This is a genomic window from Nitrospiria bacterium (assembly GCA_036397255.1).
Taxonomy (GTDB): Bacteria; Nitrospirota; Nitrospiria; order DASWJH01; family DASWJH01; genus DASWJH01.
The window spans coordinates 1-57,671 of sequence record DASWJH010000107.1; the positions used below are offsets into that span (position 1 = coordinate 1).

Here is a 57,671-nt window from a genome sequence, read left to right on the forward strand (position 1 = left end):
TCCCCGATAGAGGCATTCGAGGACAGGTTTCGCGGGAATGACGGGAAGGGCCTGGATTTCCGCTTTCCCCTGCCTGCAAGTGCCCGCCGGACAGGCGGGTAATGACAAAATTTACCCACTCACTTCCACGATGAGCCAAAAGATTTTTGACCCTTCCTTTAATTCTTATCCTTGAAAACCCCTCCCCCGATTTACCCTCCCCCATATCTAGTGGTGTTTCCCTTAAATAGCCCCTCAAGTTGTATTTTTCCCTTTACATCTATTTTTTTCTATGTTATAGAAAACACGGTTTTCCTTGACCTTTTTTGAAGCGATTTGATTTATTTAGGATTTTTCTCAATAAACCCTCAGCTTTTCCATAAAGGACCTTAAAATAAACTAAACCAGGGAGGATCAATGCGCCTAAAAAAATTGGAGCTTCACGGGTTTAAATCTTTCTGCGACCGCACCCCGATCACCTTCCAGCCCGGGGTAACTGCCGTGGTGGGTCCAAACGGGTGCGGAAAGAGCAACATCTCGGATGCCATCCTTTGGGTATTGGGGGAGCAAAGTCCCAAAACCCTCAGAGGAGACAAAATGGAAGATGTGATTTTTAACGGCTCCAGCAACCGGAAACCCCTGGGCATTGCAGAAGTCACACTGACCATTGGAGATATCAATAAAGAGCTTGATTCAGGTTTTGGGGAGTATCGGGAGGTCACCGTTTCCCGCCGGCTATTCCGAAGCGGTGAGAGTGAGTATTTAATCAATAAAATTCCCTGCCGGTTGAAAGATGTCCGAGATCTATTGATTGACAGCGGGGCAGGTCATAAGGGTCATACCATTATCGAGCAGGGAAAGGTGGATCAAATTCTTCAGGCCAATCCCCTTCAGCGCCGGGAAATCATTGAAGAAACCGCGGGAATCACTAAGTATAAAATCCGAAAGGCGGAAGCCCTCCGAAAACTGGACGCGACTGAACAAAACCTCCTCAGGGTGAGAGATATTATTTCAGAGGTCAAAAGGCAAATTAATTCCTTAGATCGCCAGGCCAAAAAAGCGGCTCAATATCAAACCTTACAGGAGGAGTTAAAAGGTCTGGAGGTTTCCTTGGCCCAGAGAGAGTACCACTACCAAGGATTAACTTTAAAGGAAACCACTCAGGACCACGAAACGGTTCACCTGGAGGAGGAAAATTTAACCGTTAAACTTCAAAGTTTAGAGGCCTCCGTAGAATCTCAAAAGGTTTCCCAAACAGACCAGGCGGAAAAATTGAAAGGCCTCCAGCAAACGTTAAATGAAAGCAATGGAAAAATTCAAAAAGCCGAAGGAAGGGTTGATTTGGCACAAGCCCAAATGAACCGTTGGAATGAACAAGAAGCCGAAACTCAAATCGAAATAGACACCATGCGGGGCCAAACCTCTACCCTATTGGAGGAGGAACAGGCCTTATCCCGAGAAACAGAACAGCTCCAGCGGGAATTAGAAAGGGAAATGGAAAATCTTCGCTCGGCTGAAGATACGGTCCATCAGCGGGAGGGTGAACTTCAAAGGGTCCAGCAGGAATTGGAAAATGAACGGGCCGCTCATTTAGAAGGAATCACAGAAGCAACTCAAACCAAAAATCAGATTGCTCAGGACGAATCTAGAAAACGGGAATTAAACCGGCTCCAGGAGAAACTCTCCCGTGAGAAAGGGGAATTAAAACAGCAAATAATAGGCCTTCATTCTAAGATTGAGGAAAACCAATCCACCCGCCTTACCCTGGATGAAAAAAAAGAAAATATTCACCAGGAGGGGGCAGTTGTAAAAAAAGACCTCCAGGGGCTCCAAACTGACTTGAAAGAATTAAACCAAAGACTTCATGAAAAAAAGGAAGCCCTCACTTTAAAAAGAAGCCGGCTTCATTCTCTTCAGGAGCTGCATCGCTCCCTCACCGGTTACCAGGATGGTACACGAGCACTGATAAAGCAATCGGAAGAAAATTCAAAACCCATTTCCGTTCTTGCGGAAACCATTGAAGTCACCCCCTCTTTTGAACGCGCCATTGAAGCGGTTTTTGGGGAAAAGCTCCAGGGAATCCAAACCGAAGGTCCAAAGGACATTCAAACCGCGGTCACCTATCTCAAGGCGGCCTCTGCCGGCCGGGCCACTTTTATCATTCCCCGGCCTGACCCCTCTTCCCGAATTCCCCTGAACCTTCTACAAGATCCAGGAATTTTGGGAATGGCCATTGATCATGTCAAAACCAATGAAATCCTAAAACCTTTTGTGGATGCCATTTTACAGAACGTCATCATTGTGGATTGCCTCCAAACAGGACTAAAACTTCATTTTGAAGACGGAATTCAGGCAACTTTTGTTTCCCGGGATGGGGATCTTGTGGATTCCCTCGGGACCGTTACGGGTGGAAGCCCTTCCCAAACCAGTGCGGGTCTTCTCCAGCAAAAAAGGGAAATGAAGGATCTAGACAACGCCATTTTTCTCCTGAAAAAAGAGATCGAGTCCCTTGATGTATCCCAAGAGGAGGTCACCCAAAAAGCAGAGTCTTTATTGGGGCAACAGGGGTCTTTGGAACAAACTCAAAGAAATGTTGAATTAGAACTCCTCACACACGACAAAGACCTTGGATCATTGCGGCAAGAATTGGAGCGTATCACAAGGCAATGCGATATTTTAACGGCAGAGGAGGGGGCGAACCTCCAAGATCAGCAAACCATTACTTCATCCCTTGCAGAGTTGGAACAACAACTCACCCACAATTTACAACAGCAAACCAATCGTGAAGAGGGCATCAAAGCCGTTCAGAATAACCTGGCTCAATTTCAGATTGCTCTCGGACAAGCTTCGGAAGAGCTCACTGTTAACAAAGTAAAAACCGGCACGTTGAAGGAACGATATGAGCATGCGGGGAAAAATTACAAACGGATCCAGAACACTCGGGAACAACACCGACTTCAACTGGAACAAAAAGAAATTACACTCACGGACCTTTCAGAAAAAAAACGACTAACCAACGAGGAACAAAACCACCTTGAAGAGCAGATTGGAGTTTTTGCCAAAGAACGGGAACAAATACAAACCCGACTACAAACTGAAGAGCAGGTTTTAACTTCTATTCGAGAAAATCTGGAGTCATCCGAGGCTCAATTACGGGAGCTGCGCCATCGTTTAAATGAAATTTCAGACCGGAAACAGGAAATTGAATTAAAATTAACGGAACTACGTTTAAAAAGGGAACACCTGAGGGGCTCCATACTTCATGAATATTCCATCGACCTGGAAACCCTGCCCTTACCAGAGGAAATCGAAAACCCAGTGGATGAAACCCAAACCGCAAGAGTTCAGGAACTAAAAAATAAATTAACCCAAATGGGCCCGGTAAACCTGATGGCCATTCAGGAATATAAAGACCTCGAGGAACGCTTTCAATTCCTGACACAGCAGGAGGCAGACTTAACCCAGGCCATGGACACCCTTCGCCAGGTGATTCAAAAAATCAACCGAACCACATCCCAGCTTTTTAATGAAACCTTTACAAAGGTTAATGAAAAATTTGGTTTTGTATTTTCTTCCTTTTTTGAGGGAGGGAAAGCAGAACTGGTCCTGGTGGAATTGGAAAACTCATCTGAATCCGGGGTAGAAATTCACGCACAACCCCCCGGAAAACGCCTTCGAAACCTCACCCTCTTATCCGGGGGTGAAAAAGCCTTAACCGCCATTGCATTACTTTTTGCTACCTTCCTGATCCATCCCAGCCCCTTCTGCCTTCTGGATGAAATCGACGCCCCGTTGGACGAGGAAAATATTCGCCGGTTCACTAAGGTCCTTCTTCAAATGATTAACCATTCCCAGTTCATTGTCATCACCCACAATAAACGGACCATGGAAATTGCTCATGCCTTATACGGGATTACTATGGAAGAACCAGGGGTCTCAAGACTGATTTCAGTAAAACTTCAGGAAGGCAGTGCTCCTCAGGGAGAGGTGTTGGAAGAAACACCGGTAAACGCTTAATTTGATTCCCTTTAAATTTTCACCCTTTGAAAGTGTTCAAAGCCCCTTTCTTTCAAAAGTGTTAAACCTTTCCGGGTTTGAATCCACATCCCCTTCTTCGAAATGATTTCCCCAATTTCGGTTATCTTGACCCCTTTTTTTTGACAGAGACTTTTCATCCGGGAAACCTTAGATTTTGGAACCGAAAAAAGGAGTTCATAATCCTCCCCACCCGTTAAGGCAAAGGAGATCGGGGAACGTTTGATTTTGGAACAATAGGTTTGCAGGGCTTTAGAAATGGGAAGCGACTCAACTTCAATGAATGCACCCACTCCGCTCTCTTCACAAATATGTCCCAAATCGGTCGCCAACCCATCGGAAAGATCAATCATGGCACTGGGTAAACAGTTTAAAGCCAACTCTCTTCCTTCTTCTATCCTTGGGAACGGAATTAAATGTCTCTGAATCAGTTTCAATTCAGGTTGGAGATGTTTGGCATTCTTTGTGTAACGTTTACGGGTTAAAATTTCAAGACCTGCAGCAGAATCCCCCAGGTTTCCGGTCACGAAAATACGGTCATTGGGTTTGGCACCGGAACGGGAAACAAGAACCCTGGGTTCCACCTCCCCCACCATCGAAATATTTAAAAAAAGGCCTTTTTTTGAGGCAGAGGTATCTCCCCCAATTAAGACCACCCCCGTTTTTTTTGCTAAGGATTTCATCCCTTGATAAAGAGCCCGAAATTCACTGATTTTAATTTCAGATGGAAAGGCTACGGAAACCAGAAAAAACCTTGGAATTCCCCCCATGGAGGCAATATCGCTCAGGTTGGATGCAAGGGTTTTGTATCCAATTTGATCCAAGGAGGCGTATCGACGGTCAAAATGAATCCCCTCAATACAGAGATCAGTTGTCATTAAAGAGAGGAATCCCTTTTTTGGGAAATAAGCAGCGGTATCTTCACCGATCCCGCGGACAATGCTGTGGGATCTATTTGGAAGGTTTTTCCTGATCCAGTCAATTAACCCAAGCTCTCCAACCTGGCTTAATTTTTTTGGAGACATTTTATTTTTGGGTCCACTAGAGTCAGTTTTATCGCCTTGTTCTACCCAAAGGGGTTCACGGTGAGAATTAGGGGCTCTTTGCCGTAACCGTAGGGGTATAGGATTTTTCCCGCTGCCTGATGGGTTTTTCGGGAACCGTTTCCCCTTTGGATTTAGGGGTTACCGGGCGGTCCAAGGCTTCGGCAAGAACAGTTTCCATGGAATCTGCAAAAACAAACCGTAGTTCCCTTCGGACATTTTTCGGAACATCTTCTAAATCTTTTTTGTTCTGGCTGGGTAAAATAACGGTTTTTAGCCCTGCGCGCTTTGCGGCTAAAATCTTTTCTTTTAACCCACCCACTGGTAAAACCCTCCCCCTCAAAGTGACTTCCCCTGTCATCGCAACTTCCCTTTTCACGGGAATCCCGGTAAAAATTGAAGCCAGGGTGGTGGCCATGGTAATACCAGCGGACGGACCGTCCTTCGGAATAGCACCAGCGGGAACATGAACATGGACATCGTTTTTCGAAAATAAATCTTGATGGATACCCAAATCTTTACTGATCGAGCGGATATAACTCAAAGCGGCCTGGGCAGATTCCTTCATGACATCACCCAAATGACCCGTTAGTGTCAAGGAACCCTTTCCCTTCATGATCGTAGCTTCGATATAGATAATATCCCCACCCGATTCAGTCCAGGCCAGTCCTGTACCAACGCCGACTTCATTATGATCTTGTTCCATCTCAGGCAGGTATTTTGGAACACCCAGGTATTTGTGGAGGTTCTTCGGTGTAATGACAAAGGTTTTATCTTTACCCTCGGCTACTTTACGAGCCACTTTCCTCAATACATTTGCAATTTCCCGCTCAAGGTTTCTAACCCCTGCTTCTCGAGTATATTGAAAAATTATTTTTCGAAGGGTCAAATCTGAGAGGTGGGCGTGTTTTTCTGAAATTCCATGGGCTTCCAATTGACGGGGGATCAGATAATTGCGGGCAATGCCCAGTTTTTCCTCTTCGGTATACCCAGATAGTTCTATGACCTCCATCCGGTCCCGAAGGGCGGAGGGAATTGGATCCATCAAATTGGCCGTCGTGATAAACATCACATTGGAAAGATCAAACGGAACCCCCAAATAGTGATCACTAAAAGCATTATTTTGCTCTGGGTCCAAAACTTCTAAAAGGGCCGCAGCGGGATCCCCTCGAAAGTCCGCCCCGATTTTATCCACTTCATCCATCATAAAAATGGGATTGTTTGAGCCCGCTTGTTTTATTCCCTGAATAATTCGCCCAGGTAACGCGCCGACATAGGTTCTCCGGTGTCCACGGATTTCTGCTTCATCACGAATACCACCCAGAGATACCCGCACAAATTCTCTTCCCAGGGCCCTGGCGATGGAGCGTCCCAATGAGGTTTTTCCAACCCCAGGGGGCCCCACAAAACACAAAATGGGCCCTTTCATTTTTTCTTTGAGTTTTCGGACCCCCAGGTACTCCAGAATTCTCTCTTTGACCTTCTCCAAATCATAATGGTCCTGATTGAGGACTTTGGATGCAGCCTTGATGTCTAGATTATCTTTGGTTTTTTTACTCCATGGAAGCTCCCCCAACCATTCCAAATAGGTTCGCACGGTAGAGGCTTCTGCGGAATCAGGATGCATTTTCTCTAAGCGCTTCAACTGTTTTTCTGCTTCTTTGAGGACTTTTTCGGGCATTTTGGCATCTTTGATCCGCTTTTTAAACTCCATCACCTCTTCCGCCCGTTCATCGCCGTCCCCCAATTCCTTTTGGATGGCTTTCATCTGCTCCCGAAGGAAATATTCCCTTTGAAGACGATCCATCTCTCCTTTGGCTTCCGCCTGAATTTTCTGCTGCATGACCAAAACTTCCATTTCTTTGATCAGGATCTCATTGACCTTTTTTAATCTCGCAATGGGGTCAAATATTTCAAGAACCTCTTGAGCCACCTCGGCTTTTAATCCCAAATTGGAAATCACCATATCCGAAAGTCGGCCTGGGTCCTCCACGTTCTCAATAACCACCATGACATCGGGAAGGAGTAACTTTCCCAGGCTAATCATTTTTTCAAGTTGTTCTTTCACATTTCGCATTAAAGCTTCAATTTCTACCAATTCACCGGTAAATTTTGGCTCCACCAACCGCTCGACCCGAACCTCAAAAAAAGGCTTTTTTTGGACAAATTCAATTATTTTTGCTTTGGTCATACCCTGGACCAGGATTTTAATTCGGCCATCAGGGAGCTTTAACATCCTCATAATCATGCCAATTGTTCCCACCGAATAAATATCCTTCGGCTCAGGACTCTCCACTTCCAGGGATTTTTGGGCCACCAACAAGATCATACGATTTCCCGCCAAGGCTGTCTCAATGGCCTGCACGGACATTTCACGGCCTACAAATAAAGGAAGAACCATATGGGGGAAAACAACAATATCGCGGACGGGTAATAAAGGCACCCGTTCCGGGATATCGATTGATTGAACCTCTGGCTCACCTGATATTGCCATCACGCCTCCTTTAAGTCTAAGTAGAAAACCATTAAACCATTGAATAGTCCAGTAAGTCTGGAAAAAGATTAGGGGTCATTATATTCTATCGGCAAGGCACTCTTAAAACTAGATTACTTCGGCTCTAAATCACAACCTTTTAAAAGGAAAAAATATCATTGGGAGGGGAATTATGACCATCCCCCCCGAGCCAGAATCAAAATTTCAACCTCTTTAAATAATTACGGAACTCCTTCCCCAACTCCTTGTTTTTCAAGCCAAATTCAACTGTCGCCTTTAAAAATCCAAGTTTATCTCCAGCGTCATACCGTTTTCCCTGAACCATATAGGCATATACCGGTCCCTGCTCAACCAGGTTTCTAATCCCATCGGTTAATTGAATTTCCCGGTTTCGCCCCGGCTTTGTCTTTTCAAGGCTTTCAAATATTTCTGGAATCAGAATATACCGGCCGATCACAGCTAAATCCGAAGGGGCTTGATCAATCGAAGGTTTTTCAACCAGATCTTCTACCAAATATACCCCCTCTTCTATTTCTTTCCCCTTAATAACCCCATAATGTGAGACCTCTTCTCGTTCGACGCGCTGGATAGCAATGACAGGGGATTTCACTTCATTGAACAAGTCAACCATCTGTTTTAAAGCAGGTTTGGGAGAATCAATGATATCGTCTCCTAACAAAACAGCAAAGGGTTCATCCCCTACCAGATTTTTTGCACATAATATGGCATGACCCAAACCAAGCGGGTGCCGTTGCCTCACATAACAAAAATCAGCAAGCTCGGATATTTTTCTTAACTCCTTTAAAAGGGAATGTTTTCCACCTTCTTTTAAATTTTCCTCCAACTCGAAAGAAATATCAAAATGGTCCTCGATGGCACGTTTTCCTCTCCCCGTAATTATGATAATTTCCTGAACACCTGAATTTACGGCCTCCTCCACGACATATTGCACCAAAGGTTTATCTACCAATGGTAGCATTTCCTTGGGAGAAGCCTTGGTTGCGGGGAGGAACCGTGTTCCCAACCCCGCGACGGGGAAAACAGCTTTACGAACTCTGGCTTGCTCACTCATCCTAATAACACCCTTTTGAAGGTCCCCATCGGCTAAAAAAGAGATACTTAAAAAATATATTCTCTTTCAGTGATTCTCGAAATCCGTTTCTCCCCATGCCCAAGACTTCACCCCTCATTATTAAAGCCATCAGCTATTTACGAAAACCCACACCTTGTAAAAACCAAACCTCCTTGTGACAGTTGTTTTGGCCACGTTTGATCCCAGATTAATAAAAACAGGTCAAATCTGGGAGTCGCAAGGTGTCTTGAAGATTGGACAGTTCCGGGGGTTGGACAATTAAAGGTAAGTACATTTTACAAGCGAACCCAATAAAAAGTCAAGGCAATGAGCGTTTCTCCTCCCCCCTAATCCCACCTCCTATTCCCAATGTCAGGCTTTTCTTATATTAAAAAAATAAAAGATCGAGAAAAAGACAAAAAATGAATTACGCCAACCCAGACAATTCCAAAAAAATTTCTTCGACCCTTTCTCTGATCTGATCAATGGGTTCCCCACCATCAATTATATAATCTGCATATTGTCTTTTTTCCTTTAGGGGAATTTGGGAATCCACCCGCTTTTTAGCCTCATCCCGGGTCAGATTGTCCCGTTCCACCAATCGCTTGAGTTGTAGTGCCCGATTGACATAAACCAAAATAACCTTATCCATTAGTTCAAAACTTCGGGTTTCAATAAGCAAAGGAACATCAAAGATAATAACCGCTTGGGGATCACGATCAACGATCGCTTTTCTTTGCCTTTCTTCTTCTGCAAAAACCCGAGGGTGAACAATGGCATTGAGCTCCTCTCGTTTTTCCGGATCATCAAAGACAATTCTTCCCAGTTTTTTTCGGTCAATAGACTTATCAGGCAGGAGAATCTCTTTTCCAAAGGCCTCTACAATTTTCCCCCATGGAGGGCTAGAGGGAGAAATCACTTCATGGGCAATTCGATCCGCATCGATAATATAAGCCCCTCTATCCCGGAAAAGGCCCGAAACCACACTCTTTCCACTAGCAATCCCACCTGTCAGGCCAGCCAAAATCATTTACTAAACCGCTTCCCTTTCCCTTTGGGAAGATTTTTATGGGAATTACTTTAAAATCTCTCCAAAGGAAAAAGCCCTCTTAAATGAAAGATCGGAGAAAAGACACCCAAAAATTCCATAGGTCCCTCTTTATTTTTTTCTCCTTTCCGAGAGATATCTAATCCTCAAATTCCGTTTCCACGTAATGCTCGGCCAAATCTTCCTGGGTATTAAGGGATTTTAAATATTTTACGGCTTTTTCATGATAGGGGCTTTTGGGGTATTCCGTAATGAGTTCTTGGAAAGTCAAAGTGGCTTTTTCGGGAATCCCGCTTAATTGATAGGACCGACCTAAATAATAAAGAGCACCAGTGATGGTTGGGGTATCTTTAAAATCCTTGAGAATTCCTTGAAAGCGGGAAACGGCAGCCGGGTATGAATTTTTTTTATAATAAAAACGGCCAACATAAAATTGATAGGCGGCTAACCGTTCACGGCAAAAATTGATTTTTTCCTTGGCAAGGGTGGTGTATGGAGAATCCGGATATTTTGCCAGAAGGTTTTGAAAAGCATGGAGAGCCTTTTGCAACGGCTCCTGGTCTTGATCAATGGACCGAATTTGGTGAAAATAACTCATTCCTAATTTAAAATGAGCATATCCCGCAAAACGATGGAGGGGGTGGAGATCTAGAAACCGCTGATATTCCCCTGAGGCTTCAATATAACTTTTGTCCCTGTAGTAGGCTTCGGACCGCTTAAGCAGTGTTAGGGGATCATAACTTTTTTCTAAAGATCCTTCGGTGGCCTCAAGGATCTTTTCATCAATTTCAAGATTAGGGAGATAGGGCTCTTCTGCTTTAGATGAAAACCAACTGCACCCCCCCAAAAACAGAATACAAAAAACGGAAATTGCTTTATTTTTCAATGGGCCTCCAAGGTCATGCCCTTTTCCAAAAAAATTTTCGCTAAGCTATCAAAGATGAGGGTTAATAGCAAGATTTAAAAAATTATACCTACTCGAGTTCCAAAAAGGATTCTGCAGGGTTTTCCTTTCCATCCCTATTCTTACCAATTTTGTCCAAATCCCTTTTTCTAACAGCTGTAGTATACCATGAAATCGGGCACCCCCCTCAACTCCAAGAAACATTCTGAATTTTATTCAAATGGAGCAATTCAAATTTCCTTGACTCAAATATAACGATCAGATAGAATCCCGGCGGTGGGGAGGAAATGAAAATACGAATCGTAGGCGGAACCGATCAGGGAAAACATCGAAAGTCCAATGAAGATGCGTATGGAATCTTTGAAGACCTAAACCTTGCCGTGGTCGCTGATGGCATGGGGGGGCACGCCGCAGGAGAGGTGGCCAGCCGCCTCGCGGTTGAATCGGTCTATCAGACCATCCTTCAAAATCCTCCGGGGGAACCCACCCAACTTTTAAATCAAGCCATTCTAAACGCCAATGCCCGTATTTTAGAGACCGCAAAGAAAGATCCTGCATTAACAGGAATGGGCACCACCATTGTGGTCCTTTTAATTTCTGGAGAGACTGCCCATATCGGCTATGCAGGGGACAGTCGGGTTTATTTATTCAGAAAATCAACCCTCAAACAACTCACTGAAGATCACTCCCTGGTTGGAGACTATATTCGAAAAGGCCTTCTGACCCCTGAAGAAGCACAAAAAAACCCTTTAAAGCATGTCATTACCCGGGCTTTGGGAACCAGTGAACCTTTAAAGGTCGATCAGGTATCTCTTCCCCTGGAAGAAGATGATATTTTCCTTCTTTGCTCTGATGGTTTAAGTAATATGGTGAACGATGAAGATCTCCAGGGGGAGATTTCTTCCGGGGACCAAAACCTTGAAACCTCCTGCTCTGGGTTGATCCAATTGGCAAATAAAAATGGGGGAGCAGATAATATTACGCTGGTGCTCCTCCAATGTCAGAAGAACTCATCCTAAAAAAACCAATGATTCCCTTTCCCCGCAAACTCATTGTATTCCTTATTCTCTTCCTCCTAATTCTAATTTCTGGAGGAGACCTCCTTCGCCTGTACGTTGATTGGCTCTGGTTTCAGGAAATTCAATATGAAGAAGTTTTTAAAACCACGCTTTTTACAAAAATTCAAGTGGGATTATTTTTTGGCATCGGTTTCTTTCTGATTCTATTCCCAAACCTTTACTGGGCAATTAATCGTCGCCAAAACCAACTTTGGGTTTTCTTAGAGACCCAATTTTCGGTTCCTCTGGCCCCCATTTTACGCCCTCATTTGAACAAAATCGTTTTTTCTGTTTCGGTTTTAATTTCACTTCTCATTGGAATCAGAGAGTCCACCCAATGGAAAAGTTTTTTACTCGCAACCCATTCTGTTCCCTTTGGCCTTACTGATTCTTTATTTCAAAACGACTTTGGGTATTACGTATTTCAATTTCCCTTTTTGGTCCATATTCAAAGCTGGATTCTATCCAATCTCTTCCTGGTTACCATTTTGACGGCGATTATTCTCACATTAAACCAAGGAATCCAAATTCTTCCACAAGGGGTTTCCCTTCTTCGAGATGCCCGTGTTCACCTTTTTACACTTGGGACTTTGATTCTTTTTTTAAAAGGTTGGGGTTACCATTTAGAGACCTATCAGCTTCTCTTTTCCCAACGGGGAGTGGTATTTGGAGCGGTCTATGCCGATGTCAATGCGCTCCTTCCGGTTCTAAAGGTTTTGGTTTGGGTTTCTCTTTTGGCCGGCGCTATTCTCCTTACCAGTGCCTTTCGAGAAGGGTGGCTCCTTCCCTTAGGGGCCATTGGATCGGTCCTGATTATTTCCATCGCGGGTGCCTCTATTTTTCCAGACCTTCTCCACCGGTTAAGAGTTGCCCCCAATGAAATTGTCAAGGAAACTCCTTATATTAACCAAAATATCAGCCAAACGCGTTTTGCTTACGGCCTGAATAAAATTGAGGAAAAAGAATTCCCTGCCGAAGAAAATCTAACAAAAAACTCTTTGATCCGAAATGATCTCACCATAAAAAATATTCGACTTTGGGACCATGGTCCTCTCTTGGATACCTACCGACAACTCCAACAAATCCGCCCCTACTATGACTTTGTGGATGTGGATAATGACCGTTACATGATCAACGGGGAATACCGCCAGGTAATGCTCTCTCCCAGGGAATTATCCTATCGCAATCTCCCGGGTGGAGAAAACTGGATTAACGAACACCTGACCTACACCCATGGCTTTGGGGCCACCATGGGTCCCGTGAACCGCATATCTCCTGAAGGGCTTCCGGAATTCATCATTAAAGATATTCCCCCTTCCTCTGACTCGAATATCATGATTAAACGACCGCAGATCTACTATGGGGAAATTACAAATGATTATGTTTTTGTAAAAACCAAGGCATTGGAGTTTGATTACCCCATTGGAGACAAAAACCAATATTCTAACTACGTGGGAGAGGGAGGTGTTCCGATTTCATCCCTCCTCAGAAAACTTCTTTTTTCTATTAAATTTAAAACCATTAAAATTCTTCTCTCCAATGATATTACCTCTGAAAGCAAAATCATGTTTTACCGAACCATTCGGGAAAGAGTAAACATGATTGCCCCTTTTTTCATTTATGATCAAGACCCCTATTTGGTGATCTCTGATGAAGGAAACCTTTATTGGATCATGGACGGTTATACAACAACCGCTCAAATTCCTTATTCTCAACCCGCCCTCCGGAACGGGGAAAATTACATTCGAAATTCAGTCAAAGTGGTGATCGATGCTTATCAGGGGACGACCTCTTTTTATATCAGTGATCCTGAAGACCCGATTGTCAATAGTTTCTCAAAAATCTTTCCAGTATTATTCAAACCCATGGAAGAAATGCCACCGGATTTAAAATCACACATCCGCTATCCTCAAGACATGTTTAAACTTCAGGCCAATATGTTTGCCACTTACCATATGCAGGACCCACAAATATTCTATAACAAGGAAGATCTTTGGTTTATTCCCAAAAAAGGGGAAAAGGATATTGATTCCTACTACACCATCATGAAACTTCCCAAAGAAGACAAAGAAGAGTTTATTTTAATGATTCCGTATACCCCAGCCCGGCGAGACAATATGTCCGCTTGGCTGGCAGCACGCTCGGATGGGCCCCATTATGGAAAGTTGATTGTGTATCTATTTCCAAAACAAAAACTTATTTTCGGTCCCCGCCAAATTGAAGCCCGAATTGACCAGGACTCTTATATTTCCCAACAATTAACCCTCTGGAGCCAAAGAGGCTCCCAGGTTATTCGGGGAAGCTTACTGGTCATTCCCATTGAGGAATCCCTTCTTTATATTCAACCCCTCTATCTAGCAGCAGAAGCGGGACAGCTCCCGGAATTAAGGCGTGTTATTGTTGGTTATGGCAACCAGCTTACCATGGAGAAAAACCTTGAAGCCTCCTTAAGCAATATTTTCGGGGGTGAAACTACCGAAAGAATCGGTTCAGGCCCTTCGGATCAACCTCAGACCTCACCTGAAACGGATTCAACGATCAAGGAGTTAATCCAACTGGCGGTAGACCATTTTCAAAAGGCCCAAACTTTCCAAAAAGAAGGAAATTGGGCGGAATATGGAGAAGAACTCAATCGCTTAGAAAATGTTCTAAGAGAACTAACCCACCACAAATAATTTAGCTTTTTCCGCATTTCCTCCACACCCCTAATATTGACAAATCTTTGTTTTTATTATAAACTTTCCTCTTGAAAACACTCCCAGGGGAAAAAACCTGAAGGAAAATTAAAACCCTTTTTATTTTCCAAAAGGAGATGAGTGACCTTTTACCCAACCTTTTCTTTTAAAAGGACCAAATTAGAAAAAGTTTTAAATATTGTCCTGATGACCCATGGAAATCCCACGGCTTTTTTAATTTAGTAGATCACATTTCAGTTTAGTTTAATTAAAAAATTTTTTTTTAAAAAAAAAGTTAAATTTTAGAAAAATTAGGTTTTTATTCTAATAAGGGGGGAAATGGAAAACCAAAAAGAACCCATTTCGATAATAAAAGAAAGGAGAGAAACCCCACGTTTATTAGTGGGGCCTAACCAAAAAACATTCATTGAAATCGACGTTCCCTTCCCAAAGAATACAAAGCTCGTAAAAGAGGTCCTGGATTTAAGTTTTTCAGGTTTATCATTTCGAATGGCCCACCAGGAAGGCTTTTTTCTGCCCGGGACTCCACTTCAAAAAATTACAATAAATTATGGAAAAGAAAAAATAAAAACAAACGCAGAAGTTGCTCATATTACCAACAGTCATCTCCCCACTTCTACCGAATACAAGGTAGGAATTAATTTTTTAGACCGAAATAAAAAAGGGAGAACAATTTTAGGGAAAAATGTAATTGATACCACATTCCGGCCCTTAAGGTTTTCAAAAGAAGATTTCCCTGGAATTATCTTTGAAGTCGAATTCAAATTAAAAAACCGCCAATACAAAAAAGGGATTGTTAGCAATTTTTCAAGGTACGGTTTAAGTTTTCAATTTAAAAAAGAAGATTTTAAATTTAAAAAAGGGTTCATATTTGAAAACATTATTCTTCTTGTCCAAAAAGAAGAAGTTTTTTCAGGGAAAGCAAAAATCATTCACCTTGAGGAAAATAAAATCGCGAGCATTTTAAGTGTAATGCTTTTGGATAAACCCTTGGATGTTGGCCTTATTTTTTCAATAAAAAAAATGAATGAATTAAAAGTAAAAAATATAGAAGAAATTAATTTTTTAAGAAATTTTGAAAAAATTGATCACAATTTTAAAGCAAATGTCGCAGATCTGAGGTACTTTTTGGAGGGTATCAAAAAAACATTAGACCAAAATGAAATTTTTTTTAAGGAAGAAAACGAAAGCACCCAGAAAATGGCAGAAAAATCCTTTTTAAATATTGTTGGGAGTCAAGCATTTGAAAAAATGGATGAAATTTTGGTTAACCTTAATAAAAACACTAAAGAGTTTGATGAACAGGAACATGAATGCCATAAAGAATATTTTCAAAAACAGTTACACCATCTCTTTCTTCTCTCCCCTTTTGTTAAACGAGCATATATCAAACCTTTGGGTTACCCTGGCGATTATCAAATGATGGATATGGTTTACCGGGATGGAGATGAAGGCAACAGCCTATTTGCAAAATTAATCAACCGATATTCTTCCAAGCATATAGCGGCTGCTCAAGCAAGCCAAAACAGAATTCCATATTTGGTTTCAAAAATTGAAAGAACTGCGAAAAGAATCTTAAAATCTAAAAAAGCAGGGGTTGCCCGTATAGCAAGTATAGCCTGTGGTCCTGTTAATGAAATTTCCGAATTTCTGGCAAAAAGTTCAATAAGCCAAAAATGTGAATTCTCTTTAATCGATGTGGAGCCTGAGGCGCTTTATTTTTCTCATGAAAAGATTTTTGATTTCAAAACTTTTTTTGGAAATTGTGCAAAATTTAACCTGATAAATAAATCCGTAAAAAAACTGATACAAGAATCGAGAAAAACTTCCCCTCTACCTAACCAAGACCTCATTTACAGCGCCGGACTTTTCGAATATTTATCTGACCATACGGCTACCAAACTTATTGAGGTTCTTTTTAATTTTATTGCACCTAAAGGCTCATTAATTATAGGAAATTTTGGGGTTTCAAATGAATTTAAATGTTACATGGAATATGTTTCAGAATGGTATCTCTTTCACCGCACACAGGAACAACTCCTCTCCTTCTCCAAAGGGATTTCTTCCGCTAGGAAAGTTTATTGTGAATCTGAAAAAACCGGAATAAACCATTTTTTAATCTTGGAAAAATGAATATTCCTGAAGGAATCCAAAAGGAATACCAATCATTTATTCGTGACCTTAGCTTGGAACGTTTAAGGCTTGGGTGTATTTTATCCTTTACTCTGGTCCCTCTTTCCTCGGTTTTAGATTATTTAACCAACCCAGAATTCTTTACTAAATTCCTTTATATTCGGATAATTTGTAGTTTTATAGCTCTCTTGATATTTCTAACAACGTTTTGGAATACCTCAAAGAAATATTCAACTATTCTGGGAATAATACTAACCAGTGTTGTGGGAATATCCATTGCTCTAATGATCCGTTATCTTGGACACGAAACCCCTTACTACGCTGGCTTAAATTTAATTATTCTAGCAATTGGTTTAATTTTTCCTTGGGGGCTCTTGGAAACTGCAATTGCCTGTACTTTAATCTATAGTTATTACATTGTTCCAATTCTTTTATTCGATGTCATTAACAATTTCGCTATTTTTGCAAACAATAATGTTTTTATTCTTGAAACCATTGTAATTGCACTTGCCAGCAGTTACTTTAGTTCTACCCTACGGTTAAGGGAATTTAAATCCCGGTTTGAATTAAAAATGATTAATTTGAGATTAGAAGAAACAAAATCAAATTTAGAACAGGCCTATTCCAAACTGAAAGAACTAGATGAAGTGAAATCCAAGTTCTTCTCCAATGTTTCCCATGAATTAAGGACTCCTCTTACCTTAATATTGGCTCCTCTCGAATCCATTCTAAAGGGAGAACTCGGGGAAATCAATTTCCAACAGAACAAACAAATCCAAATCATGTACAATAACGCTTTGAGGCTCCTTAAACTCATTAATAACCTGTTGGATCTTGCAAAAATTGACGCAGGGAAAATGGAGCTTTATTACAACCAAGGAAACATTGTGGAATTTATAAAAGGTATTGTGGCATCGGTTTCCCCAATGGCGGAAAAAAAGAAAATTCATCTAACTTTCTTAGAGGGAAATTCAGTTCCAGCTTTTTATTTTGATCGGGATAAGATCGAAAAAGTCATCTTGAATCTATTGTTTAACGCATTAAAGTTTACTGAATCAGGGGGAAACGTAACCGTTCGATGTGAACCCAACCGTAATAATAAGGAAGAAGTGGTAATCGATATTCAAGACACGGGCATCGGAATTGCCGAAGAAGACATGCACAAACTTTTTTCCCGTTTCTCCCAAATCGATTCCTCTTCCACACGCCGTTTCGAGGGAACCGGCGTAGGGCTGGCCCTGGCCAAGGAAATTGTGGAACTCCATCAAGGTCGAATATGGCCCACCAGTGAATTGGGAAACGGAACCACAATGACCTTTACCCTCCCCTTAAAGCTTGATCTTACGGGAGAGGGGGGAGTCGTTCACGAGGATCGGCGAAAAATCCAAAAACCGGTACTCCCAGAAAACCGGGATCAGGATTGGACCAAACATATTCATACAGCCGCAGAATATAGTGGGGCAGGCCTTCTTATTGAAGAAAATACCCCGGATCCCCTGTCCCATAAAAAGCCGAATTCTGATCAGTTAACGATTCTCCTTGTGGAAGATAATCCAGATATGATCAACTTTATCGGTTTTCACCTCCACGAGGAATTCAACCTCCTAAAGGCGACCAATGGAGAAGAAGGCCTATCTTTGGGGTTCCAGCATGTCCCGGATCTCATCATTTCCGATGTGATGATGCCCAAAAAAAATGGTTATGAATTGTGCAAAGAAATCAAAGGGAATATCAGGACAAAACATATCCCAATTATTTTACTAACAGCCAAGGCGGATCTTTCAATGAAAATTGAAGGACTGGAACATGGAGCAGATGATTACTTAACCAAACCCTTTAATGCACAAGAACTCAAGGCCAAGGTGAAATCTCTTTTAAATCAACGGAGGTTGGAAAAAGAGATTCAGTTAAGAAGCGAGGAATTGGAAGCGACCTTACATGCATTGACCGAAACACAGAGTCAGTTGGTCCATTCGGAAAAAATGGCGGCTTTAGGATTACTGGTTGCTGGAATTGCCCATGAAGTCAATAATCCCGTGAGTTTCGCAAAAGGAAGCCTTAATAACCTGAAAAGATCGCTGGATGACATAAACGAACATCTCAATACAGGTAAAGAAGAACCGGTTTCTGAGGAAACCCTTGGGGATATTAAAAACTCCATGGGAATTATCAAAAGTGGTCTGGAGAGAACAGAAGCCATAATCAAGGACCTAAAAAACTTTTTGCAAAAAGACCAAATTCACTTTAAAATAAACGATCTCCATGCTGGCCTGGACTCCACTTTGAACCTTTTAAAACATGAACTTGGACAAGGGATCCAAGTGGAAAAACAGTATGGAGATATTGGAATGGTTGAAACCATCCCCAGTCAGCTCAATCAAGTTTTCATGAACTTGCTCCAAAATGCCATACACGCCATTCAGAAAAAAGGAGAGAAAAAAGGAGAGATTTCAATTAAAACGGAAAAAACCGACCAGGAAATTTTAATTTGCATCCGGGATTCGGGTACAGGAATGAAAAAGGAGGTTCTCTCCCACATCTTTGAACCCTTTTTCACAACTAAGGAGGTCGGCGTGGGCACAGGTTTAGGACTTTCTGTCAGTCACCGGATCATATTAAATCACAATGGAACCCTAGAGGTCCAAAGCGAAGAGGGAAAGGGAAGTGAGTTTAAAATCTTGCTGCCGATAAAACAAAATGTAAAGGAAGACTCCCCCTCTCTTACGTCCGCCTCTATTCAGTTGAATCCTTCCCCAGGAAATGAGATCCATGGCCGCGGAAATTAATTATAAAGAATACCAAATTCTTTTTGTGGATGATGAAGAATTTGCACAAATTACCTTTAAAGGGCAATTTAAAAAGGAATTTAACATTAGCACAACCGGGAATGGGGAAAAAGCCTTAGATTTAATTGAAAAAGAGGAAGTTGCATTGGTTGTAACCGATCAACGGATGCCGGGAATGAGCGGTGTTGAACTCCTAAAGCACATAAAAGAAAGAAAACCTGATATCGTTCGAATCCTTCTCACTGCTTACTCAGATATGGACACCGTAATTGAAGCAATCAACTCAGGAAACATTTATCGCTATTTAACCAAACCTTATGAAGAGGAAGAGGTAAGGGCGGCTCTGAAACAGGGGTTAGAAAAATTTCACCTTGTAAAAGAGCGAAATAGATTATATGCTGAAAAACTGGAGACTATGAAGAAAATGGCCCGGACCAATCGTCTCACTGCCATTGGAACCTTTGCAGCAGGAATGGCCCATGAAATACGAAACCCCTTGACCTCTATTAATACATTTATTACCATTGCTCCGGAAAGAAAAGATGATCGAGAATTCCTTGAAAATTTTAGTAAAATTGCCCTTGAGGATGTCAACAGGATTTCACGTTTGGTTCAGGAAATTTTGGATTATGCCCGTTCATCTGAACCTAAATTTTCTGAAGAAGACTTAAACGAAATCATTCATTCTTCTTTATTTTTCATTGGGATGGAAACAGAAAAAATGGATATCCGAATCCAGGAAGATCTTTCTTTAGAGGTACCTAGGATAATTTTGGACCGCCAACAAATGAAACAGGTTCTTTTAAACCTATTCATTAATGCAATGGATGCGATGGGCAAAGAGGGGGGAACGATCCAAGTAAAAACCCACACCACTCAAAAAAACGGGTCCGATTGGGTCCAAATCGAAGTAAAGGATACCGGGCCTGGGATCCCTGAAGACTCATTAGAACATATTTTTGATCCTTTTTATACAACCAAGCATGACAGTAAAGACAGAGAGGGGACTGGATTAGGGTTGGCCATTGTCCATCAAATCATTCAAGAACACGGTGGTTCTATTGAAGTTAAAAGCGAAATGGGAAAAGGAACTTCCTTTATCATAAACCTTCCGGTCAATCCTCTCCTTCATCGAAAAGCAAAACCACCAATGCAGTTATAGTATTTTTTTTTTAGAACTAGAAGGAGTCTTGATTCCTGTGTCTGCACTTCAGGAGAGCTTACAGGTTTTTAAAACTGCCCCCCTTTCCCAACCCCTTAACCTTTTGTTCGTTTACCCTGACCCAGAATTCTCTTTCCTAACCCGTAAAATTCTATCTGCCGATGGGGCAGTTTTTGAGGCAGGGACTGCCCGCGAGGCCCAAACTTTAATTCAAGCACACACCTTTCAAATTGCGGTCATATGTAAACTTGGGGACCAGCCCCCTTCTCACGATTCCTTAGATTTAATCATCCATTTAATCGATCAACACCCCGATATTTTCATATACTTTTTTTCCGACCTACCGTTGGAGGGACCCTTCAAGGAATATCAACAGGGGGGCATTATAAATCAAATTTCAACCTCTATGGATCAAATAAAACTAATTCAAGATCTTGCCAAAAGGATCGGAATAAAAGATTGGAAACAGAAACTGTTTTCATTTACGGAACCTCTTCCCCCTTATGGAAAACACATTTTTCCATCTGAAATTTCAGAAAACTTTTTTCAAAACTCTCTCCCCAATGAGGTTGAAGAAATTTCTTTTCAAAACATTGCGGATGAACCCCTTTTCCCAACTTTTTTAAAACAGGAAAAGAGGGAAATGATACCCCCTATCGAAATCCCAAAATTTTCTAACCATAAATTGCAATTCCAGGATAATTTCACTACCTCTGAAAAACAACTCTTTTTCAAATTTTCGGACCCGACCCGTTTAATCAATTTCTTCACCCTGGAAATAGCCCACAAAATCAAAAACCCTCTGGTTGCCATCAAAACCTTTACCGAGCTTTTGAAAGATAACTTTAATGATCAAGGTTTTAGAGAAGAATTTTATCCAATCGTCAAAAATGAAATCGGAAAAATTGATCAAACCGTGGAATCTCTAATCGAATTTTCTGAACACCTAGACACGTTAACACCCCATTCCAATTTACTTCAAATTTTGGAGAACCAGGTTAAGGCCGTTAACCAAGAGGGGCAGGGAAAAATGAAGATATCCCCTCCATTACAGACGCTTTCCCCGTTTTTGATTGATGAATCAAAAGCCTCTTATACCTTTAAACTTCTATTCAATGCCATTAAGGAAAACCTGGGGGGGCTCCACGATATTGAAATCCAGACGGAACCATTACTTTCTGAATCCCCTCCTGGAGGATTAGTGATTACAATACTTTTCCCCCCAAAAAATTCCGTATCTGGGCCATTAAAGGGGTTAGACCTGATTTTGGCCCAATGGTTTATCGAAAGCCTAAACGGTCAAATCAAAGAAGATACCATCGGCACCCGTTCTGTTTTTAAGGTTATTTTCTATCCCTCTCTGAAGGAAACCACGGAAAGGTTTTTTTCACACTCCCAGGAACCCATGTGTGATCGCCGTCAACACTCATTCCCATTAGCGTTTAAAGATCGCAGAAATTCCGAAAGGCGCATTAAATGGCTTCCCATTTCTTTCGGAGATCGGCGAGGGTCTCCCTAAACCCCTTTGGAGAATAAACCATGCATAGGCTCCTAGTTGTTGATGACGAATATAGTGTACGAGAATCAATAAAACTTATTTTAAAAAATGAATATCAAATTCTTTTTGCCTCTGAGGGGGAAGAAGCAGTTCAGTGTTTTGAAAAGGAACATCCCCACCTTATTATTCTGGATATCCTTATGCCAAAGATGGATGGGATTCAGGTTCTTAAGAAGATTCGTGAGATTGACCCTATTCTTCCCGTTATTATGCTTACAGCAACCAAAACAGTAAAAACAGCCGTTGAGGCCATGAAGCTGGGGGCAACCGACTACATTACAAAACCCTTCGATGTGGAAGAAATTTCGATTCTAATCAAAAGGGCTTTAGAAAAGCAGGACCTTGAGCGGGAAGTAAAAACCCTTCGGTGGGAAGTCAAAAAGAAATTTGGATTCGGAAATATTTTGGTGGGAAAAAGCCCCCCCATGAAAGAAGTGTGTTCAAAAATTGAACAAATTGCTGATACCAGGACAACCGTTCTCATTACCGGGGAAAGTGGAACGGGAAAAGAACTGATTGCCAAAGCACTCCATTATAATAGCTCCCGAAGGCACAAACCTTTCATCGCAATAAACTGTGCGGCCATCCCTGAAACCCTGATCGAAAGTGAGCTATTTGGCCATGAGCGAGGGGCCTTTACCGACGCAAGGGTTCGAAGGTTGGGTCATTTTGAAATGGCCAATTCGGGAACTCTTTTCCTAGATGAAATTGCGGATTTAAGCCCGGCCACACAGGCCAAGCTATTAAGGGTAATTCAAGAAAAAGAATTTCTCCGTTTGGGAGGAACCCAAACAGTTAAAGTCGATGTTCGTTTAATTGCCGCAACCAACAAAAACCTGGAAAATGCGGTCAAAGAAAAATTATTTAGGGAAGACCTTTATTACCGGGTAAACGTTGTTTCGCTATTTCTTCCCCCTTTACGGAAAAGGAAAGAAGATCTCCCCCCTCTTATTCAACACTTTCTAAATAAGAAAGCGGAAGAAGAAAATAAAAAACCCAAACGTTTTTCGGACTCGGCAATGGACCTCCTTTTGAAGCATCCATGGCCTGGAAATGTTCGTGAATTGGAAAATATTATTGAACAAGTGGTCACCTTGACCCCAGAAGAGCTCATTACCCCTGAAAATCTCCCGGATAAACTGAATCGACAAATCCGGACGAATTCCCTCCGCGAAGAAACACTTTCTGGCAACATTTCTTTTGAGAATGCGCTTCTAGAATTTGAGAAAGATATTCTCCTCAGTGCACTAAGGAAAACAAACTTTGTTCAAACCCACGCAGCAAACCTGTTGGGAATTAGCAGGAGAATATTAAAATACAAAATGGATACTCTGGGTATAACTCCCCCCGACAGCCAGAACCCTGAGTCAAACCTCAGCGATCTCAATTAATGGGTTAAAGCCCCTTCCTTTGCTTTCTTTTATACTTTTCCTCGTTCCCTTCCTTCCTTTTTCTTTTTAGAAATTAAATTTCCCCAATAAATATTTAGCCTTTTTAAACTTTTTCATGGAAGATATTGGTTATTTTGAGTTTTTATAATGTTCAAAAGGGAACGTATTAAAAACCACTCTTTTTTCAATAGATTCTGAATATATTTCTAACTCCCTCAAATGTATGGATCAAAATTGTACTTTGGTAAATTTTTTCCTAGTTCACCATTTTGAACGAAACCGATTTTTCCTAAGCGGTTAGGCACTTTAGAGGACCCTTTTTAAATTTTCCCTTTTATTTTTAATGGAATAAGATTTGCACTCTTTCCCCCCTAACCATTAGGAAAAACTTCTTGTTGGCGGTTTGGAATAAACCATTCAACCATTAAGTCATTCAATTTAAATCAAGGATAGGGCGTTTCAAAATACTTTATGGAAACCTCTGACCCAGACCAAATTGTTTTTCAACCCTCATATTCAAGTAAGAAAGGTTAAACATGCAAACAAAACCTAATATTCTAATTGTGGATGATGAAGCGGGTCCAAGAGAATCCTTAAAAATGATTTTAAAACCTTTTTATGGTATATATACCGCGGAAACGGGAGGAAAAGCTCTTCAAATCGTAGAAAAGGAAGAGATCGATTTAGTCACTTTGGATTTAAAGATGCCTGACCTTCATGGAACCGAGGTCCTCCGAGAAATTAAAAAATTGAGCGGAGATGTAGAGGTAGTCATTATTACAGGATTTGGAAGCTTAAAAAGTGCGGTGGAAGGGATCCGTTTTGGAGCCTCTGATTATCTTTTAAAACCTTTTAACGTTTCTGAAATCGTCTCCATCATTAATAGAACATTAGAGAAAAAGAGACTTTATGATCAACTTAAAGGTTTCCTACAAGACCTTGGAAATTTGGTAGGTTTGGAAACAAATCTTAACGAAGTAAGAAATAACTTATCCGAGAAATACTCATTTCTGGAAGAGGTGAAAAGAATTCTTGATAAAAATAAACCCGATTTGAAGGAAGAGGCAACCATTGGAAATCTGGAGTTTGCAAAAACATTGGCTGAATTGTTTGAAAGCAAAGACCTTTATTCCAAAGGCCATTCCACCCGGGTTTCCCATTATGCCTTGCTCGTCGCACAAGAATTGAACCTTTCCCAAAAACAAAAGGAAATTCTACAAATGGGAGCCTATATCCACGATATTGGAAAAATTGGAATCGATAACAAAATCATATTGAAAGAAGAGAAATTTACAGAAGAAGAAAGGGAAGTGACCCGGAAACACCCTATCATCGGGGTAGATTTAGTTTCCCCGATCGGAATCCCCCCTGAGGTCCTAGAGGTCATTCGTCATCACCACGAACGATTTGATGGTCTGGGATACCCCGATGGTCTTAAACAACAAAAAATACCTCTTTTAGCGCGGATTCTTACCGTTGCCGATGCTTTTGACTCCATGGTCAATGATCAACCGTACAGAACGGGAATGCCTATAGGAGCTATTCAATTAGAATTGGAAACCTGTAGCGGAACGCAATTTGATCCCGATATCGTTCAGACTTTTCTGAGCATAATCCGGGAGGAAAAAGACAAGCTTCTCCCCTTGAACCTAAACGAATCAACCTCTTAAACTTTAAATAAACCCATCTTTCCCGTGGGGGCTATGCTAGCCCAAGGACCCGGGGTGCGTACTTCCCAACATCTCTTTTGCATGTTGCAACGTGGTGGGTGTTATTTTCTTCCCCCCTAACATCCTCGCAATTTCTTTTACACGCTGGTCTTTACTCAAACGTCTCGTATGAGTAAGGGTCCTGTTTTGGTGCTGACCTTTAAAAATAACATAATGGGCATCCGCTTGACTGGCAATTTGAGGAAGATGAGTTATACAAAGCACCTGAAAATTTTGGGACAATTTTCTTAACTTCTCCCCAACAACCTCCGCGACTGCACCTCCCAACCCTGCATCCACTTCATCAAAAATCAAAGTTCGGGTAAATTCCTTTTTACCCCGGGGAAGCCTCAAAGCCAACATCAACCGGGAAAGCTCTCCTCCTGAGGCAACTTGGGACAACGGTTTTAAATCCTCTCCGGCGTTACTGGAAATAAGAAACTCAACCTGATCCATACCCGAAGGGTCTAAAAAAGAGTGTTTTTCCTGGGGCAGTGGCCGAATCGAAACCTTAAAGCGACATTTTTCCATTCGAAGAGAATCCAGTTCTTTTTCCATATGCTTCTCAAGCAATTGCGCTTTTTTAGCCCTTGCACGAGACAACGATTTAGCGGCCTTTACTGAATTTTCCAGATGATGATCAAAGGACTCCTGAAGAGAAGAAATTTCCTTATCAATATTTTCAAAGGACGAGAGCTCTTCCTGCGTTTTTTCCTTCTTCTTCAAAATATCTTCGATACTTCCTTCAAATTTTCGCTTCAATCCTTGCAACTGAAATAGTCTCTCTTCAATATGATCTAGCCGGTGAGGTTCAAACTCTATCTCCTCCTTATAATTCCGGAGTTGCTGGGATACTTCTTCTAAATGAGCGAGGGCGGTCTCAGCGCATTCCTTGACCTCCTTAAATTTGCAGTCAATTTGTTGAATATGGTCGATATGGCTCAGGGCTTTTCGGGTTTGATGGATAGCGGATTCATCAGACGCCAAAAAACCATAGGCTTCATTGGCCCATTGGGAAAGCTGCTGGGAGTGTTTTAAGATCTCTCGCTCTCTAAGGAGAGACTCCTCTTCATCAACCCCAGGATTGGTTTCTTCTATTTTTCGAATCATCTCAACCATTTCCTCTTTTTGCTTGGAAAGATGTTCCGCTTTGTTCTTTAAATCATGCAAACTGCCGTCTGCTTTCTTGAATCGGGTATAAGCTTCTTCAAAATCTTTTTTTTCGGATATCAGTCCATCAAATGTATCCAAATAACTCAGATGGTTTTTAACTTGTAATAAAGACTGATGATCATGTTGGCCGTGAAGGTCTACCAAAAATTCTCCAATTTTTTGAAGGGTACTCAGCGTCACCATTTGATCATTGATAAAAACACGCCCTTTCCCCGACCGGGGCAAAACCCGTCTCACCAAAAGTTGGTTATCTTCGCAAGGAATCTCAAATTGCTCCAAAAAGGTATGTAATGGATGTTCCTCATCAATTTCAAATACCGCCTCAATTCGGCATTCCTCACACCCCGTTCGAATAAGCTGTTGATAAGCTTTTGACCCGAGAAGAACCTCAAGGGCATCCACCAAGATAGATTTCCCCGCTCCGGTTTCGCCGGTCAAAACGGTTAACCCATCGGATAAAGACAACTGCGCTCTATCAATAATGGCAAAATCCTGAACCATTAACTCCCGAAGCATTAAATCACCTTTGGGGATTTCTACCGAAAGGAATAAAGTTTAGAGGAAATAGAATGGGGCCTTTCAGCAACACCCCCTTATTGGGCCAATAGACCTTCAATTTTATCTTTTATTTGTTTTTTGGAAGCGGCCCCTACAATTTTGTCAACGGGCTGCCCCCCGGAAAAAAACATCAGGGTTGGAATCCCCATTATTTGATAACGGCCTGCAATTTCCGGATTTTCATCCGTATTGAGCTTACAAACCCGGACCTTGCCCTCATATTCTGAGGCAAGCTCTTCAACCACTGGAGCAATCATCTGGCATGGGCCGCACCACACTGCCCAAAAATCCACCATCACCAATTCTTGGGGTTGTAACACTTCCGGCTCCCATATTTTTCCATTCACACTGATCGGTTTTCCCATTCTTTCCTCCTCACCATTTACGAAAGATTAGCATTTAGTATGAAAAATTTTATAACAGTTGAAAAGGGGTGTCAACGGTCCATTTTCCCGAAAAAACAAAGGATTTTGCCGATTCTCTTCTTAAAACAACCTTTCTAAGGGGAAAAATAGCCACTCTATTCGATGATCCAGAAAAAGAAATCCTCCTTTTACACCCCTTCGTCCTACCTAACCTCGAACCCCTACCCAATCGAATCCCAAGACCTTGCTTTCAGAAAATCATTAAGTTATGATCCAACAGAAAATTAAAATTTAAACCCCATGCTTACCCGTCCCCAAAAAAACCTGGAAACCTTTCCGAACCCCCAACCGGAAAGGGATTATGAAATCCACATGGATTGTCCTGAATTTACCTGTCTTTGTCCCAAAACCGGGCAACCCGATTTTGCCACCATCAAAATCCGGTACATTCCCAATAAACGCTGCGTTGAATTGAAATCTTTAAAAATCTATCTTTGGTCCTATCGAAATGAAGGAACCTTCCACGAAGCGGTCACCAACCGGATTCTCAATGACCTGGTGAAAGCCACACAGCCCAGGTGGATGGAAGTCTCCGGTGATTTCTATATCCGGGGAGGAATTCACACAACGGTCATCGCCACTCATCAAGCCAAAGGGTTTAAGCCAAAAAGTTAAGGAACCTCTTTTCCTATAATCCCTCTTTGATCGACAATCATCCCTAAAAGGTTAATTTCGGTAAACCTCCTCCAATGGGGAATCCCAACTTTTTTTTCTTTATTTGTTTCCTTGATCAATTCCCTGGTTGAACCCGCCTCACGAATTTTTCCATTATCGATCACAATGAAATCATCCCCCGTCCGCTCCACCTGTTCCAATTTATGGGTGACCAAAACAACGGTCATTTTATCCTTTAGGCCTTTTACCAGTTTTTCGATTGCTTCGGCTGAATGAATGTCGAGGGATGCCGTCGGCTCATCCAGAAGCAAAACCGAAGGGTCCATGGTCAACGCCCGCCCGATGGCCAGCCGCTGCTGCTGACCTTGGGAGAGGGTTCCGGCGGGTTTGTGGAGGCGATCCTTCACATGGTCCCATAAGGAAACCTCCCGTAAGGTTTCTTCTGCGGTTTCCAATAATTCTCTTTTTCCTTTTCGCTCCAGGCGCTTGATTCCGAATAAAAGGTTTTCAAGAATGGAAGTTGGAAACATACATGGTTTTTGAAAAACCATCCCCACCCTCCTTCGAACCTGACTGACCTCCATTCCGTTTTTATAAATTTCATGATCTTCAAACAAAACCGATCCCGAAAGACGAAAGGATGGAATCAGATCATTCATTCGGTTTAAAGTTCGAAGAAAACTGCTTTTTCCTGCACCGGAGGGGCCAATCACACACAAAACCCTTTTTTCATAAATGGACAGATTTACCCCTTCCAATACAGGGGTTTTCCCATAAAACAGTGAAAGATTTTTTAATTGAAAAACCGCCTTCATCTCTCCCCTTCCCAAGTAAGTTTAAACCGGACCGCCAAAGAACTCAGATTAAAAAGAAGAACCAACGCGGTACCCCAGGCATGGGTAAGAGACACAGACCCGACCCCTTCTTGGGAAAGCACAAAAAGATGGGTTTGCAGTGTAGAAACCGGTTCAATAAAGGATTGAGGAAGGGTCACCCCTGAAAAAGCCGTGGCGGTAAACAAAATGGCAGCGGTCTCCCCCGCAGCCCGGCCCAACCCCAGTAACAACCCCGTCACCCAACCATGGAAACTTTGGGGAATGACCACTTTTCGAATGACCTGGGCTTTCGTCATCCCCAAAGCCAAAGCCGCCTCACGGTAGATCAATGGAATGGTCTGAATTCCCTCTTTAATACTGATCACCAGAGTCGGTAAGATCATCACCCCCAAAATGACACATCCGGAAGCCCATGAAATTCCCCATCTCAAATATAAACCGAAAATTAAAAAACCCACCAAACCGAATAAGATGGTTGGAACCCCATTTAAGGAGAAGATCAATATATTGGCCGCTTTTTGAAAAGGGGGCTTTAAATATTCCGTCTCGTAAATCACTGCACCCAAGGCCACGGGAAGGCTGATCAAACCCGCCCCGAAAATCAGTAAAAGGGTTCCAAGGATTTGATAGGTAATTCCCCCTTCCTGACCAATGGATCTTGAGGGCTGCGTCAAAAATTCCCAGTGAATGGCCGAACCCCCTTTTATTACAATTACGCTGAGAATTAGAAATAAAAAGGAAATAGAAAAAAAAGCTGAAACACAACATACCAAAGAAAAGAAAAATGTTTTGAAACGCCTCATCCTTTATTCCCCTGAATGATCCGGTGAGCCGTGGTTGCAAAGGCCAAATTCCCAAAAAAGGTAAAAACCGCAACTAAAATAAATAATATCAACCCCAACCCGATCAGCGCATTCCAATGCATCCCCATTCCCACCGCTTCCGCGGCTTCCCTTCCCAATTTAGAGGTAATGGTTTGGGCAGGAGAAAAAATATTATAAAAGAGTTTTGGAATCCGGTCGATGCTCCCGATGACCAGCATCACCGCAATGGTCTCTCCCATGGCGCGGCTGATTCCCAGTAACACCCCCCCCGATTCCCTTCCATGCATTGGGGATCACCACCTGTACTATGGTCTCTGTGCGGTTAAGCCCCAAAGCGAACGCCTGCTCCCGAAAGGGCCGGGGAACGCTTCTTAAAGCATCATCGGAAAGTGTCATGATGGTTGGCAATATCATAATCCCCAAAATAAACCCCGCGGCAAAAAGGGTATTTCCATTTTGAAGATGAAACAGATTTTTCACTCCGGAGGTCACAAAGACGATCCCAAGCAAGCCGTAAACAACGCCGGGAATCCCCGCCAACAGCTCCATAATCGACTTAATACCCAGCCGGTATTTCATGGGCAGAAATTCAGACGTAAAGACCGCCGTTCCCAATCCCAGGGGAAGGGCCAAACACAAAGCAATCCCCGTCACGACCAACGTTCCATAAATGAGAGGAAGGGCACCATAGACTTCCCCCGCATGCCATTGATTGCCCAAAAGAAAGCCAAACCCCTCATTGGTAAAAATTGGAAGGCTCTCCCACAACAGAAAAAAAAACAGAAACGCCACCAACCCCATGGAAATAAAAAAAGATCCCCATAAACCCAGCTTCGGAAGGAAACCTCTAATGAAGAGAAACATACCCGCTTTCCTCAATAATTTTCTGCCCTGCCTCGCCCAAAAGGAAATCAATGAAACCTTTAACCTTCCCTCTGGGTTCCCCGTTTGTTAAAAAAATCAGATCCCGTGATATGGGGTATACCCCGTTTCTAATATTCTCCTTTGTGGGATAAACCGTTTTCCCGTTGTTTTTTAAACCGATATCCTTCACATCCTGATTCGCCCAAGCCGCGGAAAGCATCCCGATGGCAGAATCGCTCAATGTGATTTTGGTCAGCTCCTCGTTATTGGACCCCGAAACAATATCAGCCCCCTTGGCCACCCCTGTGGGGTCATTAAAGAAATATTCCATGAAGACATGACGTGTCCCCCGGTGCACCTCTTTATCGATACAGAGGATTTCCCGATCCGGACCTCCAAGTTCTTTCCAATTATTAATTTCACCGGACAATTCCGTCACACCGGCATCATAAATTTCAGAAGAGACCACCACGGCTACCGCATCTTTTGCAATAACATTTGAAATAAACTTCACGGTCGGGAAACGAACCCGTTCTTCCTCCGACAGGGTACGGGAAACCATCCCTATATCAATTAAACCGTTTCCCAGGGACCGAACGCCTACCCCTGAACCCCCGGGGCTAACCGTAATTTTTACCCCCGATTGACTTTCCCTGAATTTCTCCGCGGCCTTTGTTGCAATAGGAAGCACCGTAGATGATCCCGCCATACGAATAAGATGTTCAGTGTTGGCTTGATTGGAACAACCGGAGACGAGGAATAAAAAGAGGCCCCAACCCAAACCAATAGGGAAAGAAATTTTGACCCCCAAAATCTTAAATAATCCCCGGTTCCCCATTCTTTTTAAAAACTATGCTCATATGTTGATACATCCATAGATTTACCCAAAAAAAACCCAAACAAACTAACCAGGAAAAGAGATTTTACAGCACCCCAGATTGATGGCCTGCTCTTTTCGTTTCAAAATGGATTCCCGGACAACGGGGTGCAGTTTATAATAGACCCTTTGCCCCTCACGTCTGGACATAAGAAGAGATGCATTTTTGAGGATTCCCAGATGATGGGCCACTTGGGGCTGTGGTAATTTCAATTCATTGGCTATTTCGGTTCCGCACTTCTCTCCTTCAAAAAGACTCTTAATCATCATTAAACGGGTACCATCAGACATGGCCTTTAACATTTGAGCGCATTCATGTGTAGACAAAAAGGGATACATGGTTTAAAAAGGAGGAATAAGGTTTTGGGTTTGAAAACGTTCAATTATTAATAGGACTCCTATCTAAATGTCAAGACCTTTAGAATTAAACAGACCAATTATATTTGAATGGAATAAAAAAGGCTGTAATCTAAATTACAATTCCCCCTTCTCTAAATCCTTACCCTTGGAAAGGAAACGGGGGATAAAAGACACAGTAAATGAAACGTCCTCTCTGGATGGGGGAGGACACACAAATATTTATTCCCCCTAAACGGGGAAGGGAATATAAATGTTTATTCCTCCCCCCTTGATGGGGGGAGGATAGGTGGGGGGTGAACATTTTGGGGGCTCGGTTCTTAAATCAAGAAACTGCTCTTAGGTTTCAATTTGCATAAATTTTTAAAATAAAAGGAATGAAAAGTTGATTTTTATAACAGGTGCCTCCGGATTTATCGGCCAGGCACTGACCCAAAAATTAATTCGGGAGGGACAAACCGTCCGCATCCTGCTTCGGGACCCCCGAAAAACCCTTCCCCCTGAATTCCAAAAAGCGGAGATTGTCATCGGAGATCTCTCGAATGCGGAAACTTTGGCCGATGCTATGAAGGGTTGCACCCAAGTCTACCATTTGGCGGCCTTGGCCAGGGCTTGGGCTCCTAAACCCCAGGATTTTGACCGGGCCAACATCAAGGGAACCGAAAATATATTGAAGTCAGCCCAAAAAGCGGAGGTAAAACGGTTGGTTTACACATCAACGGTTATGACACTGGGACCAACGGATGATTTCATCGCGGACGAATCTTCCCATTTCTCCAACCGGGTCATTTCCCATTATCAAAGAACCAAAATAGAAGCAGAAAAAAGAATCACCCATTTCCTGGACAAAGGGCCAAACATCATCATCGCTTCCCCAGGCCTGGTCTATGGCCCTGGAAGGGAAATCCGCTCAAACTCGTTTAACCGGGTGTTACTGGATTATCTAACAGGAAAACCGGTTTTTATTCCCGGTAAGGGCTCCCAATCATTGAATGTCGTTTACATTGACGATGTGGTAGACGGTTTGATCCGGGTAGCGGAACAAGGTCAAAATGGAAACCGCTATATTCTCGGTGGGGAAAATATAAAGTTGAACGATCTTGAAGGGCTCATTCAGGAAGTCACCGGATTAAAACACAAAGTTCGCTATGTCCCTTTTTGGACAGCCAGGACAGCGGGATTGATCGAACATTTCCGGGCGCGCTTGACGGGAAACACCCCCAGACTCACCTGGAAAGCCATCGAGGCCTACAAGCACTCCTGGGTCTACTCCTCCGAAAAGGCCATCAATGAAGTTGGCTACCGCCCACGTTCTCTCAAAGAAGGAATTGCACAAACCTGCGAATGGATCAAGACATTGGAAATGTAAGATAATATATATTTTACGGAGGGCCGTCTTTCCCTCATCGGGGTAAAATCAAGACCCGTGGATTCCCGATAAAACCTTTCGGGAATGACATCAAGGAGATTTTAGAGGGGTTGTTAACCTCCACCCTCTATCCTCAAACCTCTACCAGCCTAGGTCGTCATTCCCGCGGAAGCGGGAATCTAGGGTCTAATGAATTCCCAATAAATTATTTTGGGGAGTCCCATAAACAACAAGCGATTTGCCCTTTTTCACACCTCTTATTTTTCAAAAAAAAAAACCGATAAAAGAATTAAAAACACACCGGTTACAAAGGCTAATCCCCAAATATAAAATATATATATGCTCAGTTTTATCATTCCTTTCGAAAACGGGAAAGCTTCTAAAACCGACCTGTAATCCTGAAGGCCCATTTTTTGTAATGGCTTATAATCCTGTCTGCCATTTTTAAAAAACATTGCTTTAATTATTAAGAAAGAAATACTGATCAAAAGAGAGATAACCCCCACTACAAACAAACCGGCTAACACATATAAAATGATTACACCATTCTGTTGTACTGATTCATAAGAAGAAATAGTATCCATCTCTCAATCCTTAAAACGGCACCCTGCTCTGTCCCAAGCAAAATTGTTAAAAAGAAATTAATCTCATTCGAAATTCTATGAACCCGACTTATTTATTCAAAAACCCCTTTCCCCTTTGCCAAATTCCGGAGCCTTTTTTCATAAATCCCCACCTCTTTCCAATTGGGTTCCGGCAAAAACTCCAGCCAAAACCGGAACAGGCGAAGGGAATGTAGAACCCTGTGAATTTTTAGTTCTCCTTTTGGGAATTCAGACCGCTGATAACTCGATAAAAAGGGAGCCAAATCTTGAGGGTATAAAAAGAAGGCTTCCTCCAAATGGAGAAAATCCCCAACCGGATCTCCCCACCAGGCCCATTCCAGATCAAATATTCCTGAAAGTTTTGGAGTGTCTTTTTTATCTAAATTAATTTTAAGGTTATCATAGTGAAAATCTCCATGAAGAAAAACCGGGTCAATCGCTTCAGGTTGGATGGCTAACCATTCCTGAACCCAATGGGTTAATTGGTCCTTCCAACGGGGAGCATACCCCACCTTTTTCTCCACCCCTTCCAGCTCCTTGTAAAATTCCTGTTCTAAAAATTTCCGCCATGATTCTGCTTTTGGATACACCTTTCGATCAAAATGACGAAATCCAAAACCAGGAACTTTGATTTGATGAAACCGTTTTAAAGTCTCCCCAATTTGTTTCAAAAGGGAATCCCTGGCTTTTTGCGGTAGGGATTCTATGTTTTCACCGACTCCCACCCCTGGCAGATATTCCATCAAAGCGTAATCCATTGGAATGATCTCCTTTGAACAATCTGAAAGGAAAACTTTAGATATTGTTAAATTAGGGGCAGATTCCTGTAGAAAGCGATAGATTTCGGATTCACGTTGAATCTTATCAAAAGACTGAACCTCGCCATCAATGCGCAAAACCCATTTCTTTTGATTATCCAAAACGATCAGAAAACTTTTATTCACCTGACCTCCCAATGGACCGGAGATCTCTACAGGTGAACCAGAAACCCCCAATCGGTCACATACCTTTTTGGCCAGGTTTAAATTGAATTTAAAAGGTTGTGAATTCATCAAAAAAGTAAGATAAATATTCTGGATTCCCGATCCCCGTTTAAAGAATACGGGGACAGTTTTTTCGGGAATGACTGCTTGAGGTGGCCTTAAGATAAATTAAATCATTTCGGGGTTTTTTTGGCAAATTTTAAGGAAGAAAGGAGGGAGGGAGGGATCAAAATACCTGGATTCCCGCTTGCGCGGGAATGACGACACACTCCGGTAAAGGTTTGAGGATAGAGGTTTGTGGAAAACAAAAGCAAGAAACCCTTTTTGTTGTCATTCCCGAAATTTTTTATCTGGATTCTAGCAAGTATAAATAAACACTGGATTCCCGTTTTCTCGGGAATGACATGCCAGAAAGGATTCTTTTTTGATCAAAACAATTTCATAATAGCGTGCCATTCTGGGGATGTCACCGGTTGAATGGACAGCCGGGACCCTTTTTGGACCACCATCATCTTTTTTAAAGCAGGTATTTCCCTGAGCCTCTTGAGGGTGATCACTTCCCCACACTTGCGCACAAATTTGACATCCACCCTAAACCAGGTCGGTTTTCTGGGATCACTCTTAGGATCAAAATAAGTAGATTTAGGATCAAAGGCAGTTAGATCGGGATAGCCTTCTTTGACCACCACCGCCTCTCCTGCTATACCCACAGGATCTTCGTTGCTGTGGTAAAAGAGGACCCCATCCCCTACTTTCAAATGATCCCGCAGAAAATTCCGGGCCTGATAATTCCGGACACCTTCCCAATAGGTGGTTCTGTTTTTGGATGATTTCAAATCATCAATGGAAAAAACGCTGGGTTCCGATTTCATCAGCCAAAAGGATTTTGATTTTGCCATGGTTTAATTTTGCTCTCCCTTGAAATGAATAGGAATAGACCGTCATTCCCGAAATGTTTTATCGGGAATCTAGTAATTTTCTGGATTCCCACTTCCGCGGGAATGACAAAAACAAAGAAAGCGGGGGAGCATCTCCTCTTTTACCCGGTCAACTGGTCTAATGCATCAAAATATTTCTGGCTGGTTTTTTCGATAATCTCTTTGGGCAAATCGGGGGGAGGAGGATTACGGTCCCATGAAATGGAATCCAGATAATCCCGCACAAACTGTTTATCGAAACTGGGCTGAGCCCCGCCGGGGGAGTACAGGTTTTTAGGCCAAAAACGGGATGAATCCGGTGTAAGCACCTCATCAATGATTAATAGTCGTTGGGTTGCGGAATCTATTCCAAATTCAAATTTGGTATCGGCAATAATAATTCCTCGGCTCTCGGAATAAGCAGAAGCCTTTTTATAAACCTGAAGGCTCTTCTCCTTCACTTCCTCCGCCACGGCAGGGTCAACCAAACCCTTCATTTTTTCATAGGAAATATTAATGTCATGGCCTTCCGTTGTTTTGGTGGAAGGGGTAAAGATGGTTTCCGGAAGCCGGTCCGACTCTTTTAATCCATGAGGCAGGGACTCCCCGCAGACGGTTCCCTGTTTTTTGTATTCTTTCCAGCCGGACCCGGATAAATACCCTCGGACGATGCATTCCACCGGCAATGGCTTTGCCTTTTTGACCAGCATACTCCGGCCGGAAAGAATATCTTTATAAGGCTGGCAGGCTTTTGGAAATTGGGATACGTCGGTAGAAATTAAATGATGATGAACGATTTTCTCTTTATTCCAAATTAAATCAAACCAAAACACGGACATTTGTGTTAAGACAAAACCTTTTCCCGGAATGCCCTGCGGAAGCACCACATCAAAAGCTGAAATTCGGTCCGTCGCCACCAAGAGCAAATGCTCTCCCAAATCATATATATCACGGACTTTACCGGCCTTTTTCGCTCCCAGGGAATGACACTCCGTTTTTAATACCACCGGTCCATCGAATCTTTGACTCATTTTGAACCCTCCGCTGCACGTTCAAGTCGATCCATGATGGCCACACCCAAACCTTTTTTAGCCACTTGTTCCACCAAAAGAACCTCAACCCCTTTTGCTTCGGCATCGCGAAAAGCGGAAAACAGATTCTGTGCATAAAGCGCATCATCCCCTTCACACTGCCGATAAAAAAGAAAACCCTCTTTTGGAACATCAAATTTTTTCCTGGATAAAACACCCAGTTTTTTTCCGGATCTCTTCCACCGTTCACATTCTTTCGTATATTCTTTTTCAGGAATTAAAATAATCCTCACATTCGGAACATAATGGCTGTGCTTGCTCCCGGGGGATTTTACCAAACTATCCTCCGATGACGTTTCATAGGGTAAAACCTTTCCAATCACCGCCTCAAGGTTTTCAAGGGTAATTTGCCCTGGGCGTAAAATTCTCGGCACCCCTTTGGTGATATCCAAAACAGTGGATTCCAAACCCACGGGGCAAGGGCCTCCATCCAATACCATTTTCACCTCATTCCCCAATTCGTTTCGGACATGATTCGCTTGGGTGGGGCTTGGCCTCCCGGACCGGTTGGCACTGGGGGCGGCAACGGGTTCTCCCAACTCTTGTAAAAGGTGCAAGGCAAGGGGATGATTAGGCATCCGAACCGCCAACGTGAATAACCCCGCAGACACCTGCGGGGGAACCTTTGATGCCCTGGGAAGGATCAATGTCAGCGGCCCCGGCCAAAACGCTTTAATAAGCTTCTCAGCAACGGGTGGGACCTTTTTTACAACCAGGGTGAATTGCTTTAAATCGGCTACATGGACAATCAGGGGATTATCCGAAGGGCGCCCCTTTACATTGAAGATTTTCGAAATGGCCTTTGAATCAAACACCCTTGCCCCCAACCCATAGACCGTTTCAGTAGGGAAGGCAACCAGGCCTCCCTTTCGCAAAATATCCACCGCCATTTGGATAGAAGAATCTTTTAAAGATAGAAATGGACTGATTTTTTGGTTGAAAGGAGCTGTTTTCACGCCGAGGGTCCCTTCTCCTGGTTTGTAGGAAAAGGGGTCTCTGCCTCTGGCTTTGCCCCTGTTTTCTTCCCTCTTGCTTTATTGGCCATTTGAGTGGCTTTTTCTTTAAATTGTTTGAGCAGCCGTCGGGCCCATAAAAATTCTGTTGCCAAAATACCTAAGCCCACAGGGATCACAAGAATAGCGGGTCCGGGAGTAAAAAACATGACCACTCCAATTAATAATACCGTGAAGCCTACCACTGCAACCACCAAGCGCCTGGCCTGCCTAAGGGTCCCAACCAGAAACCGACGAACCATTTTACCTCCCGCCCTTTAGGAAATTAAAAGGAACCTGGGAATAAGTCGGATCATCTTAACCTCTGTCATTTATATGGTCAAGAGGATTAAAGTCTTGGCTCAATTTCACCAATAGTAAAAATATCCTCACAAACAAAAAAGGCCAACGTTTTGGCCCTTTATAGGATACCGTGTTGGCCTTCTTTAATAGACTTGTGAAAATTCCTCAAAAAGCTACATTCCAACCGCCGGTGTACCTTTTAAGCAATGGCATCCACGATGGCATTGAAAGTTGGGCTCGGACGCATTGCTTTAGTCACCTTTTCCAAATCCGGACGATAATACCCCCCCACTTCCACCGGTTTTCCTTGGGCCCCGTTTAACTCTCCAACTATTTTCGCCTCACTTTCTTCAAGCTGTTTTGCCACTTTGGAGAAACGGGCTTGAAGGTCCTTATCCTTTGTCTGCTCAGCCAAAGCCTGCGCCCAATATAGAGTGAGATAGAAATGGCTCCCCCGGTTATCCAGCTCGCCCACATTACGGGAAGGGGATTTATCACTATCCAGGAATTTTCCGGTGGCCCGGTCCAAGGTATCGGCCAGAACCTGGGCTTTTGCATTATGGGTGGTTTTGCTTAAGTGTTCCAATGAGGCGGCAAGGGCCAAAAATTCGCCCAAGGAGTCCCATCTTAAATGGCCTTCCTCCTGAAGCTGCTGGACATGTTTCGGTGCAGAGCCTCCTGCACCGGTCTCAAACAATCCACCGCCATTCACCAACGGAACGATGGAAAGCATTTTTGCGCTTGTCCCTACTTCAAGGATCGGAAACAGGTCCGTGTTATAGTCTCGAAGAACGTTTCCCGTCACGGAAATGGTATCTTTACTCTCTTTCATCCGTTTCAGAGAGAAACGGGTCGCTTCAGCGGGAGACATGATGTGGATCTCAAGCCCCTTGGTATCGTGATCTTTCAAATAGCGTTCCACCTTTCTGATCAACTCCGCATCATGGGCCCGGTTTTTGTCCAACCAAAACACCGCAGGTACACCGGTGGCCCTGGCCCGGTTGACGGCCAGCTTGACCCAATCCTGTACCGGCACATCCTTCACCTGGCACATCCGCCAGATATCGCCTTCTTCTACCTGGTGTTCCAGCAAGGTCTTTCCGGAACTATCCACCACACGAATGGTTCCATTTCCAGGGGCCTTAAACGTTTTGTCGTGAGATCCGTATTCCTCTGCCTTCTGGGCCATGAGTCCCACATTGGGAATCGATCCCATGGTTGCAGGATTAAAGGCCCCATTCTTTTTGCAAAAATCCACCACTTCCTGGTATACCCCGGCATAACTCCCATCGGGGATTACGGCCTTGGTATCGTGAAGCTTTCCATCGGGACCCCACATCTTCCCTGAATCACGAATCATAGGGGGCATGGAGGCGTCAATAATGACATCACTGGGAACATGTAAATTAGTGATGCCTTTATCTGAGTTGACCATGGCCAGTTCCGGCCGTTTCTTATAACAGGCCTGAATATCCGCTTCGATTTCCGCCCTATGGGTATCCGGCAGGGTTTTAATTTTCCCATAAAGGTCACCCAGCCCGTTATCTGGATCCACACCCAGTTTATCGAATGTGGCTTTGTGTTTATCAAAAACATCTTTAAAGAAAACCGAAACCGCATGGCCAAAAATTTTAGGATCAGACACCTTCATCATGGTGGCCTTAAGATGCAGTGAAAACAGAACACCCCTTTTCTTTGCATCCTCCATCTGGGCCTCAAGGAACTCCCTCAAAGCCCCGCGGCTCATGAAGGTGGAATCGATAACCTCGCAGGCCTGAAGGGGTAATTTATCTTTCAGGACGATGGTCTTTCCATCTTTACCCACAAATTCAATTTTTGCATTGGTTGCTTCCGCGACCGTCACCGATTTTTCGTTGGATCGGAAATCTCCCTTGCTCATATGGGCCACATGTGTTTTTGAGTCCGCGGTCCAGGGACCCATTTTGTGTGGATGTTTTTTTGCGTAGTTTTTCACTGAGGCCGGGGCACGGCGATCTGAGTTTCCTTCTCTTAAAACCGGGTTGACAGCAGATCCTTTAATTTTGTCGTATCTCGCCTTAATTTCATTCTCTTTGTCGCTTTTCGGATCTTCGGGATAGGCAGGAAGCTTGTAGCCTTTTTCCTGCAATTCTTTAATGGCCGCTTTCATTTGGGGAATGGAGGCACTGATATTGGGCAATTTGATGATATTGGCATCGGGCGTTTTAGCCAACTCCCCTAATTCAGCCAGATCATCGGATTGTTTTTGGGCCTCCGTTAAAAATTCAGGAAAATTAGCAATAATTCGGCCGGCAAGAGAGATATCTCTCTGTTCAACAGCAACCCCGGCCGCCCCTGTAAAGGCTTTGATGACCGGGAAAAAAGAATAGGTCGCCAATAAAGGCGCTTCATCTACTTTTGTATAAATGATTTTTGAAGTTTTTGTCGTCATACTTTTCCCTCACTGAATGGCAGTCAAAAAACGACTAGATTAATGATTTTTTTCTCAAAACAAAAAAGCCAACACGCCCTAACGAAAAAGAGTTCATGTTGGCCAGAAATGGAGATTGCCCTCGGCTACAACCCCCCCAAAAAAATGTGTGGTCTATTTCCGCCTCGAAGGGTTCAGGGACAAAATAATGCAGATCTAACTATTCGTTTTTATTGGTATTATAAAAAAATAGGGCTAACCCTAACCGCTATATTTTTGGATCCCTTATGGATGGAAATATTAAACGATACCGAAGGGTTGCAAGTCAAGAAAATTTATAAAGGCCTCTTTAGTCTAAATTTACTTCTGAAAATCACAATTTAATAGAAATATTTTAATGCCTTAACTTGGTCCCACATAAGCTAATTCCAGGGAAAATTTTTCCCATTAAAGTCAATTTTTTTATTAAATAAAGAAACAATTTTTGGAAGAATTTTTCATTATTTAAAACCCAAAATTTTTTCTCGTATTTTTTTACCTTTAAATAACAAAATTTCAAATAAAAACAAATGGATACATAAGCTGAGTTTTAGAGATGGAATTGAAATATATATAGGTATCAAAGTTGCACTATTTTGGTGCAAATTCTAAAGGAGGTTTCACTTTGTTCATTCGTTTCTTGCTTTCAACCCTGTCCGTGGGAATAATTTTAGCTTTTGCACCAAATGCTAAAGCGATCCCCGTTTATTTCGGTACACCTGTGGAATCTCTTGGGTCTTCCACCCAAGCCGTCCCCACCTGTCCGAGTTTGGAGGGAGCCTCCTGTTACAACTCCCAAACGGGAGAAATAAAGTTTTTCATACCCTTAAGCAGCACCTACAGCGGGGTTTATGGTGTCACTTCGGTTCCAGGGGGGACTGCGGGAACGGTTTCCGATATAGGATCAGGCCTTCAAAATTCTTTGACCATGTATTTAAGATTTGAACCGATTAATCTTTCCTCAACCAATGCATCCCTTGAATTCGTCTTCACCGATTTGGATTTATCTGGTGTAAATGATCCGTTCGGGTTTACGGAAACCATCCAGTTTTTTGATAGCCAAGGAAATTCTTTTACTTCACCCATCAACCTTTTCAACCAGCAACCAGGTTCCGGTGAACTGCCTTATTCTATATCGGGGGATTCTTACTCACAAACCATTTTATTTTCAAATATTTCACCTATTGTGAGTGGGAATTTAGTTCCAGATCCCTTCTTTGTAAAATTAAGCTTGGGAAGCCAGTTTTATACCAACGGCCGAAACACACCCGAATTCCTAACCGCTCGCTTGGCGAGTGTCCCTGAACCTGCAACACTTCTTTTAATGGGTTCCGGCCTTCTGGCCTTTGGTCTTCTCCGAAAAAAATAAAAAGAAAAAAATGATTTCCCATCCCTCGGTCCGAACAAACAAAATGTCACGCACGTAACGTTAATATTGGGGCATTCTTTATGGACCTTTTTTGGCAAACGCCCCTTTCTCAATCCCACACTAAGTTCATTTATCTCCCTTTGAAATACCTTATCTTCTCCCCAACTCCTCCATTTCTTTTCCCAATCCTCGACTTTTTTTTCGAAAATGCAGGATTTATAAAACAGGGTTGATTTAACAATCATTGATCAGGGTCGGACCAAGCTAACACATTGATTTAAAAGTTTAAACTTTCCAAATATACCCCTTCTCAAACCTTAACCCCCCTTTTTCACCCTCAAAAAGATTATTATAAGGGCCAATGGTTTCCCGAAGCTCAAATCCCCCATCCCCTTTTATCACTTTTCTTCCCGCCCCTGTTTTATTCCTTAACTTGGTCCGACCCCGGGGGCGGGACGAGCGAGACGCGCGTTATAGGGCGTTCCGCTCCTGGATTCCCGTTTTCGCGGGAATGACGAAATTTACCCACCCACTTCCACGATGAGCCTTAAAAACTAAATTATCCGGATTTTCCCTCATTTGGAACCACAATTTTGACAATTTTATTTTTCCCCACATTTAATAGGAATGGGACCTGGGTAATATCAATCTCAAGCCCCTCATCATTTACCGTGGTTCCATTCATTCTTACTGCCCCTTGTTTAATTAACCGACGGGCGGCGCCATTGCTTTTGGCAAAGGATGCTATGACAATTAACCTGCAAATCCAAAGTTTTCCACCTTTCCACTCATTTAAGGGAACCTCAACCTGATCCCCCTTCCAATCCCCAATGGAAATATCACCAATAACTCCCGCGGTGCCAACGGCCTTACCGCTTAACATTTTTGCGCTTTCCTCATAGGCCTGTTTTGCTTTTTTTGCCTGATCCATCCCATGAAAACGGGTAACAATTTCTTCTCCTAAATTCATCTTTAAATCACGGGGAGACACTTCCCCTGAATTCAAACTTTTTCCATACTTTTTTATTTCTTCAATGGACCGATCACTCAACAATTCGAAATATTTCAGCATAATCGTATCGGGAATTTGCATGATCTTTACAAACATTTCATGAGGCGAATCTTCCAGGGCGATATAATTCCCCGATGTCTTACTCATCTTCTTCACCCCATCGGTTCCTTCTAATAAGGGGAGTGTAATCACCACTTGGGGATCCTGTCCCACCGAACGCTGGAGGTCTCGGCCTACGAGTAAGTTGAATTTTTGATCCGTGCCGCCCAGTTCCACATCCGCCCGCAAGGCAACCGAATCATACCCTTGAACCAAGGGATAGAGAAACTCATGGATGCTGATGGGTTTCTGCTCATGGTACCTTTTTCTAAAATCATCCCGTTCTAACATCCGGGCCACATTATATTGTGCACAGAGCCGTATGAGATCCTCCGCCTTCATTTTCTCCATCCACTCACTGTTAAAAACCACTTTTGTTTTTTTCCGGTCCAGGATTTTAAACACCTGCTGTTCGTAAGTTTTAGCATTCTCCAAAACCTCATCCCGGCTTAATGATTTTCTTGTCTCCGAAACCCCTGTGGGATCTCCAATCATCCCCGTAAAATCCCCGATTAAAAAATAAACTTCATGTCCCAAATACTGAAATTGCTTTAATTTTTGAATCAACACAGTATGCCCTAAATGCAGATCCGGTGCGGTGGGATCAAAACCGGCTTTAATACGGAGGGGGGTATGGTTTTGGTGGGATTTTGCCAATTTTTCCCGAAGCTCATTTTCTTGAATAACCTCCAATGTTCCCCGCGCGATGAGGTCCATCTCCTTATCCAGTTTCTGCATTTAATCCTCGACTTTATCTGCCCTTAATTACCAAAAATTTAAATTACCATTTGTTCAAAAGAAAAAACCCAGTCCAAAGGACTGGGTTTTTTTCTCCTTAGGGAAAAACACCCATTGATTATCTTTCCTCACCCAAATCTTCCTCTTCTTCATCGGATTCCGTTTCTAAAAACTTCCCATACTCCTTTTGATTCATTAAATTTTCCAACTCCGAGGGATCAGACATTTCAATGACGGCAATCCACCCTTTTCCATAGGGATCTTCATTAATCATTTCAGGGTTTTCGTTTAACTCATCATTTACTTCTACCACCCGCCCACTGACCGGTGACAACACCGGGGCAGTGGTTTTGGTAGATTCAACCTCTGAAATTTCATCTTCGGTACTGACTTCCGCATTTAACTCTGGCATTTCCACATAAACGATGTCTCCCAATTGATCCTGGGCATAATCCGAAATGCCAATTACCGCTCTTTTTCCTTCACTCCGGACCCATTCATGGTCTTCGGTAAATCTTAAATCATCAAGGTTCATAAAATCCTCCAACTTCTTGAAATCTGGGAAATATTAAAACAGTTGTTTTCTGCTGTCAAGAAAATTACGCTGGAATGAAGAAATAAGGGGTTCAATGAAAGAATCGGGACCTAACTTCGCTGAAAGGGGGGTAAAAAACCTGTTTATTTTCCCCCTTCCATTTCCTTTTTGATCCGCTCAACCTGTCCACGAAGGTCCTCAATTTCATGTGCCATATATTCTAATTGTTCCATTACAGGGTCAGGCAAATCGGTATGATTCAACTGTACCGATGGACGGCTGGAAGCAGGTCCACGGATAATCCGGCCAGGAATGCCCACCACCGTTGAATCCGAGGGAACGGACCGCAGAACCACGGAATTTGCTCCAATTTTGACATTGTCCCCAACGGTAATTCCACCCAGGACCTTTGCCCCGGCTCCCACGACAACGCGATTTCCAAGAGAAGGATGGCGTTTCCCTTTTTCCTTACCCGTTCCTCCCAGGGTTACCCCCTGGAAAAGGGTCACATCCTCTCCAATTTCACTGGTTTCCCCAATCACCACCCCCATTCCATGATCGATAAAAAACCCTGGTCCTATTTTTGCCCCAGGGTGAATTTCAATTCCCGTAAAAAGACGAACCACCTGAGACAAAAGCCTGGGGAGAAAGGGGATTTTGTAAAGCCAAAGTTTGTGAGTAAGTCGGTGCCAAAGGATGGCGTGAAATCCGGAATAATTGATTAAGACTTCAAGGAGATTGTTGGCGGCTGGGTCACGGTCAAAAACAGCTTGTAGGTCTCGTCGAATGGTTGGAAACATGATTCCCTGCTCTATACCATTTTAAAAGAGACGCTTGGCATGGCCCCGGAGGGGAATTTTTTCAAAATAAATATTACTTGGGTGTCACGATTTCTTTTCCCCGGATATGTCATATTTTTCGAACCTTACTCAGGGAACAGATGGCCTGGGCAGCAATGCCTTCTTTTCTTCCAATAAAGCCAAGACCTTCCTGCGTGGTGGCTTTGATGTTCACGGATGTCTCAGAAACGTCCAAGGCCTTTGCTATTCGGGAACGTATTTCAGTTTTATAAGGCCCCATTTTAGGCTCTTCCGCCAGAATGATGACATCCAAGTTTTGTACCTCGTAACCCTTCTCCCGAACCATTTTAAAAACCCGGTCCAGCAAGACCATGCTGGATATGCCTTTAAAAGCCGGGTCAGAGTCTGGAAAATGGGTTCCCAAATCTCCCGAACCCAGGGCACCCAGCAAGGCATCACAAAGGGCATGAACCAGAACATCCGCATCGGAATGGCCAGCCAAACCTTGGGGGTAGGGAATTACCGTTCCTCCGATGATTAACGGCCGATTGGGGGAAAAAGGGTGAACATCATATCCGATACCCACCCGATTCATAATTCCACCGAAATTTGTCCCTCTCTCTGTTTTAAATAAAACTCAGCCAGGGCCAAATCCTCCGGAGTGGTAATTTTAATATTTTCCACCTCCCCTTCCACAATTTGGATGGAAATTCCAAGGCGTTCAACCAGAGAAGCCTCATCGGTCCCTTCGTAACCCTCGGCCAAAGCTTCCCGGTGAGCCTTCTCCAAAATTGGTCTTTGAAAAACCTGGGGAGTCTGAGCCCGCCAAAGTATTTCCCGGTTTACTGTTGCCTCCACACAACCATCTTCTCCAACCTGTTTGACCGTTTCATGGATCGGAAGGGCAGCCAAAGCCCCCCCATGAACCTGGGCCTTTTCGATACAGCTTCGGATCACCCCTTGTGAAACAAAAGGACGAACCCCATCATGGACCAGAATTATATCCGAACACGGGTCCGAATGGATCAATCCCTGATAAACCGATTCCTGGCGGGTTTCCCCGCCTGGAACAAGGCACCGGACTTTTTGAAAGCCCGAACCTTTGATAATCTCCTCTTCGCATTGCTCCAAAGACTCTTTTGAAACCACCAGCACTACTTCGCTTACGGACTCAGCTCCCTCGAATTGAAGGAGGGTATGCGCTAATATGGAACGGCCCCTCAATTCAATGAAAGGCTTTTGAATGGGAGACCTCATTCGTTTTCCCACCCCTGCGGCAACGATGATAGCAGTGGTTTTCACTTCTCTTTAACCTCGTGCCACCTTTAATTCCTCCTTCTCACTTTCATCTTTTAATCGGGTGAAAATCATCCGACCCGCAGTGGTCTGTAAAACACTGGTCACCACCACATCCACATTTCGGCCAATATATCGGCGGGCATCATCCACCACAATCATGGTGCCATCATCCAAGTAGGCAACCCCTTGACCGGCTTCTTTCCCTTCTTTCAACACAAAGACCCTCATGGTCTCCCCCGGAAGAACCACCGGTTTCAGCGCGTTGCAAAGGGAGTTAATATTTAAAACCCGCACCCCCTGAAGCTCCGCAACCTTGTTTAAATTCAAATCATTGGTTACAATTTTCCCTAGTATCTCTTTTCCCAGCGCCACCAGTTTCGCATCCACTTCACGAATATGGGGAAAATCATTTTCGACTAGCTGAACATCAATTTCCGACATTTTTTGAATGCGGTGCAGTATATCCAAACCCCTCCTACCCCGAGCCCGTTTCATGGAATCAGAAGAATCAGCAATATGTTGAAGCTCCTGTAAAATAAAATGGGGAATAATAAAGGTCCCATCCAAAAAACCGGTCTCGCACAAATCTGCAATTCTTCCATCAATAATCGTGCTGGTATCCAGAATTTTGTTATTGGTGGCTTGGGTCTCCTCCCCTCTCCCCGATGAAATAAAACCGAGGCCGGGAAGTTTTCCCCACCGGATGCCCAACACAATCCCCAAATAAGAAAACAAAGCCAACGCAAACAACTGCCAAATGGCTAAAAATTTACCCCCATCAAAAAAAAGCGACTCCGTAATGAAGAGGATAACTCCCGCAGAAACCATTCCCGCTAATAGCCCAAGGAGCCCTCCCAGAACCACCTTGGTGGAAAGTTTCTGAAAACCAAATTCCAATGAAATCACAAAAAGTGCAATGAGTCCTCCGACCCCAGCTCCCACCATAGAATGAACATCCGAAAACCCTTTCAAAAAAACATAAAAGCCAGCCAGGGCGCTGACCAGTAAAAAAACCAATCTTCCAATAACTGCAGCCATATGACACCCCCTTATAAATATGGTTAAAAATTAATTAAAACAATTAAACAACCTCCCCACACAGGGTTTATACATCAATAAAATTAACCCTCAATAAAAAAAATAAACAAAATGAATCATTCGGAAGAAACCGTCACAAAGAACGTCCTACCTTCACGAAATACCAGAAGAAGAATCGTTTTATCTTTTTTAAGACTGGAAACAACTTTTTGATAATCCTTCATGGAACGAATTTTTTTACGATCTATTTCCTGAATAACATCTCCTCTTTGAAGTCCCGAGCGTTCCACCCGCGTATCCCCTGTTACATTTGAAACCACCACCCCCTGAATTTCTTTTGGAAGATCCAACTGACGAATAATATCCGCAGCCAGTTCTTGAACCTCCAACCCGTTGAGCACATTATCCATTTCCTCCGGAACCACCTCTTCTCCCAAACGGGCTTCCGTGAGGTCTTTCGGAAGATCCCCTATTTTTACCTTAAATATTTTTTCCTTTTGATCCCGTAATACTTTTAACTCCACTTTTGTTCCAACGGTAGTTTGAGCCACCATATTGCGAAGTTGGCTTACGCTTTTTACAATTTTTTCTTGGTATTCCAGAATAACATCCCCTCTTTCCAACCCCGCATCGTGGGCGGGGCTATCCGGGAACACATCGCTCACCAAGGCCCCTTTCAACTCCTCCACACCGAATTGCTTACCCAATTCCGGACTAATTTCTTGTATTGAAACCCCTAACCATCCGCGAACCACTTTTCCAGTTTTAATTAAACTGTTCATGACCGATTGCGCCATATTACTGGGAACCGCAAACCCAATCCCTTGATAACCTCCACTCCGTGTAAAAATAGCCGTATTGATTCCGATCACCTCTCCCCGGATATTGACCAATGCCCCCCCTGAATTTCCTGGATTGATTGCAGCATCCGTTTGGATAAAATCTTCATAATCGGCAATTCCCACGTTGGCTCTACCCACCGCACTGATAATACCCATGGTTACCGTTTGGTTGAGTCCAAAGGGATTACCAATGGCCAAAACATATTCCCCCACTTGCAGAAAATCAGAATTTCCCCAAACCGCAGAGGGAAAATCATTCTTGCCTTCAATTTTAATAACGGCAACATCGCTTTTAGGATCACTTCCCACCAATTTCCCTTTATATTCCTGGCGGTTCGACAAAAACACCTTGATTTCGCTGGCTTGCTCGACCACATGATTATTGGTCACAATATAACCCTCCGGGTCAACAATCACGCCCGACCCCAAACTTTGCTCCTGGTGTTGCCGGGGCATTTGAAACTGCCGAAAAAATTCATCACCGAAAAAACGCCGGAAAAAAGGATCATCGAAAAGTGGAGCCTGGCCACCTCCCCCGCCCCCTCCTGGACGCTTAATAACACGGGTGCTTGAAATATTTACCACCGCGGGAGTAACCGTCTTTGAAATTTCCATGAACGAGAGTTCAGGCCCATTGGGCGGGAAAGAAGGAAGGGCGGAACGGATCTGGTCCTCACTTTCGGCCTGCCCAAAGGGAAGCCAATCCAAATGCGTTGAGACCACAACGCCGATAACAATCCCCATAAGAATAAGAAGGCCGGACAAAATAACACGATTTCTCCCCTGACTTTCTCGAAGAACCATTCTCTCCCCCATATGATGTTTTTTCTTAAGTTACTGGATTGCGTCTGAAGACTGAATTTATTATACTATTGAAGTTTTCCAAATGCAACGCAAGTATAGGGTTTTCTTCTATAAATTCTAAAATGAGAGCCCCTTCCAATTACAAAATAAGGTCTATTGGGTAAACCTTTTTATAAAATTCCCAGGAAGGGTTTATTTAACCCTTGGAATTGTCATATTTTTTTAAAGGAAAAATGGCTAAAAAACGTTCAAGCAAAGAAAGAAAATCCCGTCCCGGTGAAATTTCTTTTCCTCAAAGGGAAATTACCCGGTTAATCAATCAAGACAAACGATATCTATGGCACCCCTTCACCCAAATGCAGGAATGGACTAAAGAAACGCCCATCATCATAAAAGAAGCCAAAGGAGTCTATCTCAAGGACCTTCGAGGCCATTCCTATTTGGACGGCACATCATCCATTTGGGTCAACCTACACGGCCATCAATGTCAGGAAATTGATGAAGCCATAAAAAGCCAACTGAAAAAGGTGGCTCATTCGACCCTTTTGGGTTTGTCCAATATTCCGGCCATCCGGTTAGCAAAGGCTTTGGTCCGGATCGCTCCCAAAGGGTTAACCCGTGTTTTTTATTCAGACGATGGATCCACCGCTATGGAAATTGCAATCAAAATGGCCTATCAATTCTGGCAACTTCAAAAACCGGCCCAGCCGGAAAAAAAGATTTTTGTTTCCTTCACCAATGCATATCATGGAGATACAGTGGGCTCGGTCAGCGTTGGGGGAATTGATTTATTCCACCAACGGTTTGCCTCCCTCCTTTTTAAAACACTTAAAATCCCGTCTCCTTATTGTTATCGCTGTCACCTCGATCTTAATTTTCCTTCCTGTCAGCTGGCGTGTGCGGATGAGATTGAAAAAACACTAAGGAGCCACCACCCAGAAATCGCCGCTGTGGTCATCGAACCCAAAGTTCAAGCCGCGGCGGGATTGATCACAGCGCCACCGGGATTTCTCAAACGAATCCGGCAAATCTGCACCGATTTGAATATCCTTTTAATTGCCGATGAAGTAGCAACCGGATTTGGAAGAACGGGGACAATGTTCGCTTGCCAAGAGGACGGTGTGACCCCGGATATTTTGGCCCTCTCCAAAGGGATTACCGGAGGGTATCTCCCTTTAGCCGCCACACTCACAACCGACCCCGTTTACAAAACCTTTTTAGGTTCGTATGAGGAGTTCAAAACGTTTTTTCACGGTCACAGCTATACAGGAAATCCTCTCGGTTGTGCAGCGGCACTGGCTAACCTACAGATTTTTAAAAAAGGAAAGGTCCTGACCCGTCTGAAGGGAAAAGCCACCTTTTTAAGAAAAATTTTGGCCGCCTTAAAGGACCTCCCCCATGTGGGGGATATCCGACAGGCCGGTTTCATGGTGGGAATTGAGTTGGTCAGAAAAAAAAAGACAAAGAACCCATACCCCCTCACTGAAAAAATCGGAATAAGGGTGTGTGAGGAAGCAAAAAAAAGGGGAATGATTCTTCGGCCACTTGGAAATATTATCGTCCTCGTTCCCCCATTCATCTCAACCCGCAAAGAACTGGCCCGTATGGTGGAGATCATCCGGGAGGCCATTACCCAAATAACCGATAAGAAAGTGGGTAACCAGAGAGAATAATGCCGATAAAACAATGTGGAAGAGTTAAATGGAGATCAGGTTTTTTTTATCGTTTGGGGGTATAATTTTTTAAAAATCCCTCAAGAACTTGCTGGGGATCAATCCCTAAAACCTCTGCGTATTGGAACAGATAAGATTTTAAATAAACCCAGTGAGGAAGGCCTGAATGGTGGTTGGATTCAATAAAATTGAGATAGGTAATGTTTATCCGGGTTTTCTGCGCAACCCACTCCAAGGAGATCCCTTGGGATTCCCGAAACCGCTTTAATAATTCACCTGTACAGGTTTCTCCAATATTATTCAGGAAGGTTTCCAATTCCCCATCAATGACCGGGGGCTCATTTCCGGAAGAAACATTGACCTTTAATGGAACGGGGTCGGTTTGAGGTTGACTTTCCTTTACTATTTCTTCTCGGGAAGTTGGAGAAAGGGTTGAGTCATAAGCCCCTCGCCCCCCTTCATCCAGCAGCGTTCGATAGGCTTCATCCAAACGCCTTTGAATCTGGGTCAACTCAGAAGAATCGTATAGTGAGTAAATCGCCAGAGAGTCTTCTTGAAAAGCCTCCTTCATTACCCGGTAAGCCCGGCGGATTTCATCCCGCGTCGCATTGGCATGAATATCTAAAAGTTCATAATAATTTTGATCAAGAATTCTTTTCATGTAAACAAATCCATGGGCGGATTGGCATCGGAACAGGACTTCAATCCTTGAAAGGTTTCGGTTTAACTTTTCCTGGAAATAATACTTTCAAAGGTTAATTGCTCTTGTTTGAGTAGATTAATAACAATTTTCTCAAGACATCGGGCGGAGGTCGCATAGGGAAACTCCGTCATCAGAGGCCGTTTTCTTTTGGTGGCCTGCCAAACGCAATCATCATAATCAATATACCCCAAATATTCGACACCAATTCCAAAATATTTCGAACAGGAACTCCTCATGGAAAACCCAAGGGCCATATCATCAGGAGACCGTACCTGGTTCACCACCATTTTGGGTTTGAAACTATACATTTCCTGCTGAAGTTTTCGGCCTACGGTCTCATCAATACAGGTTACCTGATCAATCAGATCATGGGGCGTTTTGATTCCCCGTTCGTTTTTCTGATCCATGGCAATGGCAATAATTTCCTTGATGTTTTTATTTTTCACCACTTTTTTAAAACGCCGGTAAAAAGAGGCTTTGATAAAACGGTAAACATTTTCGATAGAGGTAGGCTCCGGCAAAACGACCAAAATCCCATTATCGGAGATTAAAAAGAAATCCAAAATATTAAAGGAGGTTCCAGCCCCTAAATCCAAAAGGATATAATCAAAATCCAGCTCATGGATTTTCCGGATAAGTTTCATTTTTTGATTATAACGTGGGTTGGCAATTTCCAAAATATCCTGAGCACCACTGATCAAGGTCAGATTAGGAATGCCAGTGGGAACCACCACATCCTTAATGTGAGCAACCTTCCCTTTTATAAAATCCGAAAGGGTAGCCTCCGGATAGGGTATTCCCAAGCAGGTGTGCAGGTTCGCACAGCCTAAATCCGCATCAATGAGAATAACCCGCTTTCCCATTTTAGCCAGGTAGATTCCCACGTTTCCTGCAATAAAGCTTTTACCGGTCCCTCCTTTTCCTCCCCCTATGGCCCATATTTCACGGTTGGGTACCCCCCGAAACTCGTTTATTAACACCTCTTCTTTCATACCTTACATTCTTATCGGAAATCACTATAATCTTCAAGTCCTTTTTCTTGGCTGAAGAATTCAACCTTTTAGGGTCAAAGATAGCAAACCTTACCCCATTTCAGGTAAGCAGGAACCTTAAAAAAACCATGGGGTACGATTTGGAAATGGATGGGTAAGGAAATAAGAGGGAAAAATCTAAGAATTTTCGGAAGGAGAACAAAGCCGTTGAACGTATTTACCGATTAAATCGGTTTCAATATTAACGGGGGAACCGATTGATTTATCCCCCAAGGTTGTCATTTTCAAAGTATGGGGAATAATCATCACTTCAACCCCCTTGGGGCCAATCTGGTTGATGGTAAGACTTATTCCATCAACGGCAATGGATCCTTTTGAAATACAATACCGCAAAAGATTTTGGGGAATTTCAAAAAAAAGGATTTGGCTTTCTCCAGCTAATTCCCGTTTTCGAAGAAACCCCACCCCGTCAACATGTCCGGTCACCCAATGACCATCCAAAGGATCCCCAAGCCGAAGGGATCCTTCTAAATTGACCCCCTCGCCTTCTTTGACTTGTCCCAAATGAGTGACCCGAAAAGTTTCAGGAGACACATCCACACTAAACCCCTCATCTGTTTTATGGACCGCTGTTAAGCAGACCCCATCAACGGAAATACTGGACCCTATCTTCACGCCTTGAACGACCTCTTTTGAACGTATGGTCATTCGCGCACTTTTGCCGTCCCGCTGAAGGCTTGCCACGATTCCCACTTCTTCAATAATTCCTGTAAACATAGTCCCCCAGACAGGGGAAATCTTAACAGAGGGATTCCCTACTTGTCAAAATCCCTTCACCTCAGCTTCTCTTCTAACCACCCCTGCAAAAAGCAGAACCCCTGCTAATAAAACAAACAAAAAAACCTGAAAGGTCCATAGGTATCCCAACCATCCCACCAACAATCCAAAGAAAAGAGGGCCGCTGGCATGGCCAATATCCATAATGGAACCAAATATCCCCATGGCGGAACCCAGGGAGCGGACCTCACATAAGTCGGCCACAAAGGCAGAAGTGGAAGATGTGGCAATGGCCTCTCCCAAGCCAAATATTCCCGCTAACAGTAAAAGAGGAATAAACCCTTGATTCAAAGGGATCAACCCGATGGAAAGGGCACATAGAAATAAACCCCCAATGATCATTCCCCTCCGCCCATAGCGATCGGAAATTCTCCCCATAAAGGGCCGGACCAAAAGCATGGCAGTTCCTTGAATTCCAAAGAGGAGACCAATTTCTCCGTAGTTAAGTCCTACATCTCTGGAGTAAATCGGCAAAAAAGCCATCAGCGCTCCCGACGCGAGCATAACCATCCCTTCCATACTACTGGTCAGGAGGATTCGGATATCACTGACCAGTTCTTTCAGCCCTTTGATCCACTCAGGCCCGAGTTTTTTCCAACCATCCCGCCGGACTGAAAGGAATCGCTGTTTTGGAAATCGGATGGTAAAAAACAAGGCAAAGATAAAAACCCCTATTACTGAACACACACCAAATACAGTGGAAAAAGTCCCAATCGTCAATAGAAATCCACCCACCATTGGACCAGTCAATTTTCCTAAATGGTTCGCTGACGAATACCATCCGAGGCTTTCTCCACGGGTGCTTTTAAACATATCCGCGACAACCGTCATGGCCACTGGGGCAAACAAGGCAGTGGCAAATCCATGGAAAAACCGTAAGAGGATCAATTGCCAAACGTCACTTACCCAATAATAGAAAAAAGGGGCAAAGGAAAAGGCCAAAACACCCAGAAAAATTAAAAAGCGTCTTCCTAAAAAATCGGAAAACATTCCCCCTGGGAATTTAAATAAAACACCGGTTAGGGTAGAGGCCGCAACGATGAAGCCAATCCACTCAGGGGAAGCCCCAAGATGATCGGCAAATAGGGGAAGGAGAGGGGTTCGAATCAGGTTGTAGCTAAAATAAGCAAGCGTACTTAAAACACAAAGAAGTAAAAAGGTCCTTCCATTAGGCGTGCGAATCTCCAAGAAACATCCACCGGGTAAAAAATAAAAGGGGGAAAATAAAATCCAAATTAAAAGGAAATTTTAAGAAGGCTTAATTCTACGCCGCTTGTTTTCAACCCATGGGGAGAGGGTTTTCCCCCGGGGAAGGCCGATTGGCTCCTTCCGCCAATAGGGCGTATTTCAACCGTGGGAATATTCAATGAAAGTTCTCCTTCATTAATCTCGGCGAATGAATTCCGGGGAATTTGAACAATTCCGTAAATCGTTCCCAAAATGATTCCTGAGCCGGCCCCATAACCCAGTACCTCAAGGTGATCATCAGGATTATCCATAAGGAGCAGGATGCCCCCTCCAATCATAGTACCAATTAACCCTCCAAAAAAGCCGCTTTTTAAAACGTCAGCTAATTCTTCCGCCGTTTGGGCTTTTGAGGGAGAAGCAGTCATCAATAAGAAAAGGCCCGCCAAAATACCTACCCATATCTTTCGTTGCATTATTCCCCCTTGTGTTTAAAAAATCTGCCCTTCTGTCAATGAAGATACCCTTCCACCATCCAATCCTTTCCCATTGGGGTTACCTTCATTCTTTCCAAGGATAGTGCTTTTTTGAGGGACTCCGGTGAATTTCCTGCAATAGCACCTTTTGCTTGTGTCCCCCCGATAATTTTAGGGGCGAGGAAAAAAATGACTTTATTTACAATTTTTGAGGCCAAAGCGGAAGCATTGATTTTTGGACCTCCCTCAATCAACAAAGAGGTCAGGCTCATCCCCCCCAACTTTTTTATTAATGAGAGCATATCAATTCCCCCCTGATCCGATTTTTCCCTAAGGACCCTAACCCCACGTTCCTCAAGGGCCTTTTGTTTTGCTTTGGACCCTTTCCGCCCCGTAACAATAATGGTTTTGGAGGGATCGGCTTTCCGGATCATTTTTGCTTTCAAGGGAAAGCGCAAACGGGTATCGAGCACAATGCGAAAGGGTTCCCGGATGGGTTGTTTGGGGAGACGAACCGTCAATAGAGGGTCATCGGAAAGAACCGTCCCAATTCCAACAAGGATACCATCGCATTGTTGACGTAATTGGTGAACGAATTTCCGGGAAGACTCTCCCGTAATCCAACGGGATTCCCCTCTGGCGGTTGAAACTTTTCCATCCAAACTGGCGGCGACTTTTAATATGACAAAGGGCCGCCCGGTGGTTACAAATTTAATATAACTTTCATTATAGGACCGGGCCTTTTCAGATAAAACCCCAACTTCCACCTCAATTCCTTTTTTGCGAAGTGCTCTGATCCCTTTTCCGGAAACCCGGGGATTCGGGTCCTCCATGGCAATTACCACACGCCGGACCCCGCTCTCGACCACCTTAGGAACACAGGGTGGGGTTCTTTTCTTGAGGTGACAGCAGGGCTCCAATGTCACATACAAAATGCCATTCCGGGCCCTTGACCCAGCCTCTTCTAAGGCCACAATTTCCGCATGAGGCATTCCTGCTCCACGATGGTAGCCCTTTCCAACCACTTTCCCCCCTCGAACCACCACCGCCCCTACCAGGGGATTAGGGCTGGTAAAACCCCTGGCCTTCATAGCCAGAGAATGTGCCATCCGCATAAACCGAAGGTCATTCATTGAATGGTTCACATTCACCTAGAGCGAACTTTCTTTTTGCTGGCTTTCCGAGATTCCTCTCGGGAGGATTTGGTTTTTGATTTTTTAGGGGATTTTTTCCCTTTCAACGCCGCATGAGCGGCAGCCAGACGAGCAACCGGGATACGATAGGGAGAACAACTCACATAATTCAAACCAATACGATGACAGAACTCAACGGATTTGGCTTCTCCTCCATGTTCCCCGCAAATCCCAAGTTTGATATCTGGCCGTTCAGATCGTCCGCGCCGGACCCCGATGATCATCAATTGCCCTACCCCTTCTTGATCAATGGTGACAAAGGGATCTTGGGGAAAAATACCCGCTTCCACATATTGGGGGAGAAACCTCCCCGCATCATCCCGACTTAAACCATGGGTAGTTTGGGTCAAATCATTGGTTCCGAAGGAAAAGAACTCTGCCCTTTTTGCAATTTCGTTGGCAACCAAAGCAGCCCGAGGGAGCTCGATCATGGTACCCACAAGATATTTCACTTTTACACCAAACCGCCCCATCACCTCTCTCGCAACCCGGTCACATAAATCCTTCATCAAATTAAACTCCTTAACATGGCCCACCAAAGGGATCATGACCTCGGGATAAACCTTCTGGCCCTCACCCATCAATTCACAGGCTGCTTCAAAAATAGCCTGAACCTGCATTTCATAGATTTCCGGATAGGTCACACCCAACCGCACGCCGCGATGGCCCAGCATGGGATTGAATTCATGAAGGCTATTGTTTTTATTGATCAGCTCCTTGACCGGGACCGACATCTCTTTCGAGAGCTCCTCCAGGTCTGCTTCCGTTCGGGGAAGAAATTCGTGTAAAGGGGGATCCAATAATCGGATGGTAACGGGCAACCCAGCCATTTCCTTAAAAATTCCCTTAAAATCGGAGCGTTGAATAGGGAGAAGTTTCGCCAACGCTTTTTTACGGCCTTCCACTGTTTCCGACAGGATCATTTCCCGGAAAGATTGAATACGGTCTCCCTCAAAAAACATATGCTCGGTGCGGCAAAGCCCAATCCCTTCCGCACCAAAACCGCGGGCGACTTTGGAATCATGTGGAGTGTCCGCATTGGTTCTCACTTTAAGATGACGAAACGAATCAACCCATTTCATCAGTGTGGCATAATCTTTACTTTGCTCAGGGGTCACCAAGGGAACTTCCCCTAAAATCACCTCCCCGCTGGTTCCGTTGAGTGTCAATGAATCTCCCTCTCTGACCTCCGAGTGACCCACCTTAAACATCTTTTGTTCTTCATCCAACCGAATATCCCCACACCCGGTGATACAACATTTTCCCATCCCTCTGGCCACCACGGCCGCGTGGGAGGTCATTCCTCCCCGTACGGTTAAAATTCCCTGGGCGGCATGCATTCCACCCACATCTTCAGGGGAAGTCTCCCCTCGGACCAATATAACTTTTTCTCCCAGCTCATTGGCTCGCTCGGCGTCCTCCGAATTAAACACCACACGGCCCACCGCAGCCCCTGGGGAAGCCGGAAGACCCCGGGTTAGAACCTTAACCTTGGCTTTCACATCCACCATGGGATGAAGTAAATGGTCTAGCTGTTCGGGTTGAATTCTCAGAATAGCGGTTTCTTTATCAATTAGTTTTTCCTTTACCATTTCAACCGCAATTCGAATGGCCGCAGAAGCGGTGCGTTTACCCGTTCGGGTCTGCAGCATATACAGCTTTCCCTCTTGGATCGTAAACTCAATATCCAACATGTCTTTATAGTGCCGTTCCAACTTTTTATAAATTTTAATAAGGTCGGAATAAGCAGAAGGAACTTTTTTGGCTAAA

47 protein-coding genes (1 of these 47 running past the window's edge) are annotated in these 57,671 nt (G+C 43.5%); 13 read left to right on the top strand and 34 right to left on the bottom strand.

Going from position 1 to position 57,671, the window contains the following annotated elements; translation table 11 throughout:
- The first annotated feature begins 396 nt into the window (after nucleotides 1-396).
- Nucleotides 397-3,996 (top strand): chromosome segregation protein SMC, encoded by a 3,600-nt coding sequence (gene smc, locus VGB26_14295; GenBank protein ID HEX9758947.1) that lies wholly within the window; start codon nucleotides 397-399, stop codon nucleotides 3,994-3,996.
- 11 nt (nucleotides 3,997-4,007) lie between these two features.
- Here smc and thiL read toward each other — a convergent pair whose 3' ends face one another.
- From thiL to bamD, 5 genes are all read right to left on the bottom strand, one after another.
- Nucleotides 4,008-5,039 (bottom strand): thiamine-phosphate kinase, encoded by a 1,032-nt coding sequence (gene thiL / locus VGB26_14300; GenBank protein HEX9758948.1) that lies wholly within the window; start codon nucleotides 5,037-5,039, stop codon nucleotides 4,008-4,010.
- Nucleotides 5,040-5,106: 67 nt separating this feature from the next.
- Nucleotides 5,107-7,551, bottom strand: a complete 2,445-nt coding sequence (lon, locus tag VGB26_14305; GenBank protein HEX9758949.1) for an endopeptidase La — start codon at nucleotides 7,549-7,551, stop codon at nucleotides 5,107-5,109.
- A gap of 196 nt (nucleotides 7,552-7,747) precedes the next feature.
- Nucleotides 7,748-8,623, bottom strand: a complete 876-nt coding sequence (galU, locus tag VGB26_14310; GenBank protein HEX9758950.1) for a UTP--glucose-1-phosphate uridylyltransferase GalU — start codon at nucleotides 8,621-8,623, stop codon at nucleotides 7,748-7,750.
- 427 nt (nucleotides 8,624-9,050) lie between these two features.
- Entirely contained in the window at nucleotides 9,051-9,653 is a 603-nt protein-coding gene (gene coaE / locus VGB26_14315) for a dephospho-CoA kinase (protein ID HEX9758951.1), read from the bottom strand.
- 157 nt (nucleotides 9,654-9,810) lie between these two features.
- On the bottom strand, nucleotides 9,811-10,557 hold the full coding sequence (bamD, locus tag VGB26_14320) for an outer membrane protein assembly factor BamD (GenBank protein HEX9758952.1): 747 nt from the start codon (nucleotides 10,555-10,557) through the stop codon (nucleotides 9,811-9,813).
- Nucleotides 10,558-10,862: 305 nt separating this feature from the next.
- Here bamD and VGB26_14325 point away from each other — a divergent pair, with 305 nt between their 5' ends.
- The 8 genes from VGB26_14325 (at nucleotide 10,863) to VGB26_14360 (ending at nucleotide 25,029) form a co-directional block, all read left to right on the top strand.
- Nucleotides 10,863-11,594, top strand: coding sequence for a Stp1/IreP family PP2C-type Ser/Thr phosphatase (locus tag VGB26_14325; GenBank protein HEX9758953.1), 732 nt, complete (start codon nucleotides 10,863-10,865; stop codon nucleotides 11,592-11,594).
- Complete coding sequence (locus tag VGB26_14330; protein HEX9758954.1) at nucleotides 11,573-14,308, top strand: UPF0182 family protein; 2,736 nt, start codon at nucleotides 11,573-11,575, stop codon at nucleotides 14,306-14,308. The genes VGB26_14325 and VGB26_14330 overlap by 22 nt, the downstream gene beginning before the upstream one ends.
- A gap of 1,011 nt (nucleotides 14,309-15,319) precedes the next feature.
- Nucleotides 15,320-16,462: a hypothetical protein gene (locus tag VGB26_14335; protein HEX9758955.1), complete on the top strand. Its 1,143-nt coding sequence runs from the start codon at nucleotides 15,320-15,322 to the stop codon at nucleotides 16,460-16,462.
- The gene (locus VGB26_14340) at nucleotides 16,459-19,248 is read left to right on the top strand and encodes an ATP-binding protein (protein HEX9758956.1); all 2,790 of its coding nucleotides are present in this window, start codon (nucleotides 16,459-16,461) and stop codon (nucleotides 19,246-19,248) included. Before VGB26_14335 ends, VGB26_14340 begins: the two co-directional genes overlap by 4 nt.
- Nucleotides 19,232-20,410 (top strand): ATP-binding protein, encoded by a 1,179-nt coding sequence (locus VGB26_14345; GenBank protein HEX9758957.1) that lies wholly within the window; start codon nucleotides 19,232-19,234, stop codon nucleotides 20,408-20,410. The genes VGB26_14340 and VGB26_14345 overlap by 17 nt, the downstream gene beginning before the upstream one ends.
- Nucleotides 20,411-20,447: 37 nt before the next feature.
- Complete coding sequence (locus tag VGB26_14350) at nucleotides 20,448-21,929, top strand: histidine kinase dimerization/phospho-acceptor domain-containing protein (GenBank protein ID HEX9758958.1); 1,482 nt, start codon at nucleotides 20,448-20,450, stop codon at nucleotides 21,927-21,929.
- Between the two features lie 20 nt (nucleotides 21,930-21,949).
- The gene (locus VGB26_14355) at nucleotides 21,950-23,359 is read left to right on the top strand and encodes a sigma-54 dependent transcriptional regulator (protein ID HEX9758959.1); all 1,410 of its coding nucleotides are present in this window, start codon (nucleotides 21,950-21,952) and stop codon (nucleotides 23,357-23,359) included.
- A 536-nt stretch (nucleotides 23,360-23,895) separates the two neighbouring features.
- A complete protein-coding gene (locus VGB26_14360) occupies nucleotides 23,896-25,029 on the top strand; it encodes an HD domain-containing phosphohydrolase (GenBank protein ID HEX9758960.1) in 1,134 nt (377 codons plus the stop codon).
- A gap of 36 nt (nucleotides 25,030-25,065) precedes the next feature.
- Here VGB26_14360 and recN read toward each other — a convergent pair whose 3' ends face one another.
- Both recN and trxA read right to left on the bottom strand, forming a co-directional pair.
- Nucleotides 25,066-26,757 carry a DNA repair protein RecN gene (gene recN / locus VGB26_14365; GenBank protein HEX9758961.1) on the bottom strand — a complete coding sequence of 564 codons (1,692 nt, stop codon included), beginning with the start codon at nucleotides 26,755-26,757 and terminating at the stop codon, nucleotides 25,066-25,068.
- A gap of 77 nt (nucleotides 26,758-26,834) precedes the next feature.
- The gene (gene trxA, locus VGB26_14370) at nucleotides 26,835-27,164 is read right to left on the bottom strand and encodes a thioredoxin (protein HEX9758962.1); all 330 of its coding nucleotides are present in this window, start codon (nucleotides 27,162-27,164) and stop codon (nucleotides 26,835-26,837) included.
- Nucleotides 27,165-27,464: 300 nt separating this feature from the next.
- Between trxA and queF the strand changes: the two genes are divergently transcribed.
- Nucleotides 27,465-27,839 (top strand): preQ(1) synthase, encoded by a 375-nt coding sequence (gene queF, locus VGB26_14375; GenBank protein ID HEX9758963.1) that lies wholly within the window; start codon nucleotides 27,465-27,467, stop codon nucleotides 27,837-27,839.
- Here the strand turns inward: queF and VGB26_14380 are convergent.
- The 6 genes from VGB26_14380 to VGB26_14405 form a co-directional block, all read right to left on the bottom strand.
- Entirely contained in the window at nucleotides 27,836-28,654 is an 819-nt protein-coding gene (locus VGB26_14380) for an ATP-binding cassette domain-containing protein (protein ID HEX9758964.1), read from the bottom strand. The genes queF and VGB26_14380 overlap by 4 nt on opposite strands.
- Nucleotides 28,651-29,478 carry a phosphate ABC transporter permease PstA gene (pstA, locus tag VGB26_14385; protein HEX9758965.1) on the bottom strand — a complete coding sequence of 276 codons (828 nt, stop codon included), beginning with the start codon at nucleotides 29,476-29,478 and terminating at the stop codon, nucleotides 28,651-28,653. Before pstA ends, VGB26_14380 begins: the two co-directional genes overlap by 4 nt.
- On the bottom strand, nucleotides 29,475-29,720 hold the full coding sequence (locus VGB26_14390) for a hypothetical protein (GenBank protein HEX9758966.1): 246 nt from the start codon (nucleotides 29,718-29,720) through the stop codon (nucleotides 29,475-29,477). Before VGB26_14390 ends, pstA begins: the two co-directional genes overlap by 4 nt.
- A complete protein-coding gene (locus tag VGB26_14395) occupies nucleotides 29,671-30,363 on the bottom strand; it encodes an ABC transporter permease subunit (GenBank protein HEX9758967.1) in 693 nt (230 codons plus the stop codon). Before VGB26_14395 ends, VGB26_14390 begins: the two co-directional genes overlap by 50 nt.
- Entirely contained in the window at nucleotides 30,347-31,174 is an 828-nt protein-coding gene (locus VGB26_14400; GenBank protein HEX9758968.1) for a phosphate ABC transporter substrate-binding protein, read from the bottom strand. Before VGB26_14400 ends, VGB26_14395 begins: the two co-directional genes overlap by 17 nt.
- A gap of 93 nt (nucleotides 31,175-31,267) precedes the next feature.
- On the bottom strand, nucleotides 31,268-31,543 hold the full coding sequence (locus tag VGB26_14405) for a metalloregulator ArsR/SmtB family transcription factor (GenBank protein HEX9758969.1): 276 nt from the start codon (nucleotides 31,541-31,543) through the stop codon (nucleotides 31,268-31,270).
- A gap of 439 nt (nucleotides 31,544-31,982) precedes the next feature.
- On the opposite strand from VGB26_14405, the gene VGB26_14410 reads away from it, so the two are divergent.
- Nucleotides 31,983-32,966: an NAD-dependent epimerase/dehydratase family protein gene (locus tag VGB26_14410; GenBank protein ID HEX9758970.1), complete on the top strand. Its 984-nt coding sequence runs from the start codon at nucleotides 31,983-31,985 to the stop codon at nucleotides 32,964-32,966.
- 257 nt (nucleotides 32,967-33,223) lie between these two features.
- On the opposite strand, the gene VGB26_14415 is transcribed toward VGB26_14410, so the two are convergent.
- From VGB26_14415 to VGB26_14445, 7 genes are all read right to left on the bottom strand, one after another.
- A complete protein-coding gene (locus VGB26_14415; protein ID HEX9758971.1) occupies nucleotides 33,224-33,550 on the bottom strand; it encodes a hypothetical protein in 327 nt (108 codons plus the stop codon).
- A gap of 92 nt (nucleotides 33,551-33,642) precedes the next feature.
- Nucleotides 33,643-34,623 (bottom strand): aminoglycoside phosphotransferase family protein, encoded by a 981-nt coding sequence (locus VGB26_14420; protein ID HEX9758972.1) that lies wholly within the window; start codon nucleotides 34,621-34,623, stop codon nucleotides 33,643-33,645.
- A 359-nt stretch (nucleotides 34,624-34,982) separates the two neighbouring features.
- A complete protein-coding gene (locus tag VGB26_14425) occupies nucleotides 34,983-35,453 on the bottom strand; it encodes an EVE domain-containing protein (protein ID HEX9758973.1) in 471 nt (156 codons plus the stop codon).
- Between the two features lie 140 nt (nucleotides 35,454-35,593).
- Nucleotides 35,594-36,502, bottom strand: a complete 909-nt coding sequence (locus VGB26_14430) for a phosphoribosylaminoimidazolesuccinocarboxamide synthase (protein HEX9758974.1) — start codon at nucleotides 36,500-36,502, stop codon at nucleotides 35,594-35,596.
- The gene (locus tag VGB26_14435) at nucleotides 36,499-37,518 is read right to left on the bottom strand and encodes an L-threonylcarbamoyladenylate synthase (GenBank protein ID HEX9758975.1); all 1,020 of its coding nucleotides are present in this window, start codon (nucleotides 37,516-37,518) and stop codon (nucleotides 36,499-36,501) included. Before VGB26_14435 ends, VGB26_14430 begins: the two co-directional genes overlap by 4 nt.
- Nucleotides 37,515-37,817, bottom strand: a complete 303-nt coding sequence (locus tag VGB26_14440; protein HEX9758976.1) for a PGPGW domain-containing protein — start codon at nucleotides 37,815-37,817, stop codon at nucleotides 37,515-37,517. Before VGB26_14440 ends, VGB26_14435 begins: the two co-directional genes overlap by 4 nt.
- A 239-nt stretch (nucleotides 37,818-38,056) precedes the next feature.
- On the bottom strand, nucleotides 38,057-40,288 hold the full coding sequence (locus tag VGB26_14445) for an NADP-dependent isocitrate dehydrogenase (GenBank protein ID HEX9758977.1): 2,232 nt from the start codon (nucleotides 40,286-40,288) through the stop codon (nucleotides 38,057-38,059).
- A 643-nt stretch (nucleotides 40,289-40,931) separates the two neighbouring features.
- Between VGB26_14445 and VGB26_14450 the strand changes: the two genes are divergently transcribed.
- On the top strand, nucleotides 40,932-41,675 hold the full coding sequence (locus VGB26_14450) for a PEP-CTERM sorting domain-containing protein (GenBank protein ID HEX9758978.1): 744 nt from the start codon (nucleotides 40,932-40,934) through the stop codon (nucleotides 41,673-41,675).
- 559 nt (nucleotides 41,676-42,234) lie between these two features.
- Here VGB26_14450 and tyrS read toward each other — a convergent pair.
- The 7 genes from tyrS to VGB26_14485 all read right to left on the bottom strand — a co-directional run bounded on the left by tyrS (nucleotide 42,235) and on the right by VGB26_14485 (nucleotide 48,842).
- A complete protein-coding gene (gene tyrS / locus VGB26_14455) occupies nucleotides 42,235-43,524 on the bottom strand; it encodes a tyrosine--tRNA ligase (GenBank protein HEX9758979.1) in 1,290 nt (429 codons plus the stop codon).
- 118 nt (nucleotides 43,525-43,642) lie between these two features.
- Nucleotides 43,643-44,059, bottom strand: coding sequence for a glycine cleavage system protein GcvH (gcvH, locus tag VGB26_14460; GenBank protein ID HEX9758980.1), 417 nt, complete (start codon nucleotides 44,057-44,059; stop codon nucleotides 43,643-43,645).
- A gap of 143 nt (nucleotides 44,060-44,202) precedes the next feature.
- Nucleotides 44,203-44,859: a serine O-acetyltransferase gene (gene cysE / locus VGB26_14465; protein HEX9758981.1), complete on the bottom strand. Its 657-nt coding sequence runs from the start codon at nucleotides 44,857-44,859 to the stop codon at nucleotides 44,203-44,205.
- Nucleotides 44,860-44,968: 109 nt separating this feature from the next.
- On the bottom strand, nucleotides 44,969-45,454 hold the full coding sequence (gene ispF, locus VGB26_14470) for a 2-C-methyl-D-erythritol 2,4-cyclodiphosphate synthase (GenBank protein HEX9758982.1): 486 nt from the start codon (nucleotides 45,452-45,454) through the stop codon (nucleotides 44,969-44,971).
- Complete coding sequence (gene ispD / locus VGB26_14475; protein ID HEX9758983.1) at nucleotides 45,451-46,161, bottom strand: 2-C-methyl-D-erythritol 4-phosphate cytidylyltransferase; 711 nt, start codon at nucleotides 46,159-46,161, stop codon at nucleotides 45,451-45,453. Before ispD ends, ispF begins: the two co-directional genes overlap by 4 nt.
- Before the next feature lie 6 nt (nucleotides 46,162-46,167).
- Nucleotides 46,168-47,196 carry a TRAM domain-containing protein gene (locus tag VGB26_14480; GenBank protein HEX9758984.1) on the bottom strand — a complete coding sequence of 343 codons (1,029 nt, stop codon included), beginning with the start codon at nucleotides 47,194-47,196 and terminating at the stop codon, nucleotides 46,168-46,170.
- A 116-nt stretch (nucleotides 47,197-47,312) separates the two neighbouring features.
- Nucleotides 47,313-48,842: a DegQ family serine endoprotease gene (locus VGB26_14485; GenBank protein ID HEX9758985.1), complete on the bottom strand. Its 1,530-nt coding sequence runs from the start codon at nucleotides 48,840-48,842 to the stop codon at nucleotides 47,313-47,315.
- A 302-nt stretch (nucleotides 48,843-49,144) separates the two neighbouring features.
- On the opposite strand from VGB26_14485, the gene bioA reads away from it, so the two are divergent.
- Nucleotides 49,145-50,515, top strand: a complete 1,371-nt coding sequence (gene bioA, locus VGB26_14490; GenBank protein HEX9758986.1) for an adenosylmethionine--8-amino-7-oxononanoate transaminase — start codon at nucleotides 49,145-49,147, stop codon at nucleotides 50,513-50,515.
- Between the two features lie 46 nt (nucleotides 50,516-50,561).
- On the opposite strand, the gene VGB26_14495 is transcribed toward bioA, so the two are convergent.
- From VGB26_14495 to ppdK, 7 genes are all read right to left on the bottom strand, one after another.
- The gene (locus VGB26_14495) at nucleotides 50,562-51,176 is read right to left on the bottom strand and encodes a helix-turn-helix domain-containing protein (GenBank protein HEX9758987.1); all 615 of its coding nucleotides are present in this window, start codon (nucleotides 51,174-51,176) and stop codon (nucleotides 50,562-50,564) included.
- A 62-nt stretch (nucleotides 51,177-51,238) separates the two neighbouring features.
- Nucleotides 51,239-52,210, bottom strand: coding sequence for an AAA family ATPase (locus VGB26_14500; GenBank protein ID HEX9758988.1), 972 nt, complete (start codon nucleotides 52,208-52,210; stop codon nucleotides 51,239-51,241).
- 177 nt (nucleotides 52,211-52,387) lie between these two features.
- A complete protein-coding gene (locus VGB26_14505; protein HEX9758989.1) occupies nucleotides 52,388-52,987 on the bottom strand; it encodes a riboflavin synthase in 600 nt (199 codons plus the stop codon).
- A gap of 45 nt (nucleotides 52,988-53,032) precedes the next feature.
- Nucleotides 53,033-54,235 carry an MFS transporter gene (locus tag VGB26_14510; GenBank protein ID HEX9758990.1) on the bottom strand — a complete coding sequence of 401 codons (1,203 nt, stop codon included), beginning with the start codon at nucleotides 54,233-54,235 and terminating at the stop codon, nucleotides 53,033-53,035.
- A gap of 47 nt (nucleotides 54,236-54,282) precedes the next feature.
- Entirely contained in the window at nucleotides 54,283-54,708 is a 426-nt protein-coding gene (locus tag VGB26_14515; GenBank protein HEX9758991.1) for a hypothetical protein, read from the bottom strand.
- A gap of 35 nt (nucleotides 54,709-54,743) precedes the next feature.
- Nucleotides 54,744-55,841 carry a bifunctional diaminohydroxyphosphoribosylaminopyrimidine deaminase/5-amino-6-(5-phosphoribosylamino)uracil reductase RibD gene (gene ribD / locus VGB26_14520; protein ID HEX9758992.1) on the bottom strand — a complete coding sequence of 366 codons (1,098 nt, stop codon included), beginning with the start codon at nucleotides 55,839-55,841 and terminating at the stop codon, nucleotides 54,744-54,746.
- A 14-nt stretch (nucleotides 55,842-55,855) separates the two neighbouring features.
- Nucleotides 55,856-57,671 carry the 3' portion of a pyruvate, phosphate dikinase gene (gene ppdK, locus VGB26_14525; protein HEX9758993.1) on the bottom strand. It continues 893 nt past the right edge of the window, so only the last 1,816 of its 2,709 coding nucleotides appear in the window; its start codon lies off the right edge, out of view; it ends in the stop codon at nucleotides 55,856-55,858.

Bases quoted from the DNA above. Each gene is read 5' to 3' on its own strand.
- queF (HEX9758963.1), top strand. From the start codon at position 27,465: ATGCTTACCCGTCCCCAAAAAAACCTGGAAACCTTTCCGAACCCCCAA.
- VGB26_14500 (HEX9758988.1), bottom strand. From the start codon at position 52,210: ATGAAAGAAGAGGTGTTAATAAACGAGTTTCGGGGGGTACCCAACCGT.
- thiL (HEX9758948.1), bottom strand. From the start codon at position 5,039: ATGTCTCCAAAAAAATTAAGCCAGGTTGGAGAGCTTGGGTTAATTGAC.
- recN (HEX9758961.1), bottom strand. From the start codon at position 26,757: ATGCTTCGGGAGTTAATGGTTCAGGATTTTGCCATTATTGATAGAGCG.
- smc (HEX9758947.1), top strand. From the start codon at position 397: ATGCGCCTAAAAAAATTGGAGCTTCACGGGTTTAAATCTTTCTGCGAC.
- VGB26_14330 (HEX9758954.1), top strand. From the start codon at position 11,573: ATGTCAGAAGAACTCATCCTAAAAAAACCAATGATTCCCTTTCCCCGC.
- cysE (HEX9758981.1), bottom strand. From the start codon at position 44,859: ATGTTTCCAACCATTCGACGAGACCTACAAGCTGTTTTTGACCGTGAC.
- lon (HEX9758949.1), bottom strand. From the start codon at position 7,551: ATGGCAATATCAGGTGAGCCAGAGGTTCAATCAATCGATATCCCGGAA.
- VGB26_14395 (HEX9758967.1), bottom strand. From the start codon at position 30,363: ATGTTTCTCTTCATTAGAGGTTTCCTTCCGAAGCTGGGTTTATGGGGA.
- VGB26_14380 (HEX9758964.1), bottom strand. From the start codon at position 28,654: ATGAAGGCGGTTTTTCAATTAAAAAATCTTTCACTGTTTTATGGGAAA.
- VGB26_14355 (HEX9758959.1), top strand. From the start codon at position 21,950: ATGCATAGGCTCCTAGTTGTTGATGACGAATATAGTGTACGAGAATCA.
- VGB26_14445 (HEX9758977.1), bottom strand. From the start codon at position 40,288: ATGACGACAAAAACTTCAAAAATCATTTATACAAAAGTAGATGAAGCG.
- tyrS (HEX9758979.1), bottom strand. From the start codon at position 43,524: ATGCAGAAACTGGATAAGGAGATGGACCTCATCGCGCGGGGAACATTG.
- VGB26_14325 (HEX9758953.1), top strand. From the start codon at position 10,863: ATGAAAATACGAATCGTAGGCGGAACCGATCAGGGAAAACATCGAAAG.
- ribD (HEX9758992.1), bottom strand. From the start codon at position 55,841: ATGAATGACCTTCGGTTTATGCGGATGGCACATTCTCTGGCTATGAAG.
- VGB26_14415 (HEX9758971.1), bottom strand. From the start codon at position 33,550: ATGGATACTATTTCTTCTTATGAATCAGTACAACAGAATGGTGTAATC.
- VGB26_14480 (HEX9758984.1), bottom strand. From the start codon at position 47,196: ATGGCTGCAGTTATTGGAAGATTGGTTTTTTTACTGGTCAGCGCCCTG.
- VGB26_14360 (HEX9758960.1), top strand. From the start codon at position 23,896: ATGCAAACAAAACCTAATATTCTAATTGTGGATGATGAAGCGGGTCCA.
- VGB26_14340 (HEX9758956.1), top strand. From the start codon at position 16,459: ATGAATATTCCTGAAGGAATCCAAAAGGAATACCAATCATTTATTCGT.
- galU (HEX9758950.1), bottom strand. From the start codon at position 8,623: ATGAGTGAGCAAGCCAGAGTTCGTAAAGCTGTTTTCCCCGTCGCGGGG.
- ispF (HEX9758982.1), bottom strand. From the start codon at position 45,454: ATGAATCGGGTGGGTATCGGATATGATGTTCACCCTTTTTCCCCCAAT.
- VGB26_14420 (HEX9758972.1), bottom strand. From the start codon at position 34,623: ATGAATTCACAACCTTTTAAATTCAATTTAAACCTGGCCAAAAAGGTA.
- VGB26_14440 (HEX9758976.1), bottom strand. From the start codon at position 37,817: ATGGTTCGTCGGTTTCTGGTTGGGACCCTTAGGCAGGCCAGGCGCTTG.
- trxA (HEX9758962.1), bottom strand. From the start codon at position 27,164: ATGGGAAAACCGATCAGTGTGAATGGAAAAATATGGGAGCCGGAAGTG.
- VGB26_14425 (HEX9758973.1), bottom strand. From the start codon at position 35,453: ATGGCAAAATCAAAATCCTTTTGGCTGATGAAATCGGAACCCAGCGTT.
- VGB26_14505 (HEX9758989.1), bottom strand. From the start codon at position 52,987: ATGTTTACAGGAATTATTGAAGAAGTGGGAATCGTGGCAAGCCTTCAG.
- VGB26_14485 (HEX9758985.1), bottom strand. From the start codon at position 48,842: ATGGTTCTTCGAGAAAGTCAGGGGAGAAATCGTGTTATTTTGTCCGGC.
- VGB26_14430 (HEX9758974.1), bottom strand. From the start codon at position 36,502: ATGAGTCAAAGATTCGATGGACCGGTGGTATTAAAAACGGAGTGTCAT.
- pstA (HEX9758965.1), bottom strand. From the start codon at position 29,478: ATGAGGCGTTTCAAAACATTTTTCTTTTCTTTGGTATGTTGTGTTTCA.
- coaE (HEX9758951.1), bottom strand. From the start codon at position 9,653: ATGATTTTGGCTGGCCTGACAGGTGGGATTGCTAGTGGAAAGAGTGTG.
- gcvH (HEX9758980.1), bottom strand. From the start codon at position 44,059: ATGAACCTTGATGATTTAAGATTTACCGAAGACCATGAATGGGTCCGG.
- VGB26_14515 (HEX9758991.1), bottom strand. From the start codon at position 54,708: ATGCAACGAAAGATATGGGTAGGTATTTTGGCGGGCCTTTTCTTATTG.
- VGB26_14345 (HEX9758957.1), top strand. From the start codon at position 19,232: ATGGCCGCGGAAATTAATTATAAAGAATACCAAATTCTTTTTGTGGAT.
- VGB26_14495 (HEX9758987.1), bottom strand. From the start codon at position 51,176: ATGAAAAGAATTCTTGATCAAAATTATTATGAACTTTTAGATATTCAT.
- VGB26_14405 (HEX9758969.1), bottom strand. From the start codon at position 31,543: ATGTTAAAGGCCATGTCTGATGGTACCCGTTTAATGATGATTAAGAGT.